The following is a 57,495-nucleotide window of genomic DNA, read 5'->3' on the forward strand; positions in this document are numbered from 1 at the left end:
TCGCCGGCCAGGACGTCGCGGCGGATATCCCAGGCGATCATCAGACCGTTGTCGTAGGAGGTGACCTGGCAGTCGAGCCACACCTGTGGAGTGCGGGTGATGCCGCGCAGAATCCGGCCCCGATTCTCCCGAGCGTCGCGATCGCCACTGCCGAGCGTGCTGGTGAACACCACGGGCATGAGTACCGGATTGCCCGCGCGGCGGGTGAGCTCGCTGAGTACCTCGACACCGTCGAAGAGCCGGTGATCGAGGTCGGTGAACAACTGGGCAGCGATGCCGCGGGCCCGATCGGCGAAGGTGTCCTGCGCGTCGAGGTCGATGCCGAGCAGGTTCACCGAGGTGAAATCGCCGAGCACCGCGCCGATCTCGGCATGTGCCGGGAGCCGGTTGAACACCGGCAGGTTCAGGGTGAATTGCCGCTTCCGGCTCCAGCGCCCGATGACCTCGGCGTAGGCGGCGAGGACCGCGCCGGAGGGTGTCAGGTCGTGCGGGGTCGCGTGGCGGGCCAATCCGTCCAGAACAGAGCCCGGCAGCCAGTGGTGCAGCCGGAAGAAACCGGGAGCGGTGTTCGATCCGGTACCGTCGCCGGCCACCTGGGTGGGCAGCTCGGGCGCGGCGGGCAAGCTGTCGATCCGTGTCTGCCAGTATTCGCGATCCCGCTGGTAGCGCGGTCCGTTCCGGAGCTGCTGCACACCCAGGAGGTAGTCGCGGAAACCGATTCCCGGTGCGGGCCGCGGCACCGCGTCGTTCCCGGCTTCGTGGACGAGTTCGTCGAGTTCGGACAGCAGCAGTTGCAGACTCGCGGCATCCACGACCAGCAATTCGACCAGCAGGTGCAGAACGCACCCGGTGTCGGTGCGGGTCAGGCGCAGGGCGAACAACGGCCAGGTATCCGGCGCGCCGGCCGGGCCCAGCAGGTCATCGCGTTGCCGGTCGAGTACGGCATCGACCTGTGCGGAGTGTTGGCCCCGGACGTCGGTCACCGGGATCTCGTAGTGCGGTACGGTCGCCGCGATCTGCTGGTAGCCGTCGCTGTGCACGGTCGCCCGCAGCATGTCGTGGCGCCGCACGAGCGCGTTCCATGCCGCCTCCACGCTGCCGGGCTCGACGCCGCCGTAGGAGATTTCCAGATAGCTCGCACAGGCGACACCACCGAAGGCATAGGTGGGGTCGCGACCGATCAGGTAGGCCTGTTGTACCGGGGTCAGCGGGAACGGCTCGTGCGCGGCGGCCGTATCGGCGGATACGCTGATGACAGTCTGGTCGCGTGCGAGGTATTCCAGGACCGCCGGTTTGTTCGCCACCAGTTTCTCCCGGTCCGCGGCGGTCAGCACGCCCTGGGGAGCGCGGAACCGCAACTGTTCACCGTCGGCCCACAGGTGAACTCCTCGCTGTCGTAGATCGGTTATCAGGTCGGGGACGTTCACAAAGCACCTTCTTCGAGGTCGATACCGGTGTGCGGTTGGTTGTCGCCGAGTCCGGCGATGGTCGGGGTGGTGAAGAATTCGCGCAGGGTCACGGAGATGCCGAGCTCCCGGCCGAGGCGACTCACCAGCCGGGTCGCCGACAGCGAATCACCACCCGCGCCGAAGAAACTCGTATGCCGGCCGGTCGGCTCGGTACCGAGCGTCTCCGCCCAGATCCGTGCTATCCGGGTCTCCAGTCCAGGACGGATCGGCTCGCGTGGCTCGGACACGTCCGGGCCGGCCGCTGTTTCGGCTCGCCGCGCCAAGGCGGCGTGGTCGACTTTCCCGTTGGCGGTCAGCGGCGGGTCGAGAAGCGGGAGGAGTTCGGGTATCCAGGCCGGAGGTAGACGATCGGCGAGGAAGCCCGGGAGGTCCTCGGGGAGCCGCGCCGGGTCGGCGCGCTCCGCCGCCGGTGCCTCCGGTTCGACGAAGGCGACCAGCCGCGCCTGGGCTCTTTGCCCGACCGCGAGCGCGATTGCCCGCCGGACCTGCGGGTGAGCGGTGACGGCCTGCTCGATCTCACCGAGCTCGACGCGATGCCCGCGGATCTTGACCTGGCGATCGGCGCGGCCCAGGAACTCGAGAACACCATCCGGCCGGTACCGCCCCAGGTCTCCGGTCCGGTACCAGCGAATCCCGTCCTCGTCGAAAAACGAAGCCGCAGTGAGGTCGGGGCGACCCCGATAACCGCGGGCGACTCCGGCGCCACCGATCAACAACTCCCCGGGCACCCAATCCGGACGATCCCGACGGTTCTCGTCGACCACCCGGAACTGTTGATTACGCAATGGACGACCGTACGGAATCGATATCCACTCCGGGTCCACGGTGTCGACTTCGAAGAAGTTCGACCAGATAGCCGCTTCCGTGGCACCACCCAGGGCGACGAAACGACAGTTCGCGGACAGATACCGGAGGCGGCCCGGCAAATCCAGGCCCACCCAGTCCCCGGAGACCAGCACCAGCCGCAGCGACGGGACCGGACCGGGTCCGGACTCGGCCACCGTGAGCAGCATGTCCAACATCGCCGGCACCGTGTTCCACACCGTCACACGGTGTTCGTGCACAAGTGCCAACCACCGGGCCGGGTCGCGCCGGTCCGCATCGGCGACGATCACCGCGCTGCCACCGGCCCCCAGCACACCGAACAGGTCGAACACCGACAGATCGAAATCGACCGCCGCCACCGCCAGTACCCGGTCGTCCGGACCGAGCCGATAGCGATCGGCCACGTCGGCGAGGGTGTTCACCGCCTGTCCGTGCTCGATCTCCACTCCTTTCGGAACACCCGTGGAGCCGGAGGTGAAGATGACATAGGCGAGGTCGGTACCGCTGCCCCGGTATACCGGCGCAGGGTCGTGGTTCTGCGCATCCGCGAGAGCAACCACCACCGGCGCGGCGCCGTTTTCGCCGGTGCCGTTCAGGTGGGTGTGCTCAGCGGTGCCGGCCGGTCCGCCCGTACGGCTGCGATTCGCAACCATGGTGAATCGGGAGGTGTCATCGGTGAGTACGGCCGAAACGCTCGCCTGTTCCAGGATCGCGGTCCGGCGGCGAACCGGCTGGTCCACAGCGACCGGCACATAGGCGGCCCCCGCGGCCAGCACCCCGTACAGCGCCGCCACCTGCTCAGCGCCGCGAGGCGCGCATACCGCCACGGCAGCACCGGGACGGACACCGTGCGCGGCCAGCAATGCCGCGATCCGGCGGCTGCGCTCGGCGAGCTCACCGAACGACACCGTGATGTCGCCGGCGACGAGTGCGATGCGGCCGGGATCGACTGCCGCGATATCGAACATTCCCGTGTGCAACAACCGGGCCGGCTCGGGCGCGTTTGCGCCTTCGCCGAGGTGTGCACCGGAATCCATCTCGTCCAGCGGACGCGGCCAAGCGGTGTCGTTGACGGCGTCACGCGTGGCTCGCTGCCGGACCGGAAACACGGGCAGCGCCGTGTCGAGGGGCTGGTCCCAATCCACCTCGGCCAGCCGGTTCAGCAGCCGGTGATAAGTGGCCAGCATGTCGTCGATCAGCCCGTCGGGGAACAGCTCGTCCACCGAATCCCAGCTGAGCAGCAACCCGTCAGGAAGTTCGATGACCTGGTGGTCGAGCCAGACCTGGGGAGTCTGTGTCCGTGTGTAATCCGGCCAGCGCACCGACCGGGCCAGTTCATCGTCGACACCCAGCATCGAGGTGAACACCACCGGCACCGGTTCGGCGGGTACCGCACTGTCCCGGGCGAGTTCGCGCAGTACACGCACGGCCGAGACCTGCTGATGGTCCAGGTCACTCCACAACTGCTCCTGCAATCGCCGCACCCGCCCCGACCAGGACTCGTTCTCCCCAGGACGATCCGCCACCAGCAGCAGCGAACTGAAATCACCGACGACCCGCATGATGTCGGGATGCACGTCACGGCGGTCGAAACGGGTCAACGTCACCGTCAGGTCACGCTGCGCACTCCACCCCCCCAACACCCACGTATAACAAGCCAAAAGCACCACGCTAGGTGTCACACCCACACCACGAGCCCGCGCAACGATCCGGCTCCAAACCTCCGCATCCAGCCGAACTTCACGGCGGACGAAGCAAGGCCGCCGCACCGCCGCCGGTAACACCCGCAGCGGCAACTGCGGACCCGGCGGCAACTCCGGCAACCGTGACCGCCAATACGACAACGCCGCCCGCACCTCGTCCTCCGACGGCGTGCAATCGCGCACGTAGTCACGGAATTCGATGGCCAACGGCGCCAGCTCGAGCCCCGGGTCCGTGTACCACCGGGTCCATTCGGAGATGAGCACCAGGGCACTCAGGCCGTCGACGACCAGGCTGTCGAAGACCACACACAGCCGGGACTTCGTGCCGTCACGCAGGATCCGGATATCGAACAGCGGCCAGTGGGCGGCGTCCAGGGCCCCGCCGGCCATCTCTTCCCGCAATGCTGCGGCGGCGCCTTCGAAATCGCCGGCGGCATCGATGACCGGGATCCGGTACTCGGGAGCCTGTGGCAGGACCCGCTGTTCGCCGTCGGCGCCGACCACCGCACGCAACATCGCATGCCGCTCGATCACCCGGTTCCAGGAGTGCGCCAACCGGTCCGCGTCCAGGCCGGGCCAGTCGTATTCGAAATACAACTGTGCGCCGATACCACCCAGATCGAAGTCGCCCGACCGGCCCAGCCAGTACGCCACCTGGATATCGGTCAGACCGAAGGGGTCCAGTCGGTGCGCGGTATCGGCAGTCGACACCGGGGTGAGAGCGGCACTGCGCGACCGGTCGCCGGGTGCAGCAGTTGCGGTGTCGGTGCGGTGCTGGCCGAGTCCGGCGACGGTCGGGTCGGTGAAGAACTCGCGCAAGGTCACGCGGATGCCGATCTCCCGGGAAAGGCAGCTCACCAGACGGGTCGCCGACAGCGAATCACCGCCGGCAGCGAAGAAATTGGCATCCCGGCCGGGGAGTTCACCGCCGAGGATTTCTTGCCATATCCGCGCGATCCGGGTTTCGAGCCCGGGCCGGGCCGGCTCGCCCCGTTCGGCTCCGTCCCTACCGGCGGTGACCGCTTCGGCTCGCCGTACCAAAGCGGCGTGGTCGATCTTTCCGTTGCCGGTCAGTGGCGGGTCCGGCAATGCGATCAGTTCGGGCGCCCAGCCCGCCGGAACCCGATCGGCGAGGAAGCTCGCCATATCCGCAGGCAGTTCCGGTTCGACGAAGGCGACCAACCGCGTCCGGGCCCGTTCCCCCACTGCGAGCGCGATCGCCCGCCGGACCTGCGGGTGAGCGGTGACGGCCTGCTCGATCTCACCGAGTTCCACCCGATGCCCGCGGATCTTGACCTGGCGATCGGCGCGGCCCAGGAACTCGAGAACACCATCCGGCCGGTATCGGCCCAGATCCCCGGTTCGGTACCAGCGTGTCCCGTCGTCATCGAAGAACGCGGCCGCAGTGAGTTCGGGGCTGCCGCGGTAGCCCCGGGCGACTCCGGCGCCACCGATCAGCAACTCGCCCGGCACCCAGTCGGGCCGGTCCCGGTCGTTCTCGTCGACCACCCGGAACCGCTGGTTGCGCAAGGGCCGACCGTAGGGAATCGATGTCCATTCCGGGTCCACGGTGCCGACTTCGAAGTAGTTCGACCAGATCGCCGCTTCGGTCGCGCCACCCAGAGCCACCAGGCGGCAACGCTCGGACAGGGCGGCGAGACGGCCCGGCAGGTCCAGTCCGACCCAGTCCCCGGACACCAGCGCCCACCGCAGCGCCGACGACAGTCCCGGCCCGGATTCCGCTGCCATGAGCAGCATGTCCAGCATTGCCGGCACCGTGTTCCACACCGTCACTGTGTGCTTACGCACCAGCTCGAGCCACCGGTCCGGGTCCCGCCGGTCCTCGTCCGCGACGATCACCGCGCTACCGCCGGCTCCCAGCACACCGAACAGGTCGAACACCGACAGATCGAAATCGACCGCCGCCACCGCCAGCACCCGGTCATCCACGCTGAGCCCGAAGCGATCCCGGATATCGGCCAGCGTGTTCACCGCCTGCCCGTGCTCGATTTCGACGCCCTTCGGGACACCGGTCGAACCCGACGTGAAGATCACGTACGCGAGGTCTCCACTGCTTCCGCGATGAACCGGTGCGGGCTCGTGTTCCTGGGCGTCCGCGATCGACACCACCGGCGCCCCACCGGCGTTCGGTTCGGCCGTCGGGAAGCGGGCAGTGTCGTCGGTGAGTACCGCGGCGACTCCGGCCTGTTGCAGGATCGCGGTCCGCCGCTGCGGCGGCTGGTCTCTCGCGATCGGGACATAGGCGGCCCCCGCCGCCAGCACTCCGTACAGCGCCGCCACCTGCGCCGTACCCCGCGCCGCGCATACCGCGACCGTATCGCCGGGCCGGACACCGTGCGAAAGCAACAGCGCCGCGATCCGGCGGCTGCGCTCGGCGAGCTCACCGAACGACAGCGTCGTATCGCCGTCGACGAGCGCCGTCCGGCCGGGATCGGCGGCGGCGATATCGAACATCTCGGTATGCAGCAGGCTGTCCGGAGCATTCCGGCCTGCACTGTGCGCCTCTGCGGTGGTGAGGTCATCGAGCGCAGCCGGCCAGGCGGTGTCGTTCACGCGGTCGCGGATGGTCTGCTGGCCGGGTGGTAGTACCGGCAATGCCGTGTCGAGTGGCTGTTCCCAATCCACCTCGGCCAGCCGGTACAACAACCGGTGATAAGCGGCCAGCATGTCGTCGACGAGACCTTCGGGGAACAACTCGTCCACCGAATCCCAGCTGAGCAGCAACCCATCCGGCAGCTCGATCACCTGATGATCCAGCCACACCTGCGGAGTCTGCGTCCGCGTGTAATCCGGCCACCGCACCGACCGAGCCAGCTCATCATCGACACCCAGCATCGAAGTGAACACCACCGGCACCGGCTCCGCCGGCACCGCACTGTCACGAGCCAGCTCACGCAACACCCGCACCGCCGAAACCTGCTGATGGTCCAGGTCACTCCACAACTGCTCCTGCAACCGCCGCACCCGCCCCGACCAGGACTCGCTCCCCACAGGGCAATCCGCCACCAACAACAGCGAACTGAAATCCCCCACCACCCGCATGATGTCGGGATGCACATCACGACGATCGAAACGGGTCAACGTCACCGTCAACTCCCGCTGCGCACTCCAACCCCCCAACACCCACGTATAACAAGCCAAAAGCACCACACTCGGCGTCACACCCACACCACGAGCCCGGGAAACGATCCCGTGCCACGTCGCGGTATCGAGCCGGATCTCCCGGCGGACAAAGCGAGGCCGCTTGACCAGCGCCGGCAACACTCGCAACGGCAACTGCGGACCCGGCGGCAACTCCGGCAACCGTGACCGCCAATACGACAACGCCGCCCGCACCTCGACTTCGGAAGGCGTGCAATCGCGCACGTAATCACGGAAGTCCAGTCCCGGTTCGGGTATTGCGAGATCCGGCTCCGCGTACAGCCGCGTCCACTCGGACAGCAGCACCAACACGCTGAGGCCATCGGCGATCAGCGTGTCGAAGGCGGCGCAGACCCGGGTGTCCGGGCCGTCGCGCACGACCCGGATATCGAACAACGGCCAGCTGCCGGCATCGAGGAGGCTGCCGGACATTTCGTCTCGGACGCCTACCACGGATCTCTCGACCACGGGTATCCGGTACGGGGGGACCTCGTCGAGAACTCGCTGCGTCCCGTCCACCGCGATCACTGCGCGCAGCATCGGATGCCGGTCGATCACCCGATTCCAGGCGGACTCCAGCCGGCCCGGATCGACGCCGGGCCAGTCGTATTCGAGGTACAGCTGCGCCGGTACCCCGCCGAGATCGAAATCGCCCGATCGGCCCAGCCAATACGCGACCTGGATATCGGTGAGCGGGAACGGCTCGTACCGGTGCTCGGGGTCGGGGACGATCTCCGGAATCTCCGTGGCGGTACCGATGGTCAGGCTCGCCGCGAACTGGGCGAGGGTGGGTGTGGTGAAAAGACGCGCCAGATCGGCGCCCGCCACCCCCTCGGCAAGCAGCCGCCGGACCAGGCGGGTGGCCAGCAGACTGTCACCGCCGAGAGCGAAGAAGTCGTCGTCGCGCCGGATCTCCTCGATATCGAGGACCGCCGCCCAGGCATCGGCGACGGTCCGCTCCAGGCCCGCCCGGGGCGCGGCGGATTCGGTACCGCCGCGGCTACCTGCGGCAGCGGCGAGGCCGGTCTGTACGGCGGCACGGTCGATCTTGCCGTTGCGCGTGATGGGAAGGTCCGCGCTGCGGACGAACAGGCGGGGCACCATGTATGCGGGCAGCCGCTCGCCGAGCCAGGACCGGAGGTCGTCATCGGAAAGGTCGTCGAGCTCACCGACCAGGACAGCGCCGAGAGATCTGGTGGGGTGTTCGAGCACGGCGGCGGCAGCGGCGATGATCCGTGGATGCTCGGCCAGAACGGTTTCCACCTCGCCGAGTTCGATCCGGTGGCCGCGGATCTTGACCTGATGGTCGATGCGGCCGAGGAATTCGAGGGTCCCGTCGGGCCGGTAACGCACCAGGTCACCCGTCCGGTACCACCGGACCCCTCGGTACTCGACGAATTTTTCGGCGGTGCGCTCCGGGTCGCCCCGGTAGCCGTGTGCCAACCCCAGCCCCGTGACCCACAGTTCCCCGGCCGCCCAGTCGGGGCAGTCCCGGCCGTGCCGGTCGACCACCCGGCAGCCGGCGTGCGGTAGCGGAACCCCGTACGGCACGCTCGACCAGCCGGGGTCGACGGTGCCGACTTCGCAGACGGTGGCATGGATGGCGGCCTCTGTCATCCCGCCGAGGCCGGCGAACCGGCAGCCGGGAACCGAACGGCGCAACCGGTCCGGTAGGTCCACGGTGACCCGGTCACCACCCAGCATGACCACCCGCAATGCGCTACCCAGCCCGGAGTCGGCGGCAGCGATCAACAGCATGTCCAGCAGCGCCGGCACCGCACTGACGACGGTCACCTTCCACCGGCGGATCAGTTCGGCCCAGGCCGCGGCGTCACGACGCTGCGCCTCGTCGACCACGACCACCGAACCGCCGTACGCCAGGAATCCGAACAGGTCGTAGGCGGAGAGGTCGAAGTCCAACGCGGACAGCGCGATCGTGCGATCCCCCGCGCCGATCTCGAACCGGCCGTTCACCGCGTCGACGGTGGCCGCGACGGCCCGGTGCGGAACTTCGACCCCCTTGGGTTCACCGGTGGAGCCGGAGGTGAAGATGACATACATGACGTCTTCGGGGTCGACCTCGACAATCTCGGTCAGCGGGTCGGCAGCATGGACGTGCTCGGGAAGAACCGGTTCGATGTCGTCGGGCCCCCAACCGGCGCTCACGGTATCGCGGTCGGTGATGACCAGCCGTGCACCCGCCGTGCGATAGACCCGCCCGCGCCGCGCCGGCGGCAGATCGATCCCCGAAGGCACATAGGTTGCCCCGGCGGCGAGCACACCCAGTGCCGCGACGATCTGGTCGACCCCCTTGGGTAAGGTGATGGCCACGCTGTCGCCACGGCCGATCCCCTTGTCCCGCAACAGTCGTCCCATACGCCGGGCCCGTGCGGAGAGTTCGCCGTAGGAAATTGTGACGTCACCGGCGACCAGGGCGGTCCGGCCCGGATCTGCGGCGGCCCGGGCGAAGAAGCGCTCGTGCAGCGGTAGGGCGGGCGCGAGGGCGATCTCGCTGTACCGCCGGCCCGTGACCGGCCACGGTGCCGGACGATCCCATGCGCCGTCGTCGTCGAGCAACAGGTCGACAGACCCCACGTAGGCGTCGAACATGGTGTCCAGCAGTCCGGGCGGGAACAGAGATACGCGCGCATCCCAGTTGAGCAGGATGCCACTGTCGAATTCGGTCACCTGGGCGTCCAGCCAGACCTGCGGGCCCTGGGAAATCGTCCACACCGGATCGCCCAGACATTTCCGGACCGCGGGCGCGTACAGCTCCCCCAGGCTCAGCGCGCTGGTGTACACCACCGGCGCCAGGACCCGTTCTCCACCGCCGGCCCGGCTCAGGTCCCGCAGCACCTCGACGCCGGAGTACGCGGCGTATCCCAGGACCTCCCGCAGCCGATCGGCGACTATCCGTCCCCGGTCGGTCAGCGTCATCGGCGTGGACAGGTCCACGTCGAGGAGGACCGAACTGGAGAAGTCGCCGACGAGCAGATCCACCTCGTCGTGCAGCGGTTCCCGGTCGAAGGCGGGCAGGTTGAGCAGGAAGCGGTCGGTACCGCTCCAGGCGCCGATGGTTTCCGCGAAAACCGTCGCGAGCACGCCGGCCGTGGTCAGGCCGGCACGCTGAGCCCGCACACGCAACCGTGCCGCCCGCTCCGGGGACAGCCAGTAACTGCGCCGGTCGACCCGGGCCCGGCCATCGGTTTCCGCGGCGGTCAGCAGCGGAAGTTCGGGCGCCGCGGGCAGTTCCGGTAACTGCGACTGCCACCATTGCCGGGCCTGTTCCCGGGCGGTGGCACGGGCCCGGCGACGGTCGGCAAGGTACTGGCCGTAGTTGTATTCCAGCGCGCGCAGCGCCCCGGGACCGTGCTCGTACAGCGTGGACAGGTCGGCGAGGAGATTGCGCAGGCTCAGCGCGTCCCCGGCGATCATGTCAAGGTCCAGGTGTACCCGGGTGCGGCCACCGGGCAGCAACGAGAGCTGCAGGTCTACGACCTCACCCGCCCCGATGTCCATGCTCCGGTGCGAGCAGGCATCCCGGATCTGCGCCAAGCGCCGAAGGCGCTCCGATCCAGGGAGTTCCCGGAGGTCGTGCACGATCAGTCCGGGCCAGGAACCGCGGTCTGTCACGCGCTGCATACCCGCGGCGTCGATCGTCACCCGCAGCATCGGGTGCCGCGCGATCAGGTCACGCATCGCACGCTCCAGCCGATCCGGTTCGACGCCTTCGTGATCGAATTCGCTGTAGAAGTGGGCGGCGACATCCCCCAGGTCTTGTGTCCGGGTGCGCCCGACCCAGAAGGCGTGTTGCATCACCGCCAGCGGAAAGGGCTCCGAGTGGTCGACAGCGACCCGATTCCCGGTGGTGTCGTGCGATGCGGCAGCGCCGGTATCGCCGTCGTCCAGGAGTTTCCGCCACGCCCCGAGCGTGGGATTGCGTACGAGATCCCGGAACTCGACTCGCTGACCCGCTTTTCGCAGGAGTCCGGAGATGCGCATCACCGTCACCGAGTCGAGTCCCAGGCCGAGTAGGTCGGCGTCCTCGGCCAGATCATCCACCGGCACTCCGGTGAGGACGCTGACTTCCTGCCGTAGTCGGTCTACGCCCCAGGCCACCTCTTTCATCGTGCGTACGGGTGGCAAACGGAGCTCTTCCTGCATCACAGTCCCAACTAGCAAACGATAACCATTTTCAATAGTGCTACAATCTACGACGTGCCGACGGCTTCGGTCAAGCGACCTCTTCGGTTCGGCCATACGAAATCCGTTGGCGGCGACCCGCTTCGGCAATGCACAGGAAGTAGGCATGGCAGCTCACCAGCGACTCATGAACATGATGTTCGGAACGATCTGCTCCCAGGTTGTCGGCACCGCAGCCCGCCTCGGGCTCGCCGATCACCTCGGCGACGGCGAACTCGGCCACCCCGAACTGGCCGAGCGCACCGGTACCCATCCCGGAGCACTCGCCCGGCTACTCCGCGCCTTGGCAGCCTTGGAGATCGTCGTCGAAACCCGGCCGGGCACATTCCGGTTGGGTGAGGCAGGAATGCCACTGCGCACGGATCGGCCGGATTCGCAGGCGGCGGCAGTACTGCTGTTCACCGATCCCACCCTGCTGGATTCCTGGAAGCTGACCGAGGAGGCGGTACGCACCGGGCAGCCGACCTTCGAAGGGCTCTACGGCACCGACTTCTTCAGCTTCCTCGCCACGAAACCCGAGCTGTCCGAGCGATTCAACGCCACCATGCGGCAGGTCAGCCTGCCCATCGCACAGCTGATTCCGGTGAGTTACGACTTCACCCGCCACCACACCGTCATCGATATCGGCGGCGGCGACGGCACCCTGCTCTCGCAGATCCTGCGCGGGGCGCGCGCAGTACGCGGCGTGGTTTTCGATTCGCCGAGCGGAGCCGCCGAGGCCTCGGCGACCCTGTCCGCCGCCGGTGTCGCCGACCGCTGCCGTATCGAGGCCGGTGACTTCTTCTCCGCGGTACCCGAGGGCGGAGATATCTACCTGCTCAAAAACATCCTGCACGACTGGGACGACGAGCGCTGCCGCACCATCCTGGAACAGTGCCACAAGGCGATGCCCGCCGACGGGCGCCTGCTGATCGTGGAGTCCGTACTGCCCGATGTCGTCGACACCTCGGACCCGGCCCCCTACCTCACCGACATCAGCATGCTCGTCAACATGGGCGGCCAGGAACGCACCCGCACCGAGTACGAACACCTCTGTCGCCGTGCCGGGTTCACGGTCACCGCCGTGCATCCGACCGTTCTGCCCACGTCGTACTCACTGATCGAGGCAACACCGGTCTGAACGGACATCACCCATGCTCGACAAGTCCCGCCCGATCGTGGTCGACCTCCTGGCCGGTGATTTCCACGAACGAGCCCACACCGTCTACGACGAGCTGCGCGCGCAGTCACCGGTCGTCTTCGCCGAACTGCCGGAACAGCCGGGCCGGGGATTCTGGATGATCACCGGATACGCGGCTGCCGTGGCCGCGCTGCACGACCACCGGCTGGCGAACAATCCACGCGCGCTCCTGTCTCCGGACCAGCTCGCAGCCAGAGCCCGAGCCCGGATCCCGGAACCACCACACACCATGCTGCTGTCCGACCCGCCGGAACACACCCGCCTCCGGCGAGCCGCGCAACAGGCATTCACCTCCAGATCGGTCACCGCCCTACGCCCCGCAGTGGTCCGGCATGCCGGACGGCTACTGGACGAGGCGGAGAAGGCGGCCCGCGACGGTGACGGCACCGTGGATTTGCTGCACAGCTATGCCTACCCGCTGTCGCTCACCGTCCTCGGCGAGATTCTCGGCTTCCCCGCGGCCTGGCATCCCGGCCTGCACGACCTCGCCGTACGAGCGGCGACCGCCTCCACTCCGCTGTCCGGCCCCGACCCCGCACTGCGCGAACTACTCGAGAACTACACCCGCGATCTCGTCCTCCTCAAACGAGACGACCCCGGCGACGATCTGGTCAGCAGGCTGGTACATCCGCATGCCGGTAAAGACACCCTCTCCGACGGCGAACTGACCTCCATGATCGGCCTGCTCGTGGCCGCGGGTTTCGAAACCTCGGCGAGCCTCATCGCCAGCGCGACCCTGTCACTGCTCGCCCATCCCGCCCAGTGGGCCGCACTTCGCGACGATCCGGAGCTGGCAGGTCCCACCGTCGAGGAGGCCATGCGTTACTGGGGTCCGGTCGAATCCGCGACGATGCGCCTCGCGCTCGAACCGCTGGAGCTCGGCGGCCTGCGCATCGAACGTGGCGACCGGGTCCTGGTGTTCATCGCGGCCGCCAACCGCGACCCGGCCCACGTCACCGATCCCCACCGCTTCGATATCCACCGCGCACCCCGGCCCCACCTCGGGTTCAGCGGCGGTATCCACAACTGCATGGGTGCCGCACTCGCCCGCACCGAGGTCGCCATCGCACTCACCACCCTCACCACACGCTGGCCGCAGCTGCGCCTCGCGGTTGCTCCGGCCGGTTTGCGCTGGCGCCCCGGTATGGGACTACGCGGCCTGCGCCGCCTGCCGGTACGCCCCTGATCCCCCACCTCCCGGACCGGGTACCGCTTTCGGTGGCGGGCGCCGAGTACACAACAGCACAAGGAGTTCGACATGTCATCCCCGACCGACGCCCAGTACGACGTCGCCATTCTGGGCGCCGGAATCGCCGGCAGCACCCTGGCCACCATCCTGGCCCGCCACAAACTGAAGGTCCTGCTCATCGACGCGGGCGTACATCCGCGCTTCGCCATCGGCGAGTCCACTGTTCCGCACGCGACCACCACAATGCGCGTCCTCGCCGAGCGCTACGATGTTCCCGAGTTCAACGCGCTGACCAACTTCGAGGACACCGCCGAGCAGGTGGCGAAGACCTGCGGGCAGAAACAGAACTTCGGGTTCGTCTACCACGAGCAGGGCCGGCCCGCGGATCCGGGCAAAGCACATCAGGTCGTACTCGCCTCCGGATACCGCCGTACCGAAGCACACTGGTTTCGCCAGGACATCGATTCGTACGTGTTCCACCTCGCTGTCCGCTACGGCGCGAAAATCCGGCAGAACATCCGAATCGACGATATCGAGGTCGATCCGGCCCGTGGGGCCCGGTTGCGTTCCACCTCCGGCGAGACGTTCGACGCCGAGTACTTGGTCGATGCCACCGGTTTCCGTTCTGTGCTGGCCGATCGGTTCGGGCTCCGCGAGAACCCCACCCGGGCACGGACACACTCCCGCTCCTTGTTCACTCATATGATCGGTGTCCAGCCGTTCGACGATGTCGCACCGGTTCGTTACGACCCGCCGACCCGGTGGCACAACGGAACCCTGCACCACATCTTCGACGGCGGCTGGCTGTGGGTGATCCCGTTCGACAACAACGACAAGTCGATGAACCCGCTGTGCAGTGTGGGGCTCACCTTGACCGGTGACGCGGTCTTCGACGACCGCCCCGCACCGGAGAAAGAGTTCGGTGACTTCCTCGAGCGATTCCCGTCCGTAGCGAAACAATTCGAGAACGCCACGGCCGTCCGCCCGTGGGTGAGTACCGGGCGCTTGCAGTATTCCGCCGCCAACACTGTCGGCGACCGCTTCTGCCTGACCGCACAGTCCGCCGGGGCGATCGACGCACTGTTCTCCCGCGGGCTCGCGAACTCGTTCCAGACCGTGAACGCCTTGGCCTGGCGGATCATCGAAGCCGCGCGCAACGATGATTGGTCGACCGAGAAGTTCGCCGGGCTCGACGCGGTCCAGCAGCGCATGTACGACGTGCACGACGATCTCGCCTACTCGTCGTATGTGAGTTTTCGCCACTATGCCCTGTGGGACGCGATCTTCCGCGTGTGGCATACATACAGCTTCTACTCCGACGCCGCCTTGGAACACGCCTTGTCCAGGTATTTCGCCGGTCAGGACGACCAGGTGTTCCGGACGCTGGAACGCGGCGATTCCGCGCTGCCCCAGGCCGTGCGGGGATTGTTGACCAGCGCGCGAGAGAAATGTGAAGCGGTCGAGCGCGGAGAGTTGACGCCCACGGATGCCGCGAGTGCGATCATCGACCGGATCAACAGGGAACGATTCTTTCCCGAATGTCTGCCGCACGGGAATCCCGAATTCAAGTACATCGATATCTCCCGGGACAAGGCGATGGAGTTCATGCAGTGGACCCGCAGCGAGGCACCGCGGTGGATCACAGAGTCCTTTGCCTGACCCTCCGCTGATATCCGAGGGCGACCGGCTCCCACGCGACCCGCAATAGCGACCGCGACCCGGTCGTCCATCGGACGGCAACTCCTGCGAACCCGATTGCGAGCACGATGAACCGGCCCACCACACTCGGCGTCGACGACTATGTACATACCGTGCACCCGCACAACACCGACCCATTGACCTTGGCAGCCGCCCTCGCGGCTTCCGGACAGCTCACCGACTATGTCGTGTACGAACAGCCCGGCCGCTGGTATGTGGCCGGGAACCCGGTCGGCGCGGTGACCGTCGGCCGCGACCGGCTGCACAGCACTCTCGGCGGCGACCGCACCGAATCCTGGCGTGGCAATCCCTGGCCACAGCTCCACGCCGCCCTCGACCGGGCACCGGTACACCGCTGGCGGGCCTACGGCTGGGCCTGCTTCGAACTCTATCGCCCGGACACCGCGGCACCGGACGATATCCTCGCCCACTTCATGGTGCCCGGCGTGGAACTGGAGATCACCGAAACCGCGGTGCACATCCGTAGCTACGGCGACCCGTTCGAACTCGAACTACCGGATACTCCCGCCCCCGTGCCGGCGCCCAGACCGGTACCCGTGGACACGGTGGATACTGCCTACCTGCTGCGCGTGCAGGATGCGCTGGACCGGATCCGCCACGGTGAATTCGACAAGGTCATCATGTCCCGCCGAGTGGATGTGCCGTTCGCGGTGGACATGCCCGCCACCTACGCCGCTGTCCGCCGGATGAACACTCCGGCGCGTTCGTTCCTCCTGGACCTCGGCGGCTGGCAAGCCGCCGGAGTGAGCCCGGAAACCGTTCTGGAGGCCGACGGCGGCGGGCTGGCTACCACCCAGCCGCTGGCCGGTACCCGGGCCCGCACCGGCGACGCCGAACGGGACCGGGAGCTGCGGGATGATCTGCTCTCCGATCCGAAAGAGATCTACGAGCACGCCACCTCCGTACGCCTGGCCTACACCGAACTCGACAGTGTCGGCAGCCCGACGCGGGTCAGCGAATTCCTCACCGTGAAAGAGCGTGGCAGCGTGCAACATCTCGCCTCGCGTGTGGAGACCCTGCTGCCCGACGGCCGGACCTCATGGGACGCCCTGGCCGCTGTGTATCCCGCCATCACGGCTTCCGGCATTCCCAAAGCACCCGCCTGCGCCGCGATCGACGACCTGGAACCCGGCACCCGCGGGCTCTACAGCGGCGCCGTCGTACGCGCCGACAGCACCGGGTTCCTCGATGCCGCACTCGTCTTGCGCGCCGTCTATCAACGCGCGGGCCGAAGCTGGCTGCGCGCCGGAGCCGGTGTCGTCACCGGCTCGACACCCGCCCGCGAATACGAGGAGACCTGCGAGAAACTGGCCTGTATCGCCCCTTATCTCGTACCGGTGCGGCCCGGAAGCCGAGGACCGGCCGCGAGTAACCCGCCGATTCCGGCGCCGAGCAAGGATGCCCCGCGATGACCTCTTCCACAATCGTTGTCGGAACTCGTTTGGTCACTGCCCCAACTGGAGCCGCCCGGATCCGACCGCCGAACTACTCACCCGCATAGCGAAAACGATGCCGGACCGATCAGCCCAATAGACCGCTCGGCGGCGCCCGCCACGCCAGTGCCCTCGTCGCCGATTATCCGGTGACGAGGGCACTGGGTATTCCGCACGCTAGGCCGAGGCGGTCACCCGCCAGTGCCGCGCCCGCGTCTGTGCCTCCCACATCGCGCTGTAGCGCCCCTCCTGGGCGAGCAGTTCGTCGTGGGTGCCACGCTCGCAGACCACGCCGTCTTCCAGCACCAGGATCTGGTCCGCGGCCACCACGGTGGAGAGCCGATGCGCGATCACGATGACAGTCTTCTCCGCGACCAGCGCATCGATGGCCTCCTGGACATAGACCTCGCTTTCGGTGTCCAGTGCCGCGGTCGGTTCGTCCAGCAGGACGATCGGCGCGTTCTTCAAGATCGCGCGGGCGATCGAAATGCGCTGGCGTTCACCGCCGGACAACGCACCACCGATCTCACCGACCCGGGTGTCGTATCCGTGCGGAAGCCGTTCGACGAAGGTGTGTACGTTGGCCGCCCTGGCCGCCGCCTCGATTTCTTCCTGGGTGGCCTCGGGTGCCGCCATCGCGATATTCGCGCGGATCGTATCGTCGAACAGGTACACATCCTGGAAGACCACCGCGATATTGCGGTAGATCTCCACCGGATCGAGAGTACGCAGGTCCATCCCGCCGATCAGCACACTGCCGCTGTCCGGGTCCGCGTACCGGGTCAGCAGCCTGGTCACCGTCGTCTTGCCCGATCCCGACGGGCCCACCAGGGCCGTGAGCGATCGGGCGGGAGCGGTGAAGGAGACTCCACGCAAGACCCGGCTGCCGTCGGAGTATCCGAAGTGCACGTCGTCGAAAGTGATGTCGTAGGCGCTGATTCGGGCCTCGGGCTCGCTCACGTTCAGCGCGGGAGCATCCAGCACCTCACCGACCCTTTCCAGCGCCGAGTCGGTGATCTCGAATATCGAGGAGAGATTGGCCATGGTCGACAACGGTTCGGCGAAACGCACGGCCGCGGCCACCACGGCGATCAGCAACGCCGCCGACATGTCCAGGTCGAGCACCAGCGCGGCACCGAAGGCGACCATCGCCACCAGGCACAGCTGGACGACACTGGACGCCAGCAGTCCCGGCCAGGTGAGCCGCTTCTGCATGCCCGACATGGCTTCGTTCTGCTCTTCGAGGGTTTCGACCAGGCGCTGCGACGAGCGGCCGATCTGCCCGGTCGCGCGCAGTACCGGCAACCCCTGCACGTATTCGACCACCCGGCTCGCCGCCGCGGCATCGGCCGCGTCGGCCCGGCGCGCCCCCACTCCGGTGATCTGCTGGATACGCCGGATGAACAGCACCGCGAACGGGATCGATACCGCGAGAACCAGTCCCAGGCGCCAGTCCACGACGAGGATGACCGCCCCGATGACCGCCGGAACCGTCACCATCTGGATGAACAACAGCGCCATCCCGGACGAACTCATCGTCGCGTTTGCGACATTGCTGCCCATCACCGTGGTGAGATCTCCCGCGGCCCGGCGCTCGAGATCGGCCTGCGGCATGGTCCGCAGCTTGTCGCCCAGCCGCAGCCGGGTAGCGGCGAGCACATCGGCCCACCGGCCGAATTCGAATCGGAGCTGCCCGTAGTGGAATGCCGCCTGGACCACCCAGCAGGCCACCAGTACGCCGAACCAGGTCCACACCACGGTGGTGTCGATATCCGGTTGGCTCAGCTCGTACAGAATCGGGATCAGCGTGGCGTACGCGGCTGCCTGCAGGACAGAACCGAGAAAGGCGCACCACAGGGTGCGACGGAATTCGCCGCGGTAGTCGCCGGCGGCGAGCAGCATGAGCCCCAGGATTCGCCTCATCGGGTCGTGGCCTCCTTCTTCTTGCCGCTGCCGAGACCCCACCCGCGAGCGCGCTGGTGATGTTCCCACAGCAGGGCGTAGCGGCCGCCGGACGCGACCAGTTCGGTATGGGTACCGGTTTCGGTGACCCGCCCGAATTCGAGCACGACGATCTGGTCGGCGTCGACGATCGTGGACAGGCGGTGCGCCACCACGAGGACGGTCCGGCCGCGGGTGAGCTCGGCGATCGCGTCCTGGATCGCCGCTTCGTTCTCCGGGTCGGCGAACGAGGTCGCCTCGTCGAGGATCACGATCGGCGCATCCGCGAGCAGTGCCCGGGCAATGGTGATCCGCTGTCGCTGACCGCCGGACAATCGAGCACCGCGCTCACCGACCGGTGTGTCGTAACCCTGGGGTAGTTCCGAGACGATGAAATCGTGGGCTCGGGCCGCCCGCGCCGCTGCTTCGACCTCGGCGTCGGTGGCCGTGGGGCGGGCGAGCCGGATATTCTCTTTCACGGTGTCGGAGAGCAGGAACGGATCCTGGAACACCATCGCCAGGTGCCGGAGCAGATCCTCGGAACCGATCCGGCGGACGTCCACCCCGCCGACCAGTACTTCTCCGGAATCCACATCCCAGAACCGGGGGATCAGGCGCGCGATCGTCGATTTACCCGAGCCGGACGGCCCGACCAGTGCGCACACCGTGCCGCTCGGAATTGTCAGGTCCACACCATCCAGTGCGGCACGGTCCGCGCCTCCGTAACCGAACCGCACATCCCGGAACACGATCGACCCGTCGGCCGGAGACTCCGGGTTCTCCGGCTCGCGCAGCGGTTCGATATCGAGCACCTGGACGATACGTGCGGCACCGGCCTTGGAGTCGTTGATCAGATTGGACAGGTTCATCAGCGGCACCACCGATTCCACCGGAAGGGTGCCGATGAGGATCGCGGCCACCAGTTGCGCCGGTGACATCGACCCGCCGGCCGTCAGCCAGATACCCACGGCGGTCACGATCAGGATGGTGGGTAACGGTGCCACCGTCAGGTTGGCGAAGATCATCGCGCTGCGATTGTTGTTCTGCCAGGCAGTGGTCGCGATATTGAACTGCCGGACCCGGTCCACGAAGCGCCGGAACGACACCGTGCCGTCGTCGAAGGTCCGCACGACCGGCATACCCTGGACGAACTCCACTGTCGCCGCGTTGATGGCCTCGTTGGCTTCGTCGTAGCGACGCCGGGTTTCGACGTAGTCCCGCAGGGTCAGCTGCATTCCGACGAACACCACCGGCAGGAACAACGCGACCGCCAGGAGAAGGCGCCAATCCACGAACCCCAGGGCCACGAGCGCCGCGATCGGCTGGGCCACCGTGAAACCGGCCAGTGGTACGGCATCGGCCACCGCCATGTGCAAGCCGCGCACATCGTCCTGGACGACCTTCTTCACAGCCCCCGAACCCAGTCGCTGTGCCTCGCCGAGCGGGACCCGGGCCAGATGCGTGGCCAGATCGCTGCGCAGCCGTTGTTCGAGATCGAAGGACGCCAGATGTGAAAGCAGGAAAGACCATGCGCGCATGGCGAATCGGATGAGGAACCCGGCCGCGGCCAGTACCAGGAACGCCACCACCGTGCCGGTTTCGGTGTCGGCGGCGAACAGTTCTCCGAGGGTGAGCGCCAGGCCCACGAAACCGGCCACTCCGGCCGCGCCGCCGAGCGCACCGATCACCATGGCGGCACCGAGCCGCCCGCGGACCGGCTCGGTCACCCGGAACAGGGCATTGCCGGGCGTCACCCCGGCTTCGGCCGCGGCCACCCGGGGTTCCTGCCCCACTTCGTCTACCTGGAGCGATATCCCGGTACCACCCATCACGGCTCCTGTCCGTCACTTACCCGAAGCTCCCGCCACCCGCCGACGGGGCGGCCCCGGTACAACGCTCGGGATCTGCCAGGTCAATGGCGACAGCAAAAACTACTATTAAAAACGATTGTCATTATCGGATGAGCCGGAGGCTAACACAACACCCGCACCGATGCGAGCGATCCGGACCGACACCCAACCGGCTATCGCCCGCGCTGGACCACCACCGCCGAATCGCGAACCACCGGGCAGGTTTCGACACCGCCGCGACTCGGCGAAGAGGGCGGATGAAGCCCGGCCGCCGCGGTCGACGCCGACCACTCGGAAACTCTCCCGGACAGGCAAACCGACCAGGAAAGCACCCGTGAACGCCCACCCGGCCCTCGACCCCCTGCAGCCGCGGCAACCCTTCATAATTAACGAACGCGTATTTCTACTAGCATAAGCACACTCCACATGACATGTCGATACGGTTCGTCCGAACCGCGAAAGACAGTGCACGCTCCCACCCGTCCCGAGTCGACGAGCCCATGCCACCAAGCCACGAACAGCGATTCGTTGAAAACAGTTTTCATTGGTGCTCAACTGTGCCCATGATCGGGGAACATGTCGCAGCCCCTGGAATGCGCCGCTGGACACGACAGCGTGAGTTGATCATGTCCGCACTCGACGCACAGGGAGGGTTCACCACGGTGCAGGAGTTACATACGCGGCTGCGTCTGGAGGGGCACCGCATCGGCATTTCCACCGTGTACCGGACACTCGCGGAACTGGACCGAGCACAGCACCTGGACGTCGTCCGCCTGGAAACCGGCGAACGGCGATACCAGCTGCGCCGATCCTCGACGCACCGGCACCATCTGATCTGCCGAGCATGCGGGGACAGCACCGTGTTGGATGCCACTGTCGTCGAAGAATGGATCGGCGAACTCCCTCGGATCACCGGGTTCACCGATATCGCGCACACCCTCGAACTCGACGGCGTGTGCGTTCGGTGCCGCATCACCTGACCCGTGCCACTGCCGGACCTGCACCACCTACGCGCTCGAATTCTCGGCCACGGGCCGGACAGTCGCGCGGCCCAGGCCCGTGACCGCACGACGCCGACCTCACACGACCGATGCAGGTGCCGACGTGGTGCGGCGATCCGTTCTCAACCGGACAGCGCCGAGATCCCGTATGGACAACCGCCCGCGACGAAAACACACGTGGATGACGCTCAGCCCCTGAAAAAGATCGTTACTCGCGCCGCGTGACGGATCTTGTCGTCACAGGAATCAGGGTCAGCGCGAGAATCGTCGGCAGGCTCAGGGCGAGCGCGAGACCGGTATGTCCCCCGGCCACGAGGCCGAGGCCGCCGAGCACCGATCCCGCGAACACTCCCAGGCTCATACCGGCCGCATTCAGGCTGAACGCGGTCGCGGACCGGTCGCCGCTGCGGCGGGCGATCGACGTGGTCACCTGTGCTGCCACCACAGCGTGGCCGAACCCCATCAGGGCGGTCGCGGCCAGCGCGGGCAGCAGTGCGGTGGTGTGGAAAACTCCGAGCACCGCGAGCAGCGCACCGAGTAATCCGGCCGCGAGCACCCTGCCGGGCCGCCGGCCGATCACCGAATCGGGATCGCGAACCCAACGGCCGGTCAGATAGTTCCCGAGGAAGAACGCGACGCCGCTCAGCGTCCACACCAGGGTGAATGCCGAGGCCGTGAGCTCGAACCGGTCGTCGTAGTACACCGCGAGGAACGCCAGGTATCCCATGAACGAGGTCGTGCGTAGTCCCGCGACGGCGATGAGCGCGAGCAGGTCCGGCTGCGCCCGCAGTGCGCGAAACGATGCGAGGTAGCCGAGCGAAGCCGCAGGTGCCGGCCGAGCGTTTCCGTGCGCCCCGGGTGCGCAGGAACCCCACCGCGATGAGCACACTCACCGCCGCGGTGGTCCACAGCGCACCCTGCCAGCCGTGCCACGACCCCATCGCGCCGATGACCGGCCCGGCGCAGACCGCGGCCAGCGATTGGATCGCGGTGACCATGGTCGCCGCCCGGCCGATGTTCCCGGAGCCGGAGAACCGCGCGGTGGCCAACGTCAGCAGGGCCGGGGTGAGCAGCGCGGTGGCGATACCGATGCCGAGGCAGAAGACGGTGAGCGCGGCGAAGGTACCGGTGGTGGCCAGTACGCATGCCACGGCGAGCAGGATCAGTGCCGCGACGGCGACGTACTGCTTCGACCATCGGGCCAGCAACGGCGCCACCGCGATTCCCGCCACCAGCGCGGCCAGGCCGCCCAGCCCGCGCAGGAACCCGATACCCGACTCCGGGGCGCGAGCGGTGGCCGCGATCGGCACCAGGAACGTCGAATAGATCGTGAAGGGGAACAGGCCGATGATCGCGGCTGTCAGCACGAGCCACAGCGCGCGGACCATCCGGGAATCGGAAATCGGGCGCTCATCGGGCGTTTCGGGTTCGGGTGCCCGCGAGAGGTTCGCCGCATCGGCGGCGGGAGTGTTCATCCGACCGTCGATCATCCGGCCGCCACATGGTCACGCAGATACGCGGCGAACTTCTCCAGCCCGTCGATATTACGTGGGCTGGAGATGGCTTCGTTGTAGTCGAGCACGAAGAACTTGTTACCGACGACCGCCGGCAGCGACGCCGTGGCGGGATTCCTCTTCAGGAAATCGATCTTCTCCTGTGCCGGGGCGTCTTGGTATTCCAGGATGATGATGACCTCCGGCGCGGATTCCACGACCGCCTCCCAGCTCACCTCGGTCCAGCGTGCGTCGACATCGGCGAAAACGTTCTCCCCGCCGGCGAACCCGATGATATCGGTCGGCGGCACCTGACTCGCTGCGGTGAAGGGTTTGTCGGTGCCGGAGTCGTAGAGGAATACCTTGACCGGTTTTCCTGCCGGGACCTGCTGCTGAACCGCGGTGACGCGTTTGCGGTAATCGGCGATCAGGTCGGCCGCGCGATCCTCGACGCCGAAAATCTGTCCCAGCCGCTCGAGGTCGGTGTAGAGACCTTCGAAGGGTGTGTGCCGCTCGGGGAAACCCGGGTAGTTGAAACAGGATTCGGCGTGCATGAAGCTCTGGATACCGAGGGTGTCGAGAATTTCGGGGGTGATCCCGCGGGAATCGGAGAACCCGGAGTTCCACCCGGCGACGACGAAATCGGCTTTCGCGTCGACCACGAGTTCCCGGTTGAGCAGATCGTCGCTGAGGAACTCGACCTTCTCGTAGTCGGCCGCCCAGGGCGATTCGCTCACCGGCGGGTTCGCGGGCGGCAGCACGTATCCGTGCACATGGTCGGCCAGGCCGAGCGAGAACATCTTGTCGGCGCTGCCCCCTTCGTAGACGACCGCACGTTGCGGCACGGTGTACTCGACGGCCTCGCCGCAACGCTGCACCGTCGTGCGGCGCCCGGCATCGCCGGCGCCATCGACCTGCGCACCGCACGCCGACAGCAAGAATGCGCCGGCGACAAAGAGAATCGCACTTCTGCACCGGGGCAAGCCGGTCTTGTTCGTCTTCATCGTGTCGGCTCTTTCGTGAGTGTGTCCGTCATGGCTACGGGCTCGTTTCCGCCCGGGAGCGTGTAGAGGATCTGCGGCGCGCCGGTCAGCGGGTGCGCGACCACGGCGATATCGACACCGAACACCTCGGCGATCCGCTCCGCGGTCAACACCTCCGGAGGAGGACCTACCGCCACCAGCCGGCCACCGGCGAGGACCCCGATCCGGTCACAGGCCGCTGCGGCGAGATTCAGATCGTGCAGTACGACCAGCACGGTCGGCGCGGCGGTCCGTAACAATCCGAGCAATTCGATCTGGTGGCGCAGGTCGAGGTGATTCGTCGGCTCGTCCAGAATAAGGATCCGGGGCTGCTGGACGAGGGCCCGCGCGACGAGCACGCGCTGCCGTTCACCACCCGAGAGGCCGAGTATGCCGCGGTGCGCCAGATGCGCGATATCCATCTGCGCCATCGCCTCGCGGCACAGTTCGCGTTCGGCCGCGGTCAGCGGCTGGTTGCCGTATTTGAACGGCGCCCGGCCCAGTGCGACGACTTCGGCGACGGTGAAGTCGAACTCGGTGCCGCTTTCCTGAGTGAGCGCGGCGACCCGCTGCGCCGACTCTCGTCGCGACAGGCCCGCGAGGTCCTGCTCACCGATGCGGATGATGCCACCGCTGGGCGCGAGAGCGCGGTAGAGACAACGCAATATCGTGGACTTCCCGGATCCGTTGGGCCCGATGAGACCGACGACTTCGCCCGGCGCGGCCTCGAGGTCCACACCCGCGACAATTTCGCGGCCCTCGATCTCCACCGCGAGATCCGCTATCCGCACCTGCACTATGCGCCTCCGAAAACGTAACCCCTGCGGCGCATCAGGACGATGAACATCGGGACCCCGATCAGCGCGGTCAACACCCCGATCGGAAGTTCACGCGGAGCGGCGACGGTGCGTGCCAGCAGATCCACCCACACCGTCAGGATCGCCCCCGCGAACGGCGCGATCAGCAGCAACCGAGCGTGTCCGGCCCCGACGATCATGCGGGTGATATGCGGAACGACGAGACCGACGAAACCGATCGTGCCGCTCACGGCGACCATCGCGCCGGTCATCACCGCGGTCGTCGCGAACAGGCCGCGACGCGCCCCGGACGTATCCACGCCGAGGCTCGCGGCGGTCTCGTCGCCGAGAGACATGATGTCCAGTACGCGGCTGTACCGGAACAGCAGCACGCCACCCACCACCGAGATCGCCGCCACCACCGGCAAAGAACCCCAGGTCGCGGCACCGAACGAGCCCATCGTCCAGAACAACACGGTGCTGGTCGCCTCACTGCCCGGTGCGAAGTAGATCAGCATGCTCATCACAGCCTGGAATCCGAACGCCAGCGCCACCCCGGTCAACACCAGCCGCAGCGGCGTCACCCCCATACGCCGGTAGGCCACCGCGTACGCCAGCGCGGTCGCGCCCAGCGCACCGAGGAAGGCACCGACCGAGACGGCGTAGATCCCCAGACCCGCCAGCACACCGAACAGCGAAACCGACACCGCTCCAACAGACGCGCCGGAAGAGACACCGAGGATATACGGGTCCGCCAGGGAATTGCGGACCAGCGCCTGGATCACCGCACCGGCGACACTCAACCCGGCCCCGACGACAGCGGCGAGCAACACGCGCGGCGTGCGGATCTGCCAGACGATCTGATACCGGGTCGCCTCGTCGGCGGCCACAGTCCCGTTGGTCACCGAGGCCCAGAGGAAGCGGGCAGTCTCGGCGGGGTGGATCGACGCGGATCCGAGCCCGATCGCGACCAGGATCGACACCGCCAGCACAACCGTGAGCAGCACGACGAGTGCCGCGGTGCCGGTTCGAGTCCGCCACCGTCGCACGCGATCCGGAACGGGCTCTTCTGTGCCCCGAGGGACCACCGCGCGATTCGCCGCCAACTCACACACTTCCACTCAGTTATCAGTTTTGATAATCATTACCATTTGCGTGAAAGAATGACAACCGATTCCGGCCGCTGTCGCAGCGAGCAGGTCCGGCGGCGCAGATCCGGCTCGACGCGTCACGACCGGCGCCATAGACGCCGCCCAGCGCCCGCGTCGGGTTCGGTCTCAGGGCCTCGCGATACCAGCACGGTGAACTCCACGGGGCTGCGCCGAGTCGCGACTTCGCTCGTGGAACAATCGCCGGCGTGCTGAGTTCGATCGAGATCGACGGCATTGGCCGACTGTCACACCTGGGGCGTTCGAAACACTGGACCGGCCAGTTGCAACTGGCCTGTGCGGACGAGCCGGTCGAGCTCTACCTCGCAGGCACACCGGCCGGCCCTACCGTCGCGCAGGTCGAGGCCATAGTCGCACTGGTCGCGAACTCGGTCACCCTGCGGCAGGACGCCGAGGCCGGCCTCGCCGACCTCCTGGTCCAAGCGGAGTTGGCGCCGACCCCGGTGTGGGAGGTGTTCGACTTCGCCGGAATAGAGGTGCCACACGAGTCCTACGATGCGAACGCGATTCACGTGCTGGTCGGTCTCGAACACGTGGATTTTCCAGACGAATTCCGACCGGCGATCGACGTCGTGAACGGCACTGTGGTGCAGGTCCTTTCGGGAACCTGACGAAAGGACACACGCCGTCACGCGTTCATGTGAAATGTACAAGGGCTCCAGTTCGGGTCCACCGGTCCGGTTTCTGCGCCCCGAGGAGTGTTCCCTGATAGCAAGTACCGCGCAGCTGATCGAGATCGCCTCTCTCGTCCCGCCCGCCGAGCCGTTCGACTGGACGGTAGTCGAGACCCGGATCGGGGCTCCGGTCCCGCCGGACTACCGCGAGCTCGTCGACGCGGGCGGCGGCGGCCTGTGGCTCGACTACCTCCGGATCTGGGTGCCGCATCCCGGACCGGGGTACAAGCACGTCGACCTCGCGGAGTCCGGGGCGGAGTTCGATCAGCTCATGGAGATGTTCGAAGACGACGTGGCGGCACCCCCGGACGACCTTGTCCCGAGGTGCCGGCTGCTGCCGTGGGCCGACGCAGGCTCCGGCCACACGGCCTACTGGGAGGTCACCGAGGGAGCCGCGCCGGAGTCGTACCCGATCCGTGTCTCGGACCGGGAAGGCACCCGGTGGGCAAGGTATGAGTTGCCGACGACCGACTTCCTCCTCGGGCTGGTCCGCGGCGAGCTCCACGCCGAACCGCTCAACGCCTCCTGGATGGACCGCGAGGCGGTCTTCCGGCGGTACCAGCCGCGGGAGATGTGATGCCGCCCGCCGGGCCGCAGCCCGGTCGCCCCATTACGCCGGCACCGATCCCCCGCACGGACTTCAACGCTTCCGACGCCGCACCGATCTCCAATCCGCCCCCTGCGCTGGAACATAACCGGCGCAGACCATCCACCACCTCATGCCACTGGTTACGTCGATTACGTCCCGGGATCGGGGATCCTGGCAAGGCGTCTCGAAACCTTCCCGGGGTCGCTCACCGTGCTGAAACGTCACCTGACGTTGATGGCCGGTCGCCTGTGTCTCGGCGGTCCGGCGGATATTCGAGTGCCGAGAACGTTCGGCGTTCAGGATGATGGGGACATGAGTGCTTCTGCACCTGGACCGGTTTCCAGCGCGATCGCCGTACTGAGCGGCGCGGTGGACCTGCGCTCTTATCCGCGCCGGACCCTGGCCTCGAACTCGTCTCCGCGTGTGGAGGTCCGCAAAGTGGGGGTCGGGGGGTTGTTGTCTCGCTCCGACCTCGAGGACACCTGATGAATTTACTTACAACACATCGTGTTCTACTGAGTCGACTGCTACCTGACGACGAACCCGACGATCTTGTCGTGCGGCATGGGCAATTCCACGATGTCATCATCGGCTCTGAACGCGTAGTGTGCCTTCCTCGCAGTCAGGCAGCCGGCGCACGACTGCCCGAGCGCGCGGCCACTCTACAGGCGCTCGCCGATCTCGACCTCGGTATCCGCACACCTGAACCGCTGCTGCAGGGCGGCACCGACGAGGCACAGTTCCTGATGCTCAGCCGGATTCCCGGAGAGCCCTTGGAAACCGGCGCGCTCGACGATTCTCGTGTGGCCGGCACGGTAGCAGAGCAGTATGCGACGCTGCTGGCCCGGCTCGGCCGTGCCGGCACGGACGAGACAGTGCGAGCAGTTCTGCCTCACGCACCAGCAGGCCGATGGCGGCGATTCGCGGAAAACGTGCGCGAAGAGTTGTTCGGGTTGATGTCCGAGCGCGGACGCCGTCGGGCCGAACGGGAACTCGCCGCGCTCGGCGGCCTTCCCCACATCACACCGGCGGTGGTGCATGGTGACCTGGGTGCCGAGAACGTCCTGTGGGAGTGGGAACACGGCCTGCCGCGCCTGACCGGAGTGCTCGACTGGGACGATGTCGCACTGAGCGACCCAGCCGAAGACCTCGCCGCCATCGGCGCCGGCTACAGAAGCGAACTCCTGGATCGAGTGCTCACCCTGGGCAACTGGTCGGACAACGGACTCGCTGCACGTATTGCCGCCATCCGCGGAACATTTGCTCTGCAGCAAGCCCTGTACGCCATCCGCGACGGGGACGAAGAAGAACTGGCAGACGGCCTGACCGGCTACCGCTGAGGCGCGTCCAAAGGCGAGCGGCCGCCGCCCGCCACAGGTATGTGTTGGCGGTCAGCAGTCGCCGTACAGGGCTTGCGCTTCGACCGTGCTGAGGGCCCCGGGTCCGGGGAGGTATCTGCGCGTAGTGGTGACGGTCACGCACGCGGGATATTTGCCGTGCAGGTCGGTGATTACGTAGCGAGTGCGGTGTGATGTTCCCCAGTCGGTCCTTCCGAACTGGTCGTTGTCCAGCTGTTCGGGCTCTCCGACCTGCTCCGATTTCATCTTTTCCCCGTCTTCCTGCACTTTCAGTGCCTGGGATACCTCGAATGAGGTCAGAATCGAGTTGTCGGAACTCTCCAGCTGCAGCGCTACGCCGTGCGCAGCGGAGAGGACGTCGTCGGCGTCGACAGGATCATCTTCCGGAAGTCCCGCGACGGTGATCAGGACGGCCAGGGCCAGGCCGAACAGCACTGCGTATACCGGACGGTTCATCAGGGTGGTTCCTCGTGGCTCGGAAGGATTCGCTACCCCGCAGCATCCCGCGCCGTACTTGGCATGAGCATGAAATCTTCTTGCAACGCCCGGGTCGACCCCGGGACGGCGGACTACCGTCGTATCTCGACCAGATGGAGCCGGGGTTCGCGAACATCGACGACAAAAGTCACGCTGAATAAGTGAGGCGTTATCGCAGTTAGCGGCATAACTATCTGCGGTTCCGGCAAGTTTTCCTGCCGTGATGCCCTGTTCGCGTAAGAGCGGCTGGGGAAACTGTCTGCGGTAGCAGAGGTGGCGCAGAGTCCTCCCATCGGAGGACGCGCACTGGCGAACGCCGACTATACGGTCGGCATATGGAGACGCCGACCGCCGACCGTCCGACCCGCGCCGCCGTATCCGCTGGCATTCTCCTGGTATTCGCGGCTGTCACCGGTTGGTGGATGTTGCTCATCGACGGGGTGGGTGCAGTCACCGGTACCGAGTACACGCGTGGCGCGCATATCGTGCGGGCGGTGGGGGCGACGCTGTTCGTGATCCCCCTGATCGCGCTGATGCTGCGGTTCCCCGTCCGGCTGCGCTGGTCCGAACTGGGGCTCACCGGGTGGCAGCCCGGGGGGAGACAGTTCGTATCCGGTGCCGCCTGCTGGGCAGTCCCGGCGTTGCTCACGCTCGCTGTGCTGGTGGGGGCAGGACGGGCCGAGTTGTCGGTACAGGCGCCGATGGTCGAGATCGCCGGCGCATTGGTCGGGCTCACCGCACTCGTATTGCTCTACGAGGCGATACCCGAGGAGCTGGTGTTCCGCGGATACTTCTTCACCGTCCTGGCGGGCCGTTTCGCGCCCGTCCGGGCGGCCGTGGGGCAGGCGGCGTTGTTCACCGCCTGGGGCGCGTTGAACGGCGGCCAGGTCTCGGTCGATCGCACGGTGCTGTTCGCGCTGTTCGCCACTGTGCTGGGTGCGCTTCGCGTGGCGACCGGCAGCCTCTGGTCCTGTATGGGATTCCACACGGCATTCCAGGTGACGGCCCAGTTCTTCAGCGAATCCTGGACCGAGATGGAGTTGCACGATCCGGACCTGACCGTCACCGCGGTTGCTTTTGTCGCCGCGCCGTTCGCCTCGACCGCAGGGCTGCTGTGGTGGCAGCGCCGTTTGGACAGCCGCTGTCCCGGCCGGCTTACCCGGAAAAGCAAGAAACCCGCGCCACGGCGCGGGTTTCCGGGTTGGTCAGCTCCTAGATGGCGCGGACGCTCTGAGCCTGCGGGCCCTTCTGACCCTGCCCGATCTCGAACTCGACACGCTGACCCTCATCGAGGGACTTGAACCCGGAGCCGGAAATCTCGGAGTAGTGGACGAAAACATCGGGACCGCCACCGTCTTGCGCGATGAACCCGAAGCCCTTTTCGCCGTTGAACCACTTCACACTGCCTTGCGACATACTTTTGTCTTACTTCCTGTTGCGAGCCGGACGATCACTTCAACAACCCGTACTCACAATCGAGCATGCCACACACCCGGGCGCCCCACCCAGAAAGTGAGGCAGCGCACGCCGGACCGCGCGCCTCACAGATGCCCGCTACCACCGCCGATCCCGTTCATGTCGGCGCACCGGATTGGCTTATCGACAATGTGAACGGTTGCGACCGTGCGGATTTGGGCGGCAAATGAGGTGTGACGGCAGGGGCCGGGTAGCAAGTGATCGAAGACCCAGGCGAGGCGCCGAGTCCAGACTCGGGCGGGATGGGAGACGGGGCAACTCCGGCTCCGGGACGACAGCCGCCCGCTTCCTCTGAATCACCGCTGGGCACACCGACAGCTCTCACCCCAACAATCCTCTTCATCCGGGGTCAGCTCGGGTCAAACGTAACCCGTGCCTTCCCGGCTTCCAGCGCAGGTCGGGCCGCCTCCCGCCCGGGCGGACTGGGCAGGTTGAAAATCCCGAGAACTGGGTTGAACGCGGGGTTCCTCTTGATTCCATGTCCTCGTCGAGAGAGTTCGACTCGAAGCTCAGGTTAGGCGAGTTGATGCGTTCTTGCTATCGATCGGTGGGTGAGCGGTCACTGATCGACCGGGTCAACAGCAGAGTGGTACTGCCATCGTTCTCTGCGATGTCCCGGCTATGCTCGAAACCGACCTTGCGCAGAACATGCAGCGAAGTCTTGTTCGACGCGGCTACGGTGGCGTGCACCTCGGTCAGTCCCAGGGTGTGGAAACCGTAGGCGACGAGCGCTTCTGCCAACTCGACGCCCAAACCACATCCCCACACCTGTGGGGTCAAAGCGTAAATGATCTCGTAGCCCTCGACCACGTCGGTCGGCTTGACCTCGGCATGCCCGACCAGGCGTCCGTCCCGACGAACGGCCCAGACGTCGAACAGATCGTCCGCATAAACCTTGGTGAAGACCCGTCCGAACAAGGCCCGGTCGGCCGCTTCGGAAGAGGGGCCGTCACCCATCCATCGAGACACCCTCGTGTCCTGGAACAAAGCGACGAAGCCTTCCTCATCCTCCGGGACGTACCGCTCGAGGACAAGACGCTGGGTATGCAAGGTCGAAGTCATGAGCGGCGACGCTACCCGCGAGCCGGCCCGAGGCCGAGCCATTCCATCGCGATTCGCCCGGGTGGCGGCGGGCGGCGTGAAGTTCGAGCCCAGGCCGCCTAGGTCGGCGACCTCGCCGACCTGGGCGCGTTCGGCCCGGGTCGGGCCGGTTTGGCGCGGCGAGGTCGATGTAGAAGTGATCGTTGACCGGGTGTTGGTCGATCAGGGCGTTGCCGCGGTGATGGCCGCAACGGCCTGTGGATTCCCTCTCCCGCTCACCCGCGGCCTCCCGGCGCTCTCGCCTGTCTTCCCACGCCCAGCCACTGACCATTACGAACAGTTCACCGATGTTCCAGGCGAAGAAGACCACGTACAAGCTGCCCCAACCCACGCTCGTGGAGTGGACCATCCAGCGCCATCACGGGATACGTCGTCACAAGCAGGTACAGGTACAGGAACACGAACAACAGACTCCACACCCCGCAGCTCCTCCCGCTATACCAATCCAGGGTATCCGTGAAACGCATTGCCGCAAAAGACGCCCCGTGGAACTCCACGCCTGGCTCCGCGCCCGCATGATCCTGCCCCGCATCGCCCGCCCCGGGATCGCTGACCCGAAACACCTTGGCCGGCACCGCTGGAGATTTGACCTGCTACAAGAAACACACCACATGAGACACGCTCTCAGCGTGTTCGACCTGTTCTCGGTCGGAGTCGGACCGTCGAACTCACATGGGGTCGAACCGATACGGACCGCTGTCCGATTCGTAGCGGCACGCTCGGCAGTGTGTATGCCCGATGACTGCTGGCTGCCCGAGGCCGACGACACCCTCGACCTGGTCACCGCGTTCGTGGTCGGCTTCGTCATCGAGGAGCAGGACCACAGCCCGCCCGCCGGAGCGGACCCCGCTCGGTACTCGCTTGCCGGACGTGATGCGTGGCTCGGCGAAGGCCCCGAATTGGTCAAGGCTGCAGAGCATCTCCGCGACGACGGCGACCCGAGGTTCGGACGGCAGCTCGGCGTTCTCCTCGACGGGCTCGCGACCCGGCTGCACTGACGGCCGGACCGCCACAGCCGGCGCCCCTGGAGTTCAGTTCCCGAAGGGCACCCGCCCCCGAGACGGGTGATCTTCTCCCACTCGCCGGATATAGACAGCGCCGACTTCCCGCCCATGCACGACATGACGCAGACCCACACCCATCAGCCGGAGTGCCTCGCAGCCCGGCTAACGAGCCAGCTCGAGCGGTTCCTCGACAACCCGCCCGCACTATCTGCGCAATGGGTCCGCGCCGAATCGGGCGTACCGGCAGAACGCAGGCGAGAGCCGTCGTTTCGAGTCGGTGTCGCTCACGAGCTGCGACGGGTGATCGCGGCGATGAGGCGGCGTTCCGGGGTCATGATCGTGCGCAACGTGGGGTCGATCAGGACGGTCGGCATGACCCGCAGCGGCGAATCCGGTTGCCGGGACGGCAGTGCGTTCCGCAGTTCGGTCCAGGCGTCGTCGGGACGTCCGAACTCGACGAGTTCCCGGGCGACGGCGAACTGGAGTTCACGACCTCGTCATCCCACAAGGCCGCGACATCATCGCCAGTTGGGCCTAGCCGAGACGAGACTGGACCGAAAGGATCGTCGCCGATGACGCAAGAAGCCGGCCCTGACACCACGTCCAGAAGCCTTCCGGGGAGACCGGCGGCCGGACAACAGCTAGTTTTCGATATCGAAAACTAGCTACCGTGGAGGAGTGGCGATTCGATGAGCCGAAACCGTTGTCGACAGGTCTCGCGCGGGGCATGCCCATAGAGTCAGCAGTGTGGACTCAGCCCGCGGCTATCCCCGGCGTCGGCCCGAACATCGCACTGGGCCCGCGCGTGCCGTGACCCTCGTCGACAACAACGGTGAGGACGACATCGACATGGTCTGAGTGTTCTTCCGCCAGCACGGCGGCGCCGGCGTCACGATCTGCCCGGCAGGCAGCGCACATCGGATCGCCGTCACCGCTAGCATTCAGCCATGACGCTCATCCGGGGCTGGCGCACGGCGATCTTGGGGATGTGCGTGATCATGATGACCACCGGGTGTATCGGTGCGATTGATCGTGCCGATTTCGAAGGCGCCTTGCATGCGCGGGGCGGTGGTCTGGTCACCGCGCTGCCCGCCGCTGCGGTCGGCGCACTCGAGCGGCGGCTGGGGGCGACCGGTCTCCGGGCCAGCGTCGTCATGCTGACCGCCCCGAATTCATCGGAATTCCGGTTGGTCGTGCCGGATCAGCCCGCTCAGGTGACTCGTTTTCTCGATGGCGGTGCGAATCTGGCGGGACCGTACGCGGTGGCGCGGTTCCGTATCCAGGTGCCACAGAACCCGGACCAACTCGACGACTACACCTTCGCGCTGGACGACTTGAGCGAACCCGCGCCCGTCCAGGTGATGACGGGCGACGTGCAGGACACGACATTCGCGATCGCCGACGTCTCCGGGCTCGCCCGGATCGAGGAGATCGTCGATACGGCGTTGGCGCACAGCGAACTCGACAATGCCTACGTACCGGCGATATTGGTCAACAAGTTCGGTCGAGATATCCTGATGACGGTGAATGTCACATCACCGCGTGGCGTGTCCGTCGCCCAATTCGACCGTACCGGGACGTTCATTCAGGCGCGGCGGGTATGAGATTCGGCAGACTACTGGCGGTTTTCGCCGGAATCCTTTCGGCGACAGCCATCTTCAGCATCGTCCTCTCGGTGATCTGGCCCGGCGAAATAGAGTTGATCGCACCGCTGTTCTGTGCCGATCCATATAACGACCCGATGGTCGTATCCGACACATACCACGATTCCGAGGGCACCTCGACGAACTTCACCCTGTACTGTGTCGGCGATCGCGGTCAGTTCACCAACGAGGGATTCTTCCTGCCCTGGCTTGTGCTGGTGGCAGCGCATACGGGCATCGTGGTCGTGCCGGCGTTGCTGATAGGTATCGCCAATCGCGGCCGCGAACCCCGAGACGCCGAACCCCGAGACCGGGAATCCCAGGACGCAGCGCCGCAGGACAGCAAGATCACCGGCACCGAGTGGTGAGCGGTCTTTCGGGTGGGTGCCGGCTAATATTCGATCCCTTCGAAGGCGAATAATCTCGCCCGCCCGAGGTCATCCACGCATACGGGTCCGCCGGTGATCCTCGGACACTGATCACTCGGCCAGGCTCGGACGGCGCGTGCTTCCTGCTGAAACCGGTCGAGGATCGCAGGGAAGGCGAGACAGTCCTCGGCCCAGGAGACGAGCGCGGAGAGGACATAGCCGTAATCCACGCCGGCGATCATCACACGAGCAGCACACCCGATTAGCTCGAGCTGGTGTTTTATGGAGTTTCTGCGGGGTCGTGGACCGGCGGGTTTGGAGGGTTTGTGGTCACTGTCGGTCTTGATGTACACGTCGTAGCGGGGTGCCGACCCGCTGGTTGCGGTGACCGGCGGATCGACCGGTTCCGGGGCGGGAGGGTTTCGGTGCTCTGGCTGGACATGCCGCTTTCCGGCGGAGGCGCCGAAACCCCCGACGAACACGCGCGGGCGTAAGACGCTGCGCAACAACGGGTTCATCCCACGGGCGTCTCAGGTCGACGGTCGGGTTCCGAGCCAGACGCAGTTGGGTGTAGGCAGCCAGCAGCAACCAGGTCCACCGATCAGCGGCATCCGGATTCCGCAGTTTCGGAAAGGTCCAGCCGATGGTCTGCTTCAGCATGCGGAAAGTGTGCTCGATGTCGAAGCGCCGCAGAAACGCCTGCCACAGCACCTCTGCCTCGGCGGCATCCAGATCGACAGTGGTGTCCACCGTGAGTACCAGCCGGCCGTCTGCGGCTCGCGGCAGCGGCACCGAGACCAGCGCCTGCCACAGCCGGGCGATATCGATCCGGCCACGGTCCAACGCCGCATAGACACTGCCGCGCCCCGACGATGCTCGCCGACCATCGACAACTCCGGCAGTGACCGCACCGGACCGTCCTCGCACAACACCGCATCCAGCACATCGAACACCGCGTCCGCCCGTCGGGACAGGCACCGATACAGCTCCCGCCGAAACGCCGAAAGGACCCCGACCGTGCCAGCCCGGCCGGAGTCGTGCACACTGTTCATTGAAGTTTTTGGTTGTTGAAAGACTTTCTGTCGCTTCGCTCATGATCACCCGGGGCCACAAAACACCAGATCAGAGGTTAAAACTCAAGCTAGTGTTCCGCGCCTGAAATCCGTTGCAGATATCGTGCGAGAGAGTCGAGGATCTCCTCGGCCGTCTTGCGCCAGACGAACGGACGCGGGTTGGTGTTCCATTGGTCGACCCAGTCCCGGACGTCTTTCTCCAGTGCCGCAACGCTTTTGTGGACACTGCGACGCAACAGTTGCTGGGTGAGGAAGCCGAACCAGCGCTCGACCTGGTTGAGCCACGACGAGCCGGTCGGGGTGAAATGCACGTGGAACCGCGGGTGCGCCGCGAGCCATTGCTGGACCAGCGGGGTCTTGTGGGTGGCGTAGTTGTCGCAGACCACGTGCACGTCCAGCTCGGCGGGAACGGCCTTGTCGATGCTGGTCAGAAACTTGCGGAACTCGGTCGCGCGGTGGCGGCGGTGCAGTTCGCCGATCACTGTGCCGTCGGCGATGTTGAACGCAGCGAACAGGCTGGTCGTGCCGTGGCGGGCATAGTCGTGGGTGCGCCGCTCCGGCATGCCCGGCATCATCGGCAGCACCGGCTGCGACCGATCCAGAGCCTGGATCTGGCTCTTCTCATCGACACACAGAACAACAGCTCGTTCAGGCGGATTATGGTACAAGCCAACAACATCCACGACCTTCTCCACGAACAACGGATCGGTGGAAAGCTTGAACCCATCGGTCAGATGCGGTTTCAACTCGAACCGCCGCCAGATCCGCCCCACCGTCGACTTCGACAACCCGGTCCGCTCGGCCATCAACGACCGCGACCAGTGCGTGGCATCGGAGGGCAGCCGCTCGAGAGTCAACTCGACCACCTGCTGCACCTGATCCAGCAGGATCGACGGCGGTCGACCTGGCCTCGACTCATCGGCCAGACCCGCCAGCCCGTACTCGATGAAACGGCCCCGCCACTTACGCACCGTCATCGCCGACACACCCACCTCGGCCGCTACATGGGTGTTGAACGCTCCCGGCTCGGCACACGCCAGCACGATCCGACACCGCAACGCATACGCCTGCGTCGACGTCGCCGCCCGCGCACCCCGCACCAACTCCCGACGCTGCGCCTCGGTCACCACCAAATCCGGACCCGATCTCGGGCGCCCAGTCCTCGCCACCGCCGAATCCTACAATTAACCAACGGATTTCAGGCGCGGAACACTAGGGCCTATCCATAATTCATCGCAGCCACAGCACGATCGCGGCGATGGTGAATTCGGCCAGGTAATACGCGACCCGCTTGGCATAGCGGGTCGCCGGGCCACGGAACTGTTTGAGCCGGTTGAAGCAGCGTTCGACCACATTGTGTTGCTTGTAGATCTCCGGATCGAACTCCGGTGGCCGACCACCGGCCGGGCCCTTCGCGGCGCGGCGAGCGAGCTGATCATCGCGTTTGGGACTACTGAAACCGTTACTACCTGCTGGTATAAAGCCGGGCCGGCCACCGCGGTGGTCGAAACGGTGGTTGATCGACGGGATCCGATAGCGGATCCGGACCGGCAGCCCGTGAGGTGATATTCCGGCAACGTATGGGCCGTGGTAGACGGGGTACGGGTTTTCCGCAATACAGCCCGAGTCCGTATCCTGGCCGACCGTGACACCAGATGCCGCGCGCGAATTACTGCTGTTCCACAGTGGTGCACATCCCGATGTTCATGATCCTCGCTGGGAGCAAGGGTTTCTCGGCATGCTCCGCCCGTACCGCGGTTTGCGTGATGAGAATTTCCATTCCGTGATGGCTTGCCTGCGCGCCCTCACAGACGATTTACAAGGCGACGCCCTCGACCGCCGAGTGATCGGAGCCCTCTGGGGAATCTGTCACTTCGGCCGGACCTGGGGAACATGTCCAGGTGGCATGCTGCGCAGCAACAACCTCATTACCGACGAAGATGTCTCCCGGCTGGAGAGCTGGGTCGAACAGATCTCCTACTCCACCTTCTGCGTCCTCGACGGTGCGATCGGTGAGGCATTCCACACCTACGACCGAGGCATCTGACCCACAACGTCGGCGACACGAAGTCCTGCCGGTGCGGAACCGTGTGGTGCTGCGAAACACCGTCTACCTCGACCGGGCACTGGCCGAATTGCACGCCCAGGACTACTCGGTGATGGACACCGACGTCGCCGGGCTCTCACCGTTCCTCCGAATCCACACCGGCATCGGCGGGCATTACAGCTTCTTTCTCACTCACATCCCTTCCACCACCCGGTTGTAGGCGATCCCACCCTCGGCTACGTCGTCCTCGCCGCCGAAGACGCCCCCGAGCAGAGCCTCGCCAACTACACCCCCGAACCCGCCTCACCCTACGCCGAAGCACTCGGCCTACTCGCCGGCTGGACCAGCACCACCACAGTCGCGCCCACGACGGAACGGACCCGCAATCCGCCCAGCTGACCGCATCGTTCACCCGCGCACCGTTTCTGGCCCAGTCAGGAAGGCGATCGTCCGGCCGTGAGTCGCCGGCCGGTTGATTACTTGGTGTTGACCTGGCAATTTTCCCCCTCCCGACATGAACCCCCACACGATGGGCCCTGCAGCGTGAGTGACAGGGGCGAATGCGGGTTGTGGGGAGGGGGTCGGTGATATCGCGTACGGCGCCACGATCTGCCGATGGGCATTTCGTGGCGCCGTACGCCGAGCCGGCGCGGGCACTCCGGGGCATCACTCCGCAGTCCCGGCCACGAGCAATGCCGCGGTCAGCGGGGCTGGAAACGCTGCGCGCCGTCGATCCGCACGACTTCCCCGTTCATATATGGGTTTTCCAGCAGGTGCTGGGCCAGATTCGCGTATTCGTCCGGTGTGCCCAGCCGCTTCGGGAACGGCACCGTCGAAGCGAATTTCGCCAGCCCTTCCTCTCCGATCAATTCCATGATCGGTGTGCGCATGGTGCCGGGGGCGATGCTGTTGAGCCGGATTCCCAGCGAGCTGAGGTCGCGGGCGCCGGTGAGCGTCAATGCAATGACTCCGCCTTTGGCCGCCGAGTAGGCCGACTGCCCGATCTGCCCCTCGTACCCGGCGATCGAACTCGTCATCACGATCGCGCCGCGTTCCCCGTTAGGCTTCGGTTGCAGCTTCCCTATCCGCGCCGCGGCCAGCCGCAGTACGTTGTAGGTCCCGGTGAGATACAGGCCGATGGTGTCGGTGAACCCCTTCAACGTATGCGGGCTACCGTCACGGTTCACCACCTTCTCCAGTACTCCGAAACCGCCGTGGGCGATCACCGAGTACCGCAGTTCACCCAATTCCGCCGCCGCGTCCAGCGCGGCGTTCACCGCGTCTTCGTCCAGTACATCGGTGCGTACGTAGACAGCCTTGTTGCCCAGTTCGTCGGCCAGCTCCTGGGCTTTCTCGTCGGCGACATCGGCGATGACGACTGCCGCGCCGGCGCCGTGCAGGCGGCGCACAGTGGCGGCACCGAGCCCACCGGCGCCGCCGGTGACCAGAACGACTTCTCCCTCGAATGACACGGGGTTCTCCTTACTTTCGTGTTCAACAGGCCGGGATCCGGCGTACCGGACGGGAAGCACCGGTCAGGTGCCGGTCCATTCGGGGGTTCGCTTTTCCGCGAACGCCTTGGCACCCTCTTGCGCGTCCTTCGAACCGAATACCGGGGCGAGCAGCTCCATCTGGTTCTGCCACATCTCGTCCTCGCCCCAGTACCGGGACTTGACGAGAATCTCCTTGGTCACCGCGACCGCCAGCGGGCCGTTGGCGGTGATCCGATCGGCGAGCCGCAGGGCTTCGGGCAAGGCTTCACCGGGCTCCGCGAGCACGTTGACGAAACCCAGGGCCGCGCCCTGTTCGGCGGTGAAGTTCTCGCCGGTGAGGGCCAGCTCGAGCGCTTTCTGATAGGGAATGCGCTGCTGCAGGCGCAGCAACCCGCCGCCCCCGGCCACCAGCCCCCGCTTCACCTCTGGGATCCCGAACTGCGCACTGCGCGAGGCGACCACCAGGTCGGTGGCTAGCGCCAGTTCCGTGCCCCCGGCAAGGGCAAACCCTTCCACCGCAGAGATGATCGGCTTACGCGGCGGCCGCTCGGTGAAACCCATGCCCCGGCCAGGGATATACGGGTATTCACCGGCCGCGAAGGCCTTCAGGTCCATACCGGCGCAGAAATTGCCACCGCTACCGGTGAGGACGGCGACCGACAGCTCGGGGCTGTCGTCGAGTTCGTCCATGGCATCGGCCAGGCCCTGGCTCACCGCCAGGTTCACGGCATTACGCGCGTCCGGTCGATTGATCGTGATCACCAGCGTGCGCCCGCGGCGCTCCGCCAGAACTTCGTCCGACAACGGTCACCTACTTACTTTTGTGAATGAACGGGATTGTGTTGCCGGATGCCCGGTGCATCCGGCGTGGCGGTGCCGGGATCTCACACCTCGAGCACCAGGGCACCGCCCATACCGCCGCCCGCGCACATCGCAGCGACCCCGATACCGCCGCCGCGGCGGCGCAACTCGTAGACCAGCGTGGTCACCATGCGGGCTCCACTGGCCGAGATCGGGTGGCCCAGACTGCATCCGCTGCCGGAGAAATTCACGCGTTCCTCGTCCATCCCGTATTCCCGGCAGGCCGCGATCGGGGTTGACGCGAAGGCTTCGTTGATCTCCCACAGCGCCACATCACCCACGGCGAGGCCGGCCCGCTCCAGCACTTTGCCGATCACCTTCACCGCGCCCAGGCCGGTATCCCGGGGTGCTACCCCGACATTGGCCCAGGCGCGCACGGTCGCCATCACCTCGAGCCCAACGGCTGCGGCGTAATCGTCACCGACCAGCGCCACCGCGGCGCCGGCGTCGTTGATTCCGCTGCTGTTCCCGGCGGTGATCGAGAAGCCTTCGATCTCGGGATGCAGCACCGGCAACGCGGCCAGGCGCTCCAGTGTGGTGTCGCGGCGCGGGTGTTCGTCCACCGCGAAGTCGATCACCGTACCGTCGGGCCGGGTGACCTTCAACGGCACTATCTCGTCGACGAATTTCCCGGCTTCGATGGCATCACAGGCGCGCTGATGCGACCGTAACGCCCACGCGTCCATCTCCGCCCGGCTGATTCCGACCGATTTCGCGGTGTTCCAGCCCACCGTGACCGACATATCCATGGTCGGAGCGTCGGGGGTCTCCGGATGCGACGGCGGGATCCAGGGCTCGACGAACTCCATCTCCGGTCCCGAATCCGGCACCCGCCACTTCATAAGCGGTGCGGTGGACAGCGACTGCACACCGCCCGCGACGAGGACCCGCTCCATATCGGAGCGGATATGCGCCGCGGCATTGGCGATCGCGGTGAGACTGCCCGCGCAATGCCGGTTGACCGCCTGGCCAGGGACGGTTTCCATCCCACAGGCCACGGCGGCGTGCCGGGCCAGATCGCCACCGCCGTAGTTCAGTTCGGCGAACACCACATCATCGACCGCTGCGGCCTCCAAACCGGCCCGGCGAACCACCTCCGGCAACACTGTGGTCGCGAGAGTTTCGGTCGGCACGTTCGCCAGCGCGCCCTTGAACGATCGCCCGATCGCTGTCCGGACGGCGCCGACGATGACGGGTTTGGCCATATCTCTCAACCTCTGTTCGAGCCACACGCGCAGGTGTAGCGATGTGCACCGTACAAATTTTCCAACAGTATTGCATACAGTATAGACATCGTGAACGCCTTGCCGCTTGAACGCCGGTCGATTACCGGCCCGCAGTCATTGCGGGTGCCGCGTAACGAGCCGCATCCGCGGCCAGGGCGAGCAGATCAGCCGTCCCGCCCCGGGGTGCCGCGGCGGGCATATACGGACCGTCCTCGACGAGTGTCTTCGCCGCGTGCAATTCCCGCGGCCGGCCGGTGCCGACCGCGCCCACCAGCCGGTCGCCGTCGAGAACCAGAGCCAGCAACGCCCCCTCCGCGAGGTCGCCTTGCACGATCATCGGACTCCTGATGGGGGACGGGGCAGTCATCGGCGCGGCGGCCGCGGCCCGTCGGCGATCTCGGAAATATAGCCCTGGGCATACAACTGTAATGATTACCGTATAGTACTTCAAGACAGCTGCTCGTTCAGGAAGGGAGCGCCGATGACTGGCCTGCTCAACGGCATCCGGGTGGTCGAACTGGCCTCGTGGACCTATGTACCCAGCGCGGGTGCGGCGTTGGCCGATTGGGGTGCCGACGTGATCAAGATCGAGGACACCCGCGGGGGCGACCCGTGCCGGAATCTGGTCGTCGGCGGGCTGACCGTCGAGGATTCCCCGGTGCAGGCGAGCTTCATGATGGAGATCGGTAATCACGGCAAGCGCAGTATCGGCGTGGATATCAAATCCGAGCTCGGCCGGGAGATCCTGGCGAGACTGCTCGCGGGGGCCGATGTCTTCCTCACCAATTGGCTCCCGGGACCGCTCGAGCGTGCGGGTCTCACCGTCGAGCGCCTGCGCGAGATCAACCCCGCCCTGATCATCGCCCGGGGCAGCGGTCACGGCAGTCGCGGCCCGGAGAAGGACCGCGGCGGCTTCGACGGGGCCAGCTACCTCGCCCGCGCCGGCGTCGCCTACGCGCTGAGCCCGCCGGACACCGAGTATCCGGTGGCCCAGGGACCGGCCTTCGGCGATCTCCAAGGTGGAATCACCCTGGCCGGCGGTGTGACGGCGGCGTTGTTCCACCGCGAGCGAACCGGCCACGCCCCGATCGTGGACAGTTCACTGCTCGCCCAGGGCATGTGGGCCGTGGCCCCGGATATCTCGGCCGCCGACTACTACGGTATCGACCGGATTCCAGCCGGTCCGGCGGGTACGGCGCTGAATCCGGCTGTCAACCGTTACCGCACGCGCGACGACCGCTGGGTGCAGCTGATGTTCCTGCAGACCGACCGCTACTGGAAAGGCTTCTGCGACCGAATCGGGCGGCCCGACCTCGGGACCGACGAACGGTTCGTTCCGCTGGCGAACCTGGTACTGAACCAGGAAGCCGCCACCGTCGAACTGCGCAAGATCTTCGCCGAACGCGACCTGGCCGAATGGCAGCAGATCCTGGCCGACGAGCCGGGGGTCTGGTCGGCGATCGCCAGCCCGCAGGAAGTCCTCGACGACCCCCAGGTCGCGGCGAACGGCTATCTGATGTCCGTACACGACGACGCCGGCCACGAGTACCGCACGGTCGCGGCTCCGGTGCAGTTCGACGAGACTCCCGCCGCGCCGACCCGGGCGCCTGCCTACGGGGAGCACACCGAGACCCTCCTGCTGGAACTCGGGATGGACTGGGACGAGGTCATCGCCGCCAAGGACGCGGGAGCCATTCTGTGACCGGGCACCGCTGGGTGGAGGTGCCGCGGTGAGTATCTCGATACTGCTCGAGATGGCGGCCGCCGGGGATCCCGCCCGGACCGCCCTGGTCTCGGACGATCTCCGCGTCACCACCGCGGAGCTGTCCGATATGGCGGGTTGCGCGGCTGAGTCGATCGCCCGGTCGGGCGCCGGGCATGTGGCCTACGTCGGCACCGGGGGAATCATGCTGCCCCTGTTGCTGTTCGGGGCGGCCCGGGCGGGCCGCGCATGCAGCCCGCTCAATTACCGGCTCGGCGCCGCGGCGCTGCGCGAGCTGATCGAACGGTTGCCGGCGCCGCTGGTCGTCGCCGACGACGAATACGTCGACGTGGTCCGGGGCACCGGTCACCGAATCGTCGACTCCGCGACATTCCTCGCCACCGCCCGCGAGGCGACCGAGCCCGGCCCGGCGGTGGATGCCGCGCCGGACGACGTGGCCGTTGTGTTGTTCACATCCGGCACCACAGCGCGCCCGAAGGCAGTGGAGCTCACCCACGCCAATCTCACCAGCTACCTCATGGGCACGGTCGATTTCGGCTCCGCGGAGCCCGGTGACTCCGCGCTGATCTGTGTTCCGCCCTACCACGTCGCCGGGGTCGGCGCGGCCCTGTCGAACCTCTATGCCGGGCGCACCATGGTGTACCTGCGGCATTTCGACCCGCACCGGTGGATCCGCCTGGTGAACGAGGAGAAGATCAGCAACGCCACCGTGGTGCCGACCATGCTCGACCGGATCGTCACCGCACTGGCCGAACACCCGGAGCCGTTGCCCGGCCTGCGTACCCTCGCATACGGGGGTGCCCGCGCTCCGCTGCCGCTGGTGCGCCGCACGCTCGAGCTCCTCCCCGGCGTGGGCCTGGTCAACGCCTACGGTTTGACCGAGACCAGTTCCACCATCGCGATACTCACTCCGGAAGACCACCGCGCCGCCTACCACGCCACGGAGCCGGAGATCGCCGCACGCCTCGGCTCGGTCGGCCGTGCGGTGCCGGGTGTGGAATTGCAGATCCGCGACGCCGCCGGCGCGGTCCTACCGCCCGGCGAGACGGGTGAGTTGTACGTGCGCGGCGATCAGGTCTCGGGCACCTACGCCGAGATCGGTTCCGTACTCGATGCCGACGGCTGGTTCCCGACCAAGGATCTCGCCGCGCTCGACGCCGACGGTTACCTCTTCCTCGGCGGCCGCTCCGACGACACGATCATCCGTGGCGGCGAGAACATCGCCCCTGCCGAAATCGAAGATGTCCTGGTCGAACACCCGGAAGTCCGGGAAGCGGCGGTGATCGGCGTCCCCGATCCGGAATGGGGGCAGCTCCTCGTCGCCGTGGTCGTGCCGGTACCCGGGCCGGTTCCCGAAACCGATGACCTGCACGGCTATGTGCGTACCGCGCTGCGGGGTTCGCGGACACCCGACCGCATCGTCTTCCGCAATGAACTACCCACCACACCGACCGGAAAGGTGCTACGGCGTGTACTCGTCGACGAGCTCACCCCGGTCCCGTCGAACAGCGAGGAGCAACCATGACCAAGAGCGGCAGCCGATTGGAAAGCCAGGTCTGCGATACCCAGGTGATCGTCATCCGGGCCACCGACGCGCTGGCCGGACTGCGCTGCGGGGGCGTACCGATGGTCGCGCTCGGCGGCGAGAAGGCGGCCGGCACGGTGCTCGATCCCGAATTCGCCGGGGGTACCGTCCTCGGCAAGCGGTACGTCCACGAAAGCGGCGCGGAAATACTGGTCACCCGCGGCGGCGCAGGCACACTCACCGTCGATTCGGCGCCGCTCGCGATCAAGGACGCCAAGCCCCTGCCGGCCAGCGACTGACCGCAGCGGTTCACATTTCAGCTGCGCTGTGCTGCAGCGTGTCCCGATGCAGCGCGGGCGTGCCCCCTTGAACGGCCCGGCCCCTGATTCGGAAACGGGCCCTGACGTCCCGGCGATCGCCTTGATCGAGGCGAATGCCGGTCGGGAATTCGACCGGGCGGAACAGCGACGCCGCGCGGGCGGTGTCCGTGCACGCTGGCTTCGCACCTGTTGGGTGTTCAGGTTTTCCAGATCTCGACGAGTTCCCGGGTGGTGGTGACGGTGGCCAGTAGCGACAGCGTGTTGTCGATCATCGCCGCGCCGTATTCGGCTGGTACTCCGGCCACCGCGTCACGCGGCAGGACCACGTCGTAGGCCGCGTTCACCGCGTCCATGACGAGATTGGGGATGGCCACGTTCAGCGACACGCCCACGGCGACGATCGTCGAAACACCGAGGTTGCGCAGCACCGGATCGAGGTCCGTCCCGCCCATCGGTCCGAGGCCGTGGCCGCGGGTCAGCACCAGATCGGCCGGGCCGGGCCCGAATTCGGCGAGCAGCTGCGCTCCAGGACTGCCCGGGGTCACCGCGACCCCGCGGCGGCCGACCGCGAACAGTTTCGCGTTGTGGTTGGAGCCCAGGCCGTCGGCACGGCGGTTGACCAGGCAGTGCACCACCCGGACGCCCGCGGCGCGGGCGACCGGCAGTAGTGCGGCGATATTGGGTAGCGCCTCCCGGCGTGCCTCGTCGGCCAGCGCGGCCAAGCCCGCGTCGGGCCCGACCACGGCGCCCTGGCACTCCTGGGTGACCAGGGCGGTCCGCGCCGGGTCGACCAGCTCGCCCAGCGCGCGCTTACCCACGAGCGGGTCCTCGGCCGTGCCCGGCGTTCATGCCGGGCTGCCTGCTTCCACGACCGGGACATCGTAGAACTGCTTCGCCCATTTACGCAGCGACAGATAGGGTTCGGCGTCCTTGGGCGACAGCGGCGGATGTTCGACGTACTTCTGGTACCGCCAGATGCTCAGGTCCTCCCATACCGTGACCAGGAACTGCCGCTCCACCCGTTCCCGCACCTCGGGCGGCGGGACATCGGAGTCGTCGCCCGGTTTCTTGGGCCACCAGATCGAGTAGAACAGGTCGGAGCATTCGTCGTCGACGGGTGTGGTCGCGAAGATGAGCCGGTGGCTGGACGATCCCTCGAAGGCGCTGATCGAACCGCCGAGGCCGAACATCTGGGCGTGGATCTTCAATGCCATCTTGTTCGGATCGTCACTGCGGGCGTCGGGCCAGCCGGTGAGGAACGACCAGGTGTGGCCCTCGGCGCTGTAGTCCAGCATCTGCGGGGTCACGGTGGCGCCGTGGACGTATTCGAAATGCAGGCTGTCCGGCCCGTTCTCCAGGACGACCTGCGGATGCACCGGTTCCTGCTCGGTTTTGCGGGAGAATGCGGGATAGGGCCGGTAGTAGCTGTCCGGGTCGCTGCCGAGTTCGGGGAACATCCGCAGGATGTCCGGCATCTCCCAGTGCGGTTCCTTCCCTTCGGGATGGTGCCACATGAACACGCAGCCGTTCTGTTCGTTCACCGGGTACACCTGCAACCGCAGGCCCCGGTTGACCCGGTTCTCGCCGGGGATCTTGCGGTTGCGCCCGTCCGGGCCCCACCGCCAGCCGTGGAACGGGCATTCGACGCAATCGCCGACCACCGTGCCGCCGTGCCCGATATGTGCGCCGAGGTGACGGCAATGGCCGGTGAGGATATGCATTTCGCCGGATTCGTCACGGTAGGCCACGAGGTCTTCGCCGAAGTAACGCAGCGGACGCACCTCGCCGAGCGGGAACTCGGCGGACCAGCCGACCATGAACCAGCCGGTGACTTTCCAGGTGAAGGGGACCTTCATATGACACCTCCGATGCCTACGAGACGGCTACCGGCGATCGAACGCCGCACCGAAACCGTCGATGAATTCTGTGGCCTTGCGGGGGCTCGAACCGTCCACATGCACCACCGCCGAGGTGGCGCCGCGCCGTTCGAGAACGTCGAGGTATTCCCGGGCGGCACGGACCGAGCCGCGGTCGCCGATATCGAAATGCGGGCAGACGACCTGTACCTCGACTGTCTCCGGTGCGCGGCCGGCCGCGGTCAACCGGCGCCGAAGCGTTTCCACGGCACTACCGAACTGGTCGGCGTTCTCGATCGGCTTGGTACGGATCGCGGCTGCCATCGACGCGTCGGCGATGATCGGCATCCAGCCGTTGCCGTGCGCGACCACCCGCGCCAGCGCGGCCGGGCCGTTGCCGCCCAGCCAGAGCGGCGGATGCGGGCGCTGTACGGGCTGCGGCAGCCACACCGGTCCGGTGGCCGCGAAATCCTGGCCGGTCACCGGGTGTGCGGGGTCGGTCCAGATACTGCGTAGCGCCGCCAGCGCTTCGTCCAGCAACTCCGCACGCCGCTCGTGCGAGACACCGAGGGCACTGAACTCCGAACGGAGGTAGCCGGCACCCACGCCCGCGATCAACCGGCCCCCGGAGACGATATCCAGACTCCCCAGAGCCTGCGCCGCCAGATAGGGATTGTGGAAAGGCAGCACGTACAGGTTTGTCATGAGCCGGATCCGCTGGGTGACGCCGGCGATGAAGCTCAATGCCGCAATCGGATCGAGCGTGTTGTGGCCGCCGTTGCGGCGCCATTTCAGCGACGGGGCCGGATGCTCGCTCAGCGCCACCGCCGCGAACCCCGCCCGCTCGGCGGCCACCGCTACCTCGCGAATCACCTCGGAGTGCAGGAATTCCTGGGCGGAGCCGGGAAGTTCACTGGGGTATTCGAGCACATACTTCATGACGTCGGCTCCTCGGCGAAACTGTCACCCGCCGCAACGCAGTCCTCGACGAACGAGAACACACTGCGGTGATAGGACTCTGCGGCGTAACTCACGCTGATGTTGTGGCCGGTGCCGGGCTGACGGTGCGCCACGAAGCGGGGGCAGGCAGTGAAGAAGCCGGTGATCTCGGCGAGCGCGTCCGGGTCGCAGCGCCATACCTGTTCGTATTCCGCATAGCTGAATCGCACCGGAATGCGGATCCGTGGGGCGAGCCGGGGGAAATCCGCCGGCCAGTCCCGCACCACCGCGCTCTCGTAGGGCGGCGAGGCCGACGAGACCGCCCGCCCGCCCGCCAGTTCCGGCGGATAGACCGATTCCGGATGCCACAGCAGTTCCCGCACGGCCGCGCCGCTGCGGGTCCGGCGCACCTCGTCGATCCGCCGCAGCGCTTCCGGGTGTTTACGCCGGCCGGTTCCGGCCAGTTCGACACCGAGCAGGGAGCTACCGCGGGGGTCCGCGGCCATGTTCACGGCGAGGTCGCAGCCCGCGGAATGGGCCATCAGGAAGACTCCCGCGCCCCGGGGTTTCGCGCCGAGCAGCGCGTCGATGGTGCGGTAGGTCGCCTCGGCGCGTCGACCCGGTGCGTCGAACGCGTCCCCGTAAGGCTCCGATGCACCGTATCCCGGACGGTCCAGGGCCAGCACGGTGAAACCGAGCCGGGCGCCCAGCCGCAACAGCGAAAGCCGAGGTAAGCCCGGCAGGTCGAAGTATCGCGCAGTGGTCGCGCCGCCGTGCACGGCGACCACGACCGCCCGCGGATGCTCCACCTCGGCGCACCGGGCCGACATCGGGATACCGTCGACCTCGACGATCCGTTCGACGACCGCCGCCGGACCCGCCAGCACGCCCGCCTCTTCGGCCTTCACCGGCCCGCCCGTAACAACAGCACACCACTGGGTGTGAGGCCGCCGCTGCTCGCTACCGCGACCCGCGCATCGGCGACCTGGCGTGGGCCGGCGTCGCCGCGCAATTGAACGATCGCCTCATGGATCAACCCCATGCCGTGCGTCCGGCCGTGCGACAGTTGCCCCCCGTGCGTGTTCAGTGGCAGCACACCGTCGCGGGCGATGTTCTGACCGCCCCGCAGGAAATCCTTGGCCTCGCCGATTCCGCAGAAACCGAGCGCCTCGATCCAGGACAGGCAGTTGAAGGTGAAGCCGTCGTACAGTTCGGCCACATCGACGTCGCCGGGACGCAGATCGGTCCGCGACCACAGATGCGCAGCCTGGCCCAGTACCTGGGGTTCGTGGGTCGGCGTGCTCTGGTCCCATTCGAGCCGTTCGACGAGTTGCGTGCCCACCGCTTCGACGAGCACCGGGGGCCGCGCGAGGTCGCGCGCCGTTTCCCGGGCCGAGACGATCACCGCGACCGCGCCGTCGCACGGCACATCGCAGTCGTACAGCCCGAACGGTGTGGTGATCGGCCGGGCGCCGAGGTAGTCGTCCATGGTGAGCGGATCGCGGTAGACGGCGGTCGGATTCAGCGCGGCATTGGCGCGCTGGTTGAGCGCGATCCAGCCCAGGGTTTCGCGGTCGGTGCCGTAGCGGTGGAAATGCCGTTGCGCGGTCTGGGCCAGGGTATGCGCCGCGGAAACCGCGCCGTAGGGCGCCAGCCACGGATCGGCGATACCCGCCGCCGGGCCGATCTTCCCGGCTTTGGCCAGCTCCGAATAGGTCGATTCCCAGATAGTGCGGAAGCACAGCACATGCCGGGCGAGCCCGCCGGCGACCGCGAGCATGGCCGCGATCAGCGAACCCCCCGGACCGAAGGTTTCGGTACCGCCGTTGAACCAGGTCGGTCGCAGGCCGAGGGCGCTTTCCACCGCGGTGACACCGCCCTCGGTGAACGGGCCCAGCGCCGCGGCGCCGGGATAGGTGGACAGGCCGTCGATATCGCCGAATTCCAGCCCGGCGTCGGCGACCGCCGCTCGGCAGGCCTCGAGCGTCAAGGCCAGCGGATCGGCCATCAGCCGGCGTCCGATCCGCGACATCCCGATCCCGGTGAGCGCGACCTTGTCCTCGAACTTCTCCTGCTTCGGCATCGGCCGGACGTATTCGTGGGCCGTGGCGGGCTCGAATTCGCCCGGCGGTAGTTCGGCCGGTCTGTCCCCGCCGCGGACCGGCCGGAACAGCGGCAGCCATACCTCGCCGGTCTTTTCGAACACCACTTCCAACCGCATTCCGAGCTGCAGATCGGCGGGGTCGCAGTCGACCGGATTGGTGGTGAGCCGCACGCGCGGGTCGTCTTCGAGCGCGACCTGCGCGACGACGTACGGCGGGGGCAACCCGGGCACGGCGAAGCGATGGTTCACGGTGAAGCCCATGAGCACCGCGTAACCCGAAACCTCCCGCACACCCATCCGGTCCGCCCGGCAGTACCGGCACACCGGCTGCGGCGGATGGATGAGTGCGTGGCAGGCCAGGCATTCCTGGATCCGGAGTTTCCCGTCGGCGCCCGAGGTCCAGTAGAACTCGGTCTGTGGGGTCACGGCAGGCGGCCGGCGGGTCCCGTCTTCCGGCGCGGTACCGGATTCACCGGGTGCCATTGTCGCCCTTTATCTCCGGTCGAAGGTCCCTGGCCTGCCGACCGGCGGTGTCATCGGCATCGGTAGCCGTAGTGCCGGTGCGGGTTCGAGGCATGTTCACACGCTCCTTCGTCGGTTCCCGGGAGGGCCTCAGGCTGCCTTCGGCTCGGCCGGCGAGTAGTTGGGCCTGCCCAGTCCGAGTACGTGCTGGGCGATCATGTTGCGGAACACTTCCAGGGTGCCGCCGTAGATACCGCACAGCGGAGCCCAGCGGTAGATGTATTCCGCTCCCCCGTCGTCGGCGGCGCCCTCGGTGTCCACCGGCAGCGCCGCCGCCGGACCGAGCAGGTCCATCAGATCCGGTGCGATATCGCGCATCGCCTGCGCGATGGCGACCCGGCCGAACATATGCGGTGCGGACAGCGACGCCTCCATCCGGGCGATACTGCGCCCCAGCCGGTACGCCACCGAGGAGTCGTCGAGCAGCCGGCTCCCGTCCGGGCGCGATTGCGCCGCCAGCGCCGCGATCCCGTCGACCGCCACCGCCATCATGGCGCCCTGGTGGGTCATGATCGACACGTCCTGCAAGCCGTCGCCCGCGGTGTCGACCACGCCGTGCTCGGTGTTGAGTGGGCCCATCAGCACCGACCAGCCCTCGTTCACCTCGCCGAGGCGGTACTTGTCGTCGACCCGGACATCGCTGTAGTAGACGATATTGGTGCGGTCTCCGTCGACGGTGCGGATGGCCTGGATCTCGATACCGGGAGTGTCGAGCGGAACCAGGAACATGGTGAGGCTCTTGTGTTTCCGGGCGTCCGGGTCGGTATTGGTGATCAGGAAGACGTACTGGCAGTTGTGCGCACCGGTGGTGAACATCTTCGAACCGTTGATCACCCACTGATCTCCGTCCCGTACCGCGCGCGTTCTACAGGTTGCGACATCGGAGCCGCCCTCGGGTTCGGTGTAGCCGAGGCACAGCCGCACCTCGCCACTGGCGACCCGGGGCAGGACCTCTTCCTTCAGCTCGGGCGAGCCGTAGTCACGCACCGACCCGACCACGATCGCGGTGGTACCCCAGGTCACCCACGGCACCCGGGCGCGCCGCTTCTCCAGATCCCAGATGCGGCGCCGCAACCGGTTCAGCCCACCGTCGTCCGGTTTGCTCAGTTCCGCCGCCAGCCAACCTTCGGCCCCCATAGCCAGGTGGACGCCTTCGTCGAAGTTGTCGCCGGTTTCGCGGTCCCGGCGCCGGACCTCGTCGGTCACATGGGTGTCGAGAAAGGCCCGCGCGCGGTCCCGGAAGGCCTGATCCTCGTCGGACAGTTCGACCACTGAGAAATCCATCGATGTACTCCGTTTCTAGGTCTGGGCCGCGGCGAACAGTTCGGCGGTGCGTACCGCGGCGGCCGCGGGATCGCCCCCGGCCAGCGGCCAGCCTTTCGCGCGCAGCAGATAGGCACTGGCCGCCGACTCCGCCGCGACACCCAGCCCACCTTGGACATGCACGGCCATGGTGGCGGCCCGGGGCGCTTCCTCGGCCATGTACACGAACGCGGCCGGGGCGAGGGCCCGTTGACCATCGGGCTCGAATTCGAGGAACCAGGACGCGCGCCGGGCCAGATTGCGGGCCGCATTCACGGTGATGGCGATATTGGCCAGCGGATGCGAAATACCCTGCAGCGTGGAGATCGGGACCCCCATGGTGTACCGGGTGGTCGCGAATTCCGCGGCGATACGCAGGGTTTCCTCGACCAGGCCGACCAGCGCCGCCGCCGTCAGGACCCGCCATTCATCGAGTGCCCGGTCGTGCTGTGCGACCGCCTCCGCGCCGGCGCCCAGCACGGTGCGCCGGTCGGCGGTGGCCGGATCGATCCATGCCATCGGCAACCGGCCGATATTGTCTACGCGGGCCGGGCGGGTGTCGAAACCCAGGCGCACGATCTCGTCACCCTCGCGGACCACGATATGGTCGGCGACCGCCCCGGCGGGTATCAGCCGGGCGCCGGAGGACGCCCCGATCCGCGGTTCCAGTCCGACGAGTTCGCGTCCCTCCACGATCGCGGTGTCGTCGTCGGCATCCAACGCCCCCAGCCGCGCCAGCAACCGGGACGCAACGATGTGGTCGATCCATGGGATCGGGGCGATGGCACGGCCGAGTTCCTCCGCGACAAGTGTCAGATCGACCAGCGTCGCACCGTCACCGCCCGCGGATTCGGGCAGCGCCATCGTGGTCGCGCCGGTGCCGCACAGCTGCTCCCACAGGTTCTTGTCGAAACCGGTGAGCTCGGCGGCCCGCACGACCTCCAGCGGGCAGCGGGTCTTGAAGAATTTCGCATAGGCGGCCTGCAATTCGGACTGGTCCTCGGAAAGGCTGTAGTCCTGCCGCCGCAATTCGTAGCGATCCATTCTGCGTGCTCCTTGGTCTGGCGCGCGTTCTCTGTAGGTCTGGACGATTCAGTCGCCGGCGGATCGGTCGCCGAAAAAGAAGTCCTGCGCGTTGTTGTAGAGGTAGTTGTCCAGGACATCGCCGGGAAGATCGAGAGCCTCGGCTTCCGGGATCACCCGGCGCATGGTCAGCACCGGCCAGTCCGATCCGAAGATCACCTTGTCCTTACCCCTGGTCCGCATGAAGTGGACCAGGCTCTCGGGCAGGCGTTTCGGAGACCATGCGGAGGTCATCAGGCGGAGGTTCCGGTACTTCATGAGCAGCCGGATCGCGGTGTCCCACCAAGGGTCGGCCCCGTGAATCATGCACAGCCGCAGTTCGGGAAAGCGGTAGCAGACCCGGTCGAGATAGATCGGGTTCTGCACCTCACCGGGAATCGGCGGGCCGGGCAGTCCGGTGTTCATGCACAGCGGCAGGTCCATCTCCGCGCATTTGTAGTACAGCGGGTAATAGACCGCGTCCGTGGGTGGATACTGCCCGTCACCCCAGAAGCTCGGGCCCACGGTGGTGTAGGCGACGGGAAGATCCCGCACCAGCGCCTCGAGTTCCCGCAGGGCCGGCACCGGGTGCAGCAGATCCACACCGTTGAGCGCGAGATGGAATCGTTCCGGGTGCGCCTCGGCGAATTTCCGTGCGGTGGCCGACGGCTTCTTCATCGAATACATCAATACGGCTTTTTCGACGCCCTGTTCGTCCATCTCCTCGAGCAGCGCACCGAGCTCCACCTGCTCATAGAGGTTTTTGGGGCCCTTGAAGTAGTCGTCGCGGACCTTCAGCATCCACCCGGGCTGTTCCTGTTCGCCGAAGTGCACATTGACCAGGCAGTCGATGACTTTGCGCATGCGGTCAGACCTCGCTTTCTTCCGCGACCGGTACGGTCACGCGCCGGGACGCCCAGCGGTAATCGGGTTTGCCGTTGCCGAGCCGTCTGATCTCGGTCACGAAGATGATCTCCTTGGGCACTTTGAACCCCGCCAGCCGCAACTTGCAGGCTTTCCGCAAGACCAGTTCGGTGACCTCGAAGCCCCCCGAGATACACACGAGGGCCACGATTTCCTGCCCCCACCGCCGGCTCTGCCGCCCGACGACGAGTGCGTCGTGCACGCCGGCCTGGGCCCGCAGCACCTCTTCGACCTCTTCGACGAACACCTTCTCGCCGCCCGTATTCACCACCAGCGATTCCCGGCCCAGCAACCGTAGGGTCCCGTCGGGGGCAAGGGTGGCGCGGTCGCCGGGGATGGCCAGGCGGCAGCCGTCGATCACCGGGAAGGTACGCAGCGTCGCCTCCCGATCGTCGAAATAGCCGAGCGGGACGCGACCGGTGCGCGCCGCCCACCCGATCTCGGGGTCACCGGGCTCCAGGAAACGGCTGCGATCCTGCGAGACCGCGGTACCACCGGGCATGGGCGCGAACGTATCGACCTCCGCGCCTCTACTGCTACGGCCGAAACCCATCCCACCGGTTTCCGAGGAGCCGTACCCTTCGACCACGGTGGCATGCGGAAGCAGTTCGAGCAGTTCGTGCCGGTGCACCGGATTCGTTGCGGCACCGCCTGTTCCGATCGCCATGAGCGAATCGAGGTCGTAGTGCCGCTCCCGCAGTTCGCGGACCAGCGGGCCGGCGTAGGCGTCGCCGACGATGGTCATCAACGCGGCCCGTTCCTCTTGCGCGGCCGTCAGCGCGGTGCGGGCGTCGAACGTCCTTCGGTCGTCGTAGAGCAGAATCGTCTGACCGGCGAGCAGGCCCGCGAACGAGGTCCAGATACCGGCGGCATGCGACAGCGGGGATACCGCGAACCAGACGTACCCGGTCGCCGCAACCAGCTCCCCCAGCGGTTCCAGCGATTCGTGGTCGGCACCGTTCATCGACGAGACGTACATATCACCCTGCCGCCACAGCACACCCTTCGGCCGCCCGGTCGTGCCGCCGGTGCACAGCATCACCACATCGTCCGGCGAGGTCTCGACGAAGCCGTCGGCGTCCCCGGCGGCCACCGCGTCCTCGAACCGCACCGCGCCCGGCTGTTCGTCGACATCACTGCCGTCGTCGACGGAAACGAGCAGATCCACTCCGGGGGCGGCCGCGGCCACCACCGGCCCGAACGAGCGGTGGTAGACGACGGCGCTCGGCCGGATATAGGCGAGCAGGTCGGCGATCTCGTGCTCGGTGTAGTGGTAGTTGACGTTCACCGGCACGGACCGCGCCTTCATACAACCGATCATCACGTCGAGGTACCGGTCGTTGCGCATGATGAGCGCGACTCGGTCCTGGCCGCATTCCCAGCGCTCCAACCCCTCGCGCGGTGTGTGTGCGCCGAGTCCGCGGGAGGCCAGGAAGTTACCGAACCGGCGGGTCAGCAGAGCCGATTCGGCGAAGGTGGTCCGGCGGTCGCCGCAGACGGTCATGGTGCGGTCCCCGGCCGCCGCCGCCACCGCGTCGAATACGGCCGCAATGCTCCATTCGGTCAACGGGCAGGTCCTCTCATTCCGTCCGGACGGCGCGCCGGCCGAGCCGGGGACGCGCGGACACTGCCGCGCTACCTGTCACAACTGAATAGTTGTGCCTACTGTATATCTATCAGTACAGCTTGGTGCAAGCTTTACCGAAAACCAGACCAGACCATCCGCCGGACCTCGGGAACGCTGCCGCAGCCAACGGCAGCGCCGGACGCGGACGGGATGCAGTTCCTGGCCGACTCCATGCCGGCCAGGACCGCCGCGGCGGCCGCTGCGCTGCGACCTCGAAGCCGACTGCGGTGTGACATCGAAGCCGACTGCCGGCGCCGACCCTGCCCCGGCACAGTCCAGGAACCTTACCGATGTCGTTACGGTATGCTCAACGGTACAACGATAAGCCCTGCGGAGGGCCAGGAAGATACGGGGAGAGCCTTGAGCGATTACACCCAGACTGCGCCCGCAGCGGGAGCGGTTCACCGCGACCAGGACGGTTCGGTACTACGGCTGACCATCGACCGGCCGGACCGGCGTAACTCGCTGACCCCGGCGATGATCACGGAGCTCATCGATGCGCTCACCCGGGCGGCGACCGACGAAACCCTGCGGGTAGTGCATATCGCGGGTGCCGGCACCGATTTCTGCTCCGGCGTGGACTGGGTGGCCACCAACAGCGACGGTCGCCGTCCCCGCACCGGCGACCTGGTCCGCCGTATCCCGCATACCGCCAACCGGCTGATCGAGCTCGTGCACACCATCCATCTCCCGGTGGTGTGCACAGTGCGCGGGTGGGCCGCCGGCCTGGGCGCCAACTTGGCCCTGGCCGCCGATTTCACCGTCGCCGCCACCGACGCCGTGTTCTGGGAACCATTCCTGAGCCGCGGCTTCAGTCCCGATACCGGCTCCACCTGGCTACTCCCCCGGCTCGTGGGGATGGCCCGCGCAAAACGGATGCTGCTGCTCGGCGAGAAGGTCGGCGGCAGCACAGCGGCGGAGTGGGGGCTGATCCACGAGGCCGTCGCACCGGGCGAGCTCGAGCAGCACAGCGCCGCGCTGGTGAGCCGGCTCGCTGCGGCGCCGACCGTCGCATTGGGACTGAGCAAACAGACCATCCACGACAACCAGGCCGCGAGCCTGCCCCAGGCGTTGACACACGAACTGCTGACCCTCGAACTCGCCTGCCGCACCGCGGACTTCAAAGAGGGTCTGGCCGCCTTCCGGGAGCGCAGGACGCCCGAATTCCGGGGGCGCTGACCGTCCGGCGGCGCACGCCGACCCCATCCAGAAAGTGGAGAGTGCAGATGAGAACCGAGGCGCACTGCTGTGGGGAACCGATCAGCCCTCAGGGGCGGTGCTGTCGGGTGCGGGCCGGATATTCGTTGTCGAACCGGTCGAGTGGAAGCGCGAACAGGCCGAGAAACTCGGCGCCTCGGACGTCTTCGCCGATATCGGCGACGCCGCCGGCCGGATAGCGGAGGCCACCGACGGCCGGATGTGCCACAAGGCCATCGTCGCGCTCGGACGCTCCGCGGAGCACGATCTGGGCGCCTGGCTCCGGTTGACCGCCAAGGGCGGCACCTGCGTGCTGACCGCCGTGGGCGGTGTCGTGAACACCGATATCGCGCCTGACCTCTCGCTGTCCGAACTGCTGCAGAAGAATGTGCAGGGCAGCCTTTTCGGTGGCGGCAACCCGCATCAGGACATCGCGAAGTGCTCCGCGTCGCAGTTGGCCGCGCAGGTCGCGCGGGCCCTGTACAAGGTCGGCGATCTCGATCTCGACGATGTGGTCACCGGAACCTACCGCCTCGAGCAGATCAACGAAGGCCTCCGCGAGGTACGGGAGCACCCCGATATGCGCGGCATCATCCGCTTCACCGGCGCCGACCACTGACGACTACACGTTGCGGCCCCCGTATCGCAGCCCGGACGAGTCACCGGGTAGCGGCCACACAGCGGGCAGCCGGTACCGAAGCGGTTGCGCCCGGGGGGGGGGGGGGGGGGGGGGGCCCCCCCCCCCCCCCGGGGCCGGGCGCAACGCCACGGGGGGGGGGGGGGGGCGGGGGGTTGGCCCCCCCCCCCGCAGGTTTTGGTGAAAAACCCCGCCCCCCCCCCCAGGGGCG

47 protein-coding genes and 3 pseudogenes (1 of these 50 cut by a window edge) are annotated in these 57,495 nt (G+C 66.9%); 22 read left to right on the plus strand and 28 right to left on the minus strand.

Features of this window, described 5'->3' with window-relative positions; all coding sequences use genetic code 11:
• On the minus strand, positions 1–1,427 hold the 5' portion of the coding sequence (locus tag QH195_RS10770; RefSeq protein ID WP_280435240.1) for a non-ribosomal peptide synthetase. It extends 4,078 nt beyond the left edge of the window; only the first 1,427 of its 5,505 coding nucleotides appear in the window; the start codon lies at positions 1,425–1,427; its stop codon lies beyond the left edge, outside the window.
• The gene (locus QH195_RS10775; RefSeq protein ID WP_432278832.1) at positions 1,424–11,278 is read right to left on the minus strand and encodes an amino acid adenylation domain-containing protein; all 9,855 of its coding nucleotides are present in this window, start codon (positions 11,276–11,278) and stop codon (positions 1,424–1,426) included. The genes QH195_RS10770 and QH195_RS10775 overlap by 4 nt, the downstream gene beginning before the upstream one ends.
• Positions 11,279–11,468: 190 nt before the next feature.
• Between QH195_RS10775 and QH195_RS10780 the strand changes: the two genes are divergently transcribed.
• From QH195_RS10780 to QH195_RS10795, 4 genes are all read left to right on the plus strand, one after another.
• Positions 11,469–12,482, plus strand: a complete 1,014-nt coding sequence (locus QH195_RS10780) for a methyltransferase (RefSeq protein ID WP_280435241.1) — start codon at positions 11,469–11,471, stop codon at positions 12,480–12,482.
• Between the two features lie 13 nt (positions 12,483–12,495).
• Positions 12,496–13,728, plus strand: coding sequence for a cytochrome P450 family protein (locus tag QH195_RS10785; protein WP_280435242.1), 1,233 nt, complete (start codon positions 12,496–12,498; stop codon positions 13,726–13,728).
• A gap of 72 nt (positions 13,729–13,800) precedes the next feature.
• Positions 13,801–15,390 (plus strand): NAD(P)/FAD-dependent oxidoreductase, encoded by a 1,590-nt coding sequence (locus QH195_RS10790; protein ID WP_280435243.1) that lies wholly within the window; start codon positions 13,801–13,803, stop codon positions 15,388–15,390.
• A gap of 107 nt (positions 15,391–15,497) precedes the next feature.
• Complete coding sequence (locus QH195_RS10795) at positions 15,498–16,862, plus strand: salicylate synthase (RefSeq protein ID WP_280435244.1); 1,365 nt, start codon at positions 15,498–15,500, stop codon at positions 16,860–16,862.
• Positions 16,863–17,060: 198 nt separating this feature from the next.
• Here QH195_RS10795 and QH195_RS10800 read toward each other — a convergent pair whose 3' ends face one another.
• Positions 17,061–18,806, minus strand: a complete 1,746-nt coding sequence (locus QH195_RS10800) for an ABC transporter ATP-binding protein (RefSeq protein ID WP_280435245.1) — start codon at positions 18,804–18,806, stop codon at positions 17,061–17,063.
• A complete protein-coding gene (locus QH195_RS10805; RefSeq protein WP_280435246.1) occupies positions 18,803–20,653 on the minus strand; it encodes an ABC transporter ATP-binding protein in 1,851 nt (616 codons plus the stop codon). Before QH195_RS10805 ends, QH195_RS10800 begins: the two co-directional genes overlap by 4 nt.
• A 584-nt stretch (positions 20,654–21,237) precedes the next feature.
• Between QH195_RS10805 and QH195_RS10810 the strand changes: the two genes are divergently transcribed.
• Positions 21,238–21,654 (plus strand): Fur family transcriptional regulator, encoded by a 417-nt coding sequence (locus QH195_RS10810; protein ID WP_280435247.1) that lies wholly within the window; start codon positions 21,238–21,240, stop codon positions 21,652–21,654.
• A gap of 229 nt (positions 21,655–21,883) precedes the next feature.
• Here QH195_RS10810 and QH195_RS10815 read toward each other — a convergent pair whose 3' ends face one another.
• The 5 genes and pseudogenes from QH195_RS10815 to QH195_RS10835 form a co-directional block, all read right to left on the minus strand.
• The gene (locus QH195_RS10815; protein ID WP_280435248.1) at positions 21,884–22,564 is read right to left on the minus strand and encodes an MFS transporter; all 681 of its coding nucleotides are present in this window, start codon (positions 22,562–22,564) and stop codon (positions 21,884–21,886) included.
• 10 nt (positions 22,565–22,574) lie between these two features.
• Positions 22,575–23,165: pseudogene (locus QH195_RS35210) on the minus strand (MFS transporter); the annotation flags it as partial.
• A complete protein-coding gene (locus tag QH195_RS10825) occupies positions 23,162–24,172 on the minus strand; it encodes an ABC transporter substrate-binding protein (RefSeq protein ID WP_280435250.1) in 1,011 nt (336 codons plus the stop codon). The gene QH195_RS10825 and the pseudogene QH195_RS35210, both read right to left, overlap by 4 nt.
• On the minus strand, positions 24,169–24,987 hold the full coding sequence (locus QH195_RS10830; RefSeq protein ID WP_280435251.1) for an ABC transporter ATP-binding protein: 819 nt from the start codon (positions 24,985–24,987) through the stop codon (positions 24,169–24,171). The genes QH195_RS10825 and QH195_RS10830 overlap by 4 nt, the downstream gene beginning before the upstream one ends.
• A complete protein-coding gene (locus QH195_RS10835) occupies positions 24,987–26,036 on the minus strand; it encodes a FecCD family ABC transporter permease (protein ID WP_280435252.1) in 1,050 nt (349 codons plus the stop codon). The genes QH195_RS10830 and QH195_RS10835 overlap by 1 nt, the downstream gene beginning before the upstream one ends.
• A gap of 308 nt (positions 26,037–26,344) precedes the next feature.
• Here QH195_RS10835 and QH195_RS10840 point away from each other — a divergent pair, with 308 nt between their 5' ends.
• The 4 genes from QH195_RS10840 to QH195_RS10855 all read left to right on the plus strand — a co-directional run bounded on the left by QH195_RS10840 (position 26,345) and on the right by QH195_RS10855 (position 28,759).
• Complete coding sequence (locus QH195_RS10840) at positions 26,345–26,767, plus strand: hypothetical protein (RefSeq protein WP_280435253.1); 423 nt, start codon at positions 26,345–26,347, stop codon at positions 26,765–26,767.
• A 34-nt stretch (positions 26,768–26,801) separates the two neighbouring features.
• Positions 26,802–27,407 carry a hypothetical protein gene (locus tag QH195_RS10845; RefSeq protein ID WP_280435254.1) on the plus strand — a complete coding sequence of 202 codons (606 nt, stop codon included), beginning with the start codon at positions 26,802–26,804 and terminating at the stop codon, positions 27,405–27,407.
• 324 nt (positions 27,408–27,731) lie between these two features.
• A complete protein-coding gene (locus QH195_RS10850) occupies positions 27,732–27,905 on the plus strand; it encodes a hypothetical protein (RefSeq protein WP_280435255.1) in 174 nt (57 codons plus the stop codon).
• On the plus strand, positions 27,905–28,759 hold the full coding sequence (locus QH195_RS10855) for a phosphotransferase family protein (RefSeq protein WP_432278324.1): 855 nt from the start codon (positions 27,905–27,907) through the stop codon (positions 28,757–28,759). The genes QH195_RS10850 and QH195_RS10855 overlap by 1 nt, the downstream gene beginning before the upstream one ends.
• Before the next feature lie 51 nt (positions 28,760–28,810).
• On the opposite strand, the gene QH195_RS10860 is transcribed toward QH195_RS10855, so the two are convergent.
• Positions 28,811–29,233: a hypothetical protein gene (locus QH195_RS10860; protein WP_280435257.1), complete on the minus strand. Its 423-nt coding sequence runs from the start codon at positions 29,231–29,233 to the stop codon at positions 28,811–28,813.
• 356 nt (positions 29,234–29,589) lie between these two features.
• Between QH195_RS10860 and QH195_RS10865 the strand changes: the two genes are divergently transcribed.
• Positions 29,590–30,555 carry a CPBP family intramembrane glutamic endopeptidase gene (locus QH195_RS10865; RefSeq protein ID WP_280435258.1) on the plus strand — a complete coding sequence of 322 codons (966 nt, stop codon included), beginning with the start codon at positions 29,590–29,592 and terminating at the stop codon, positions 30,553–30,555.
• Here QH195_RS10865 and QH195_RS10870 read toward each other — a convergent pair.
• Positions 30,467–30,670, minus strand: coding sequence for a cold-shock protein (locus QH195_RS10870; protein WP_030517997.1), 204 nt, complete (start codon positions 30,668–30,670; stop codon positions 30,467–30,469). The genes QH195_RS10865 and QH195_RS10870 overlap by 89 nt on opposite strands.
• A 597-nt stretch (positions 30,671–31,267) precedes the next feature.
• Complete coding sequence (locus QH195_RS10875) at positions 31,268–31,792, minus strand: GNAT family N-acetyltransferase (RefSeq protein ID WP_280435259.1); 525 nt, start codon at positions 31,790–31,792, stop codon at positions 31,268–31,270.
• Positions 31,793–32,442: 650 nt separating this feature from the next.
• On the opposite strand from QH195_RS10875, the pseudogene QH195_RS10885 reads away from it, so the two are divergent.
• From QH195_RS10885 to QH195_RS10900, 4 genes and pseudogenes are all read left to right on the plus strand, one after another.
• A pseudogene (locus QH195_RS10885) lies at positions 32,443–32,535 on the plus strand (serine dehydratase beta chain); the annotation flags it as partial.
• A 27-nt stretch (positions 32,536–32,562) separates the two neighbouring features.
• A complete protein-coding gene (locus QH195_RS10890) occupies positions 32,563–32,829 on the plus strand; it encodes a TetR/AcrR family transcriptional regulator C-terminal domain-containing protein (protein WP_280435284.1) in 267 nt (88 codons plus the stop codon).
• 953 nt (positions 32,830–33,782) lie between these two features.
• Positions 33,783–34,439, plus strand: coding sequence for a hypothetical protein (locus QH195_RS10895; protein WP_280435260.1), 657 nt, complete (start codon positions 33,783–33,785; stop codon positions 34,437–34,439).
• Positions 34,436–34,846: a hypothetical protein gene (locus tag QH195_RS10900; RefSeq protein ID WP_280435261.1), complete on the plus strand. Its 411-nt coding sequence runs from the start codon at positions 34,436–34,438 to the stop codon at positions 34,844–34,846. The genes QH195_RS10895 and QH195_RS10900 overlap by 4 nt, the downstream gene beginning before the upstream one ends.
• Before the next feature lie 330 nt (positions 34,847–35,176).
• On the opposite strand, the gene QH195_RS10905 is transcribed toward QH195_RS10900, so the two are convergent.
• From QH195_RS10905 to QH195_RS35215, 3 genes are all read right to left on the minus strand, one after another.
• Entirely contained in the window at positions 35,177–35,773 is a 597-nt protein-coding gene (locus QH195_RS10905; RefSeq protein WP_280435262.1) for a hypothetical protein, read from the minus strand.
• A gap of 214 nt (positions 35,774–35,987) precedes the next feature.
• The gene (locus tag QH195_RS10910; protein ID WP_280435263.1) at positions 35,988–37,088 is read right to left on the minus strand and encodes an IS630 family transposase; all 1,101 of its coding nucleotides are present in this window, start codon (positions 37,086–37,088) and stop codon (positions 35,988–35,990) included.
• A gap of 61 nt (positions 37,089–37,149) precedes the next feature.
• Positions 37,150–37,272, minus strand: a complete 123-nt coding sequence (locus tag QH195_RS35215; protein WP_432278250.1) for a hypothetical protein — start codon at positions 37,270–37,272, stop codon at positions 37,150–37,152.
• 292 nt (positions 37,273–37,564) lie between these two features.
• Here QH195_RS35215 and QH195_RS10920 point away from each other — a divergent pair, with 292 nt between their 5' ends.
• The 3 genes and pseudogenes from QH195_RS10920 to QH195_RS35225 all read left to right on the plus strand — a co-directional run bounded on the left by QH195_RS10920 (position 37,565) and on the right by QH195_RS35225 (position 38,365).
• Positions 37,565–37,966, plus strand: coding sequence for a hypothetical protein (locus tag QH195_RS10920; protein WP_280435264.1), 402 nt, complete (start codon positions 37,565–37,567; stop codon positions 37,964–37,966).
• Positions 37,860–38,084 (plus strand): annotated as a pseudogene (locus QH195_RS35220) (hypothetical protein); the annotation flags it as partial. The gene QH195_RS10920 and the pseudogene QH195_RS35220, both read left to right, overlap by 107 nt.
• Positions 38,054–38,365, plus strand: coding sequence for a hypothetical protein (locus QH195_RS35225; RefSeq protein WP_432278251.1), 312 nt, complete (start codon positions 38,054–38,056; stop codon positions 38,363–38,365). The pseudogene QH195_RS35220 and the gene QH195_RS35225, both read left to right, overlap by 31 nt.
• Positions 38,366–38,667: 302 nt before the next feature.
• On the opposite strand, the gene QH195_RS10930 is transcribed toward QH195_RS35225, so the two are convergent.
• The 4 genes from QH195_RS10930 to QH195_RS10945 all read right to left on the minus strand — a co-directional run bounded on the left by QH195_RS10930 (position 38,668) and on the right by QH195_RS10945 (position 41,883).
• Positions 38,668–39,438, minus strand: coding sequence for an SDR family NAD(P)-dependent oxidoreductase (locus QH195_RS10930; protein ID WP_280435266.1), 771 nt, complete (start codon positions 39,436–39,438; stop codon positions 38,668–38,670).
• Between the two features lie 63 nt (positions 39,439–39,501).
• The gene (locus tag QH195_RS10935; RefSeq protein ID WP_280435267.1) at positions 39,502–40,263 is read right to left on the minus strand and encodes a crotonase/enoyl-CoA hydratase family protein; all 762 of its coding nucleotides are present in this window, start codon (positions 40,261–40,263) and stop codon (positions 39,502–39,504) included.
• An 80-nt stretch (positions 40,264–40,343) separates the two neighbouring features.
• Entirely contained in the window at positions 40,344–41,525 is a 1,182-nt protein-coding gene (locus QH195_RS10940; RefSeq protein WP_280435268.1) for a thiolase family protein, read from the minus strand.
• A gap of 121 nt (positions 41,526–41,646) precedes the next feature.
• Positions 41,647–41,883: an oxidoreductase C-terminal domain-containing protein gene (locus QH195_RS10945; protein WP_280435269.1), complete on the minus strand. Its 237-nt coding sequence runs from the start codon at positions 41,881–41,883 to the stop codon at positions 41,647–41,649.
• A 144-nt stretch (positions 41,884–42,027) separates the two neighbouring features.
• On the opposite strand from QH195_RS10945, the gene QH195_RS10950 reads away from it, so the two are divergent.
• From QH195_RS10950 to QH195_RS10960, 3 genes are read left to right on the plus strand one after another with little or no spacing between them, the layout of a single operon-like run.
• Positions 42,028–43,248 (plus strand): CaiB/BaiF CoA transferase family protein, encoded by a 1,221-nt coding sequence (locus QH195_RS10950; protein WP_280435270.1) that lies wholly within the window; start codon positions 42,028–42,030, stop codon positions 43,246–43,248.
• Between the two features lie 28 nt (positions 43,249–43,276).
• Positions 43,277–44,794, plus strand: a complete 1,518-nt coding sequence (locus QH195_RS10955) for a class I adenylate-forming enzyme family protein (protein WP_280435271.1) — start codon at positions 43,277–43,279, stop codon at positions 44,792–44,794.
• Complete coding sequence (locus tag QH195_RS10960; protein ID WP_280426700.1) at positions 44,791–45,093, plus strand: hypothetical protein; 303 nt, start codon at positions 44,791–44,793, stop codon at positions 45,091–45,093. The genes QH195_RS10955 and QH195_RS10960 overlap by 4 nt, the downstream gene beginning before the upstream one ends.
• Before the next feature lie 218 nt (positions 45,094–45,311).
• On the opposite strand, the gene QH195_RS10965 is transcribed toward QH195_RS10960, so the two are convergent.
• The 9 genes from QH195_RS10965 to QH195_RS11005 all read right to left on the minus strand — a co-directional run bounded on the left by QH195_RS10965 (position 45,312) and on the right by QH195_RS11005 (position 55,390).
• Entirely contained in the window at positions 45,312–45,932 is a 621-nt protein-coding gene (locus QH195_RS10965; protein ID WP_280435272.1) for a cysteine hydrolase, read from the minus strand.
• 27 nt (positions 45,933–45,959) lie between these two features.
• On the minus strand, positions 45,960–46,970 hold the full coding sequence (locus tag QH195_RS10970; RefSeq protein ID WP_280435273.1) for an aromatic ring-hydroxylating oxygenase subunit alpha: 1,011 nt from the start codon (positions 46,968–46,970) through the stop codon (positions 45,960–45,962).
• Between the two features lie 27 nt (positions 46,971–46,997).
• Entirely contained in the window at positions 46,998–47,909 is a 912-nt protein-coding gene (locus QH195_RS10975; protein WP_280435274.1) for a TIGR03619 family F420-dependent LLM class oxidoreductase, read from the minus strand.
• On the minus strand, positions 47,906–48,817 hold the full coding sequence (locus tag QH195_RS10980) for an alpha/beta hydrolase (RefSeq protein ID WP_280435275.1): 912 nt from the start codon (positions 48,815–48,817) through the stop codon (positions 47,906–47,908). The genes QH195_RS10975 and QH195_RS10980 overlap by 4 nt, the downstream gene beginning before the upstream one ends.
• Positions 48,814–50,496, minus strand: a complete 1,683-nt coding sequence (locus tag QH195_RS10985) for a thiolase C-terminal domain-containing protein (RefSeq protein ID WP_280435276.1) — start codon at positions 50,494–50,496, stop codon at positions 48,814–48,816. The genes QH195_RS10980 and QH195_RS10985 overlap by 4 nt, the downstream gene beginning before the upstream one ends.
• Positions 50,497–50,625: 129 nt before the next feature.
• Entirely contained in the window at positions 50,626–51,819 is a 1,194-nt protein-coding gene (locus QH195_RS10990; protein ID WP_280435277.1) for an acyl-CoA dehydrogenase family protein, read from the minus strand.
• A 15-nt stretch (positions 51,820–51,834) separates the two neighbouring features.
• Complete coding sequence (locus QH195_RS10995; RefSeq protein ID WP_280435278.1) at positions 51,835–52,881, minus strand: acyl-CoA dehydrogenase family protein; 1,047 nt, start codon at positions 52,879–52,881, stop codon at positions 51,835–51,837.
• 48 nt (positions 52,882–52,929) lie between these two features.
• Positions 52,930–53,763, minus strand: a complete 834-nt coding sequence (locus QH195_RS11000) for an amidohydrolase family protein (protein WP_280435279.1) — start codon at positions 53,761–53,763, stop codon at positions 52,930–52,932.
• 4 nt (positions 53,764–53,767) lie between these two features.
• Positions 53,768–55,390: an AMP-binding protein gene (locus tag QH195_RS11005; RefSeq protein WP_280435280.1), complete on the minus strand. Its 1,623-nt coding sequence runs from the start codon at positions 55,388–55,390 to the stop codon at positions 53,768–53,770.
• 420 nt (positions 55,391–55,810) lie between these two features.
• Here QH195_RS11005 and QH195_RS11010 point away from each other — a divergent pair, with 420 nt between their 5' ends.
• Both QH195_RS11010 and QH195_RS11015 read left to right on the plus strand, forming a co-directional pair.
• Positions 55,811–56,629 (plus strand): enoyl-CoA hydratase/isomerase family protein, encoded by an 819-nt coding sequence (locus QH195_RS11010; protein WP_280435281.1) that lies wholly within the window; start codon positions 55,811–55,813, stop codon positions 56,627–56,629.
• A gap of 34 nt (positions 56,630–56,663) precedes the next feature.
• Positions 56,664–57,266 carry a zinc-binding dehydrogenase gene (locus QH195_RS11015; protein WP_280435282.1) on the plus strand — a complete coding sequence of 201 codons (603 nt, stop codon included), beginning with the start codon at positions 56,664–56,666 and terminating at the stop codon, positions 57,264–57,266.
• Positions 57,267–57,495 lie beyond the last annotated feature (229 nt).

The organism is Nocardia carnea, assembly GCF_029868855.1.
Taxonomy (GTDB): domain Bacteria; phylum Actinomycetota; class Actinomycetes; order Mycobacteriales; family Mycobacteriaceae; genus Nocardia; species Nocardia carnea_A.

Excerpts from the sequence above, each read along its gene's own strand:
- QH195_RS10780 (WP_280435241.1), top strand. The coding sequence starts at position 11,469 with ATGGCAGCTCACCAGCGACTCATGAACATGATGTTCGGAACGATCTGC.
- QH195_RS10785 (WP_280435242.1), top strand. The coding sequence starts at position 12,496 with ATGCTCGACAAGTCCCGCCCGATCGTGGTCGACCTCCTGGCCGGTGAT.
- QH195_RS10790 (WP_280435243.1), top strand. The coding sequence starts at position 13,801 with ATGTCATCCCCGACCGACGCCCAGTACGACGTCGCCATTCTGGGCGCC.
- QH195_RS10795 (WP_280435244.1), top strand. The coding sequence starts at position 15,498 with ATGAACCGGCCCACCACACTCGGCGTCGACGACTATGTACATACCGTG.
- QH195_RS10800 (WP_280435245.1), bottom strand. The coding sequence starts at position 18,806 with ATGAGGCGAATCCTGGGGCTCATGCTGCTCGCCGCCGGCGACTACCGC.
- QH195_RS10805 (WP_280435246.1), bottom strand. The coding sequence starts at position 20,653 with ATGGGTGGTACCGGGATATCGCTCCAGGTAGACGAAGTGGGGCAGGAA.
- QH195_RS10810 (WP_280435247.1), top strand. The coding sequence starts at position 21,238 with ATGATCGGGGAACATGTCGCAGCCCCTGGAATGCGCCGCTGGACACGA.
- QH195_RS10825 (WP_280435250.1), bottom strand. The coding sequence starts at position 24,172 with ATGAAGACGAACAAGACCGGCTTGCCCCGGTGCAGAAGTGCGATTCTC.
- QH195_RS10845 (WP_280435254.1), top strand. The coding sequence starts at position 26,802 with ATGTACAAGGGCTCCAGTTCGGGTCCACCGGTCCGGTTTCTGCGCCCC.
- QH195_RS10850 (WP_280435255.1), top strand. The coding sequence starts at position 27,732 with ATGAGTGCTTCTGCACCTGGACCGGTTTCCAGCGCGATCGCCGTACTG.
- QH195_RS10855 (WP_432278324.1), top strand. The coding sequence starts at position 27,905 with ATGAATTTACTTACAACACATCGTGTTCTACTGAGTCGACTGCTACCT.
- QH195_RS10860 (WP_280435257.1), bottom strand. The coding sequence starts at position 29,233 with ATGAACCGTCCGGTATACGCAGTGCTGTTCGGCCTGGCCCTGGCCGTC.
- QH195_RS10865 (WP_280435258.1), top strand. The coding sequence starts at position 29,590 with ATGGAGACGCCGACCGCCGACCGTCCGACCCGCGCCGCCGTATCCGCT.
- QH195_RS10870 (WP_030517997.1), bottom strand. The coding sequence starts at position 30,670 with ATGTCGCAAGGCAGTGTGAAGTGGTTCAACGGCGAAAAGGGCTTCGGG.
- QH195_RS10875 (WP_280435259.1), bottom strand. The coding sequence starts at position 31,792 with ATGACTTCGACCTTGCATACCCAGCGTCTTGTCCTCGAGCGGTACGTC.
- QH195_RS10890 (WP_280435284.1), top strand. The coding sequence starts at position 32,563 with ATGCCCGATGACTGCTGGCTGCCCGAGGCCGACGACACCCTCGACCTG.
- QH195_RS10895 (WP_280435260.1), top strand. The coding sequence starts at position 33,783 with ATGACGCTCATCCGGGGCTGGCGCACGGCGATCTTGGGGATGTGCGTG.
- QH195_RS10900 (WP_280435261.1), top strand. The coding sequence starts at position 34,436 with ATGAGATTCGGCAGACTACTGGCGGTTTTCGCCGGAATCCTTTCGGCG.
- QH195_RS10940 (WP_280435268.1), bottom strand. The coding sequence starts at position 41,525 with ATGGCCAAACCCGTCATCGTCGGCGCCGTCCGGACAGCGATCGGGCGA.
- QH195_RS10945 (WP_280435269.1), bottom strand. The coding sequence starts at position 41,883 with ATGATCGTGCAAGGCGACCTCGCGGAGGGGGCGTTGCTGGCTCTGGTT.
- QH195_RS10950 (WP_280435270.1), top strand. The coding sequence starts at position 42,028 with ATGACTGGCCTGCTCAACGGCATCCGGGTGGTCGAACTGGCCTCGTGG.
- QH195_RS10960 (WP_280426700.1), top strand. The coding sequence starts at position 44,791 with ATGACCAAGAGCGGCAGCCGATTGGAAAGCCAGGTCTGCGATACCCAG.
- QH195_RS10970 (WP_280435273.1), bottom strand. The coding sequence starts at position 46,970 with ATGAAGGTCCCCTTCACCTGGAAAGTCACCGGCTGGTTCATGGTCGGC.
- QH195_RS10975 (WP_280435274.1), bottom strand. The coding sequence starts at position 47,909 with ATGAAGTATGTGCTCGAATACCCCAGTGAACTTCCCGGCTCCGCCCAG.
- QH195_RS10985 (WP_280435276.1), bottom strand. The coding sequence starts at position 50,496 with ATGGCACCCGGTGAATCCGGTACCGCGCCGGAAGACGGGACCCGCCGG.
- QH195_RS10990 (WP_280435277.1), bottom strand. The coding sequence starts at position 51,819 with ATGGATTTCTCAGTGGTCGAACTGTCCGACGAGGATCAGGCCTTCCGG.
- QH195_RS10995 (WP_280435278.1), bottom strand. The coding sequence starts at position 52,881 with ATGGATCGCTACGAATTGCGGCGGCAGGACTACAGCCTTTCCGAGGAC.
- QH195_RS11000 (WP_280435279.1), bottom strand. The coding sequence starts at position 53,763 with ATGCGCAAAGTCATCGACTGCCTGGTCAATGTGCACTTCGGCGAACAG.